Origin of the sequence: Candidatus Trichorickettsia mobilis, from assembly GCF_034366785.1 — a bacterium.
GTDB classification, from domain to species: Bacteria; Pseudomonadota; Alphaproteobacteria; order Rickettsiales; family Rickettsiaceae; genus Trichorickettsia; species Trichorickettsia mobilis_A.
The window spans coordinates 922740-980410 of record NZ_CP112932.1; the positions used below are offsets into that span (position 1 = coordinate 922740).

Consider the following 57671-nt stretch of genomic DNA (forward strand, 5'->3'; position numbering starts at 1 on the left):
TTCTCCTGGGTGAATTTTATTTTGAATACCATCAATACCAGCCATAAGCATTGCAGCAAAGGCCAAATAAGGATTAGCAGTGGGATCAGGAAATCTTATTTCCACCCGTTTTGCACTAGGTGAATTTTCAACCGGTATTCTGCAAGCAGCTGATCTATTACGCATGGAATAAGCGCAAATTACCGGCGCCTCAAAACCTGGTACTAAACGCTTATAGCTATTGGTAGTCGGATTAGTAAATGCATTTAAACTTTTTGCATGTTTTAAAATACCACCAATATAATATAGCGCTATTTCAGATAGGTTTGCATATTCCATACCGGCAAATAATGAATTACCATTAAGCCATAATGATTGATGAACATGCATTCCAGAGCCATTATCAGCAAATAGTGGTTTTGCCATAAAACTTGCTGTTTTGCCATAGCTACGAGCTGCATTACGAACCACATACTTGTAAGTTTGGATTGCGTCAGCACTATGTAATAACGATCTATATTTAATACCGATCTCATGCTGGGCTGGTGCTACTTCATGATGATGTTTTTCTACTTCTAATCCCATAGCTTGCATATCTATTAACATTTTAGAACGTATATTGTGCATCGAATCCAATGGTGTTACTGGAAAATAACCACCTTTGGCCTTTGGCCGACAGCCATGATTATTATCAGTCATAGCACCATTATTATTAGTGAATTCATCAGATTTGACATTATAAAAACAGTGCTCAGCATTTGACTGAAAATGAACAGAATCAAAAATGAAAAATTCTACTTCTGGACCAAAGTAGGCAGTATCTGCAATTCCAGTTTGTTGCAAATATTTTTCAGCTTGTTTTGCGATATAACGCGGATCTTTTTTATACGGCAATAAATTTAATGGATCAAATACATCGCATGTAACAATAACTGTTGCTACATCTGCAAATGGATCAATTGCGATATTATCCAAGTTTGGTGATATATCTGGTATCAACAACATATCTGACTGATTAATAGCACACCAATATTGAATGGAAGAACCATCAAAAAAGATGCCACCATTTAGTAATTCTTCATTAATCATCGATACTGGATAAGTTATATGATGCCATACACCATGTAAATCAGTGAAACGGAAATCAACAAAATAGATTTGATGTTGTTTAAGATAGTGTAAAAAGTTTTGATAGTTAGCCATTAGACCCTATGTATTAAATTGGAATTTAATAGTTGTATATCAAAAAAACTTTAAGAAATAATTAGTAACATCAGAAATTTTATAAAAATTTATTTAATGTCTACATTTCAACACTAGACTTCTTCGGAAATTGATCCTTAGTGAGGAAGTTTTAGGAAAAATGTAGTTGAGCACCGCAGAATACTTAATATATTTGAGGAGCGCAAACAAATTTCAACGACAAAATTACTGCGAATAAAGTTTCCGAAGAGGTCTACTTAAATTATGCTGCTAATAATACTCCATGCTCCAAATCCCGCAAGAATCAAGGCCGACAAGTAACGAATACGAGTCATAGAATTTTCTGATAAATGAATTTTTACTTTTATTATAATCACACCCAGTGTCAGCCACCAGGCCATCGAGCCAATTACTATACCTCCAACCATACTGATTACTTTGTTGGTGTTAATATCTTTATCTGAAAATCCAGCAAATATAGCTATAAAGCTTAGGATAGTCATGGGATTAGAAATGTTAAGGCAAAAAGTCTGTATTACCAATTTGATGAATTTTTTATAGTGATTGGAAATTACAGCATTATAAATATGCTGTACTCTAAATTCTTTAAAAGCCAGATATAATAAAAATATTCCACCAATTTTTTTGATCAAGTTAGCTCTTTCAAGTAAGAAATTTGAAATTACCACTAATCCTGTTGCTCCAATAAAAGCATAAATACCATCTGCAATTGCAGCGCCCATTCCTACAGCAACAGCACCCATAAATCCACGTTCTAGAGTTTTACGGATACAAAACATACCGATAGGCCCTACTGGAGCTGCAACAGCTATTCCTATAGCTATAAATATTAACAACTCAATTAACATTTCATTTTAGGCTCCATAAGCAATAATTTTTTATGGCTTAACAAGATGAAAAAACACGCTGTTCTTTAGATAAGCTGTAAATAATACAATAAATAATGTTGTTACAATAATTACATGAGCAAATGTTGCTGGTGTTCCATCATAAGAATAGCTGGCTATCCAAGTAAGGGCAGAGCATAACACATAGCGCATACTCATAATTGCAGATGAGGCTGTACCTTTAAGTTCAGGAAATATCTCGATTGAGCGCACAAAAATTATAGGATAGAAAATAGCTGAGCCGATTCCACAAATACTAAGGCTGAAAGTTGTAACATAAGGTGAATTAGCAAATAAAGCAACAATCGAGCCAATAATATACAAAACTAAACCTAAATAAATCGCGTTTATTGTGCCGAGTTTCTTGATTATCTGTCCTGAGCCTAAGCTGACAATCGCAAAAACTGCGATTACTACTCCCTGATGTAGAGTATAACTTAACATACCAAGCTTAAATGTTTGCATATATAAAAATGGCGAGATAGCAATAAAAGCCATATAAACACCATAACATAAGCTTGGAACTGCAGAGGCACTGAGGAAAATAGGATTAGTCAATAATGTCTTATAATCTACAAAAATAGATTTAATAGCGAGAGGAGTTTGTTTCTTTAACGTTTCTGGCAAGAAAAAACATAATAATATTAAGGAGGTTAAACATATAACGGCAACAAAAGCATAATTTCCACGCCAACCAATTTCCTTATTAATAAAACCTCCAATTATCGGTGCCAACGCCATTATAGTAGTAAAAATAGCATTCATTACTCCATATAATTGCGTTGCTTTATCAATGTTATAGCTGTCGGCAATAATTGCCGATACCACTACAGCAGAAGTTGCAGCACCCACGCCTTGGATAAATCGAGCTATTAACAATTCTTCAATAGAAGAAGCAAAGACACAACCTATCGCACCAATTACTAAAATTAAATTACCAATTAACATAATTTTACGACGTCCATAACTTTCTGATAATGGACCATAAATTAATGCCGCAAGACAAAAACCAAATAAATTATAAGTAATAGTCAGTCCTACCATAGAATCTGGAACTTGTAACTGCTTGGCAATATCCAGAAAACTAGGAGCTGATATTTCTAATTCAATACAACTATTAACAAGTGCTACTATCAATAAAAATGGTAAATATCGTGCCATCATGAATAAATCATCTCTAAACCCCAGTATTAGATCCCTTGCAAACGCTTTTACTTACCGAAATTTACTTTTGGCACAGTTCTAGCCTCAGCTTCTGCTGCAAATGAATCTTTAGTAGTTAAATTTAAAAATGATTTATTAATCAAAGAACCAGGAAATTGTCTAAGTGCGTAATTATATTCTTTAACTTCATTATTATAGTTTTGTCTGGCTACATTAATTCTATTTTCTGTACCCTCTAATTGAGCTAATAAATCACGATAAGTTTCAGATGCTTTTAAGTCTGGGTAATTTTCTGCTATAGCCAATAATTTTGTTAAGGAGCCGCTTAATTGATTTTGCGCTTGTTGATATTTCTGCAATGCTTCAGGATTATCTAAAGATGATGCATCTATTTTTACAGCAGTTGCATTTGCTCGTGCCTCAACAACTTTTTGCAAAGTTTCTGATTCATAAGTACTATAAGCTTTTACTGTTTGGACTAAGTTAGGAATAAGATCTAGCCTGCGCTGCAAGGTAGATTCTAAATTTCCCCATTCACGTTTTACCGCCTCATCGTGTGAGATAAGGCTATTATAAGAACCAATTGCGCTTAGTATCAATATAATTACCGATGCTATGACTGCTAAAGTAACTTTATTCATAAAAATCCTCCCTAAAATTCATCAGAAGCTCCCACCACCGCCAGAACTCCCTCCGCCTCCAGAAAAAGAGCTGCCGCCACCATAATCACCAGAATTCCCTCTACCTCCACCAAGAGATAAACGTCCACTATATGTCAAAATATAACATACAGCAAAGCTTATTCCGCTATATAATAAGAGATCCGTCAAAGTATTTAGCTTCCCCCAATAATACAGCATGGGCAAGCTTATTACCGAACCAATGGTAGCATAAATTAACCTGCTTTTTTGAGATGTTCTAAAAGAAAATAGTATAGATGACGCAAAAAAAAGCATAACAGCAACTATTAGCAAAGCGCTATCATTAGTTTGTTTTGTAGGATTAGTTTGAGTATACTCACCTTGTATAACTTTAATAATACTATCAATACCTTGTGCAATACCAGAGTTAAAATCACCTTGCGCTAGTAATGGTTTGATATCATCTCGAATAATTCTAGCACTTGTTACATCAGTCAATCTTCCTTCTAATCCTCTACCTACCTCTATTCTGATAGCGCGATCTTCAAGCGCAATTATTAGTAAAACTCCGTTATCTATCTTTGTTCGACCAATACCCCAACCATTAAATACAGCTATTGCAAAATTCTCAATTGGTACGCCTTTTAAAGAAGGTATAGTTAATATCACTAGTTGGGTTGAATCTCTTTGTTCTAGTTGAGTTAATTTTTGTTCAAGAGTGTTTACCGTAGCTGCCGATAATAAATTTGCATAATCATTAACTCTTCCTGATAAAGGTGGTATTTCTATAGCAAGACTATTAAATACCCAAATCATAAATAAGAAAATAATGTTTACCTTCTTCATATTAACTTAACTTCTTTGAGTAGATAGCTTTAATTATATCTTGTTTTTTCATATTTCCCAAAGATTAACTAAGAGTTTCGTGTCTTTAAATGTAGCCACCAAGATTTATATAATACTTGACTGAATTACTAGGGTAATATAACATGTAATTAAATTATATGTAGCAGAATGGCAAGGTTCATTATGATGCTTAGCACTAAAGGTAGATATGCGGTTATGGCAATTTTAGATATAGCAACGCAAGATATGCAAAAACCTACTAGTTTGGCTGAAATTGCTGCACGGCAAAATATTGCTCTAAATTATTTAGAACAAATTTTTGCTAAACTTAGGAAAGCCGGTTTAGTTAATGCAATTAAAGGACCGGGTGGCGGTTATATAATTAGTGTAGAACTAAATCAGCTAACTATCGCTGCTATCATTGATGCAGTAGAAGAAAATATTGAAATGACTAGGTGTAAAATTAACTCATATCCTGGATGTATGCCAGACCACGCCAAATGCAAAACACATGATTTATGGCATGGCTTGAGTGAGCATATTAGAAGTTATTTTACTGCAATTTCAGTTGCAGATATATTGTAACCATGATTTATCTTGATAATAACGCAACTACAGCCACTCATAAAGATGTTGCAGGTTTTATGTATAGTATAATGAAACAACCATTAAATCCTTCGTCTATACATGCTAGTGGTCGTAATGCCAAAAATATTATGGAACAAGCACGAATACAAATTAAAGAGTTAATAGGGATTGCTCCATACTCTCGTGAATATAACATAATCTTTACAGCTACCGGGACGGAAGCCAATAATTTGATATTATCTAATTTTATTGATGGTGATGTTTTCGTTTCAACAGTAGAACATTTATCAATCTTAAGCCAACAAGATTGTTATCCTGATATAAAAACTATCGCTGTTGATGATCATGGTATGGTTAACCTTGATTCTCTGACACATTTATTAAGTCAAAGTAAAAAAAGCAAGAAGCTGGTTTCGGTAATGCTAGCAAATAATGAAACTGGAGCAATTCAACCACTAAAAAATATAGCAAAAATTGCTAAACAATATGGTGCTTTGGTACATAGTGACTGCGTACAAGCTGTTGGCAAGATGGTGGTAGATATTGCTGATCTTGATTTAGATTTTGCTGTGATCTCAGGGCATAAATTTGGTGGATCAATAGGTGCTGCAGCATTAATTGCTAAAACTAAACATCATCTGGTGCCTCATATTATTGGTGGTAAACAGGAAATGGGTTTGCGCGCTGGTACTGAGAACGTTGCTGCCATAGCAGGATTAGGGTTGGCAGCAAAAATTGCTCAAGCAGAACTCTCACAACGGATTCAGCATATGCGACTATTGCAGCAAAGATTAGAAAGTAATTTAGGTAATATATTTCCACAAATTACTATATTATCATCAATTGTTCCGCGCATTCCTAATACTTCCCTTATTAGCTTACCAGGTATGTTATCTTCATTGCAAGTGATAGCTTTGGATTTACGTGAGATAGCAGTTAGTTCTGGTTCTGCCTGCTCTTCCGGTAAAGTCAATAAATCACATGTGTTAAAAGCGATGGGTGTTAATGCCGAAATTGCAGCATCAGCAATCAGAATTTCGACATCACCAGATAATTCGGTAGAGGATATTGATGGTTTTATTAATGCATTCAAAGAAATACATGTAGTAGAGGGGAGTTGCCAATTATAATATTTTATTAAACACCACAGAGGCCAATTCCAACCGTCTGAGTTTAGGGAGCTTCTAGCAGTTTTAATTGACAACTTGCGTTAGCGTTATGTTACCTAATGTCATCCCGAACTTGTTTCGGGATCTCATCAGGACTTCATAAGATCCTAAAACAAGTTCGGGATGACTAATTAATTGACTCAGTTTAGTGAAGAACAAAAATTCAATATAACTAATAATTAAAGATAATATGAGTGAACTTGAACAACTAAAACAAAGACTACTGGTAAATGGTTGTACATTTCCAATTTACCTGGATTATCAGGCTACTACTCCTATGGATCCTAGAGTATTGGAAGCAATGTTACCATATTTCACCACTAAATTTGGCAACCCTCATTCTCGTAGCCATACTTTTGGCTGGGAAGCAGAGGAAGCAGTTGAACTAGCGCGCGCTCATGTAGCTAAATTAATTAATGCTACACCAAGGGAGATTATTTTCACCTCTGGAGCGACAGAATCCAATAATCTGGCGATAAAAGGAATATCTAAATTTTACGGTAGTAAAAAAAATCATATAATTACTTTAGCCACTGAACATAAATGCGTCCTTGATGCATGCAGACATGCTGAACAGGATGGATTTCAGGTAACTTATCTACCAGTAAAACAGAATGGTTTAGTTGATTTAGAATTGTTGCAGCAAACTATTACCGCAAATACGATGCTAGTTTCGATAATGGCTGTACATAATGAAATTGGAGTAATTCAACCCTTGGCACAAATTGGTAAAATCTGTCGTGCCAATGGAGTTTTTTTTCATTCAGATATAGCTCAAGCTTATGGAAAAATTCCAATTGATGTTAATGAATGTAATATTGATCTTGCTAGCATTTCTGGCCATAAAATTTATGGACCGAAAGGTGTTGGAGCCTTATATGTACGTAAAAAACCTCGTGTCCGCCTAAGTCCTATAATCAACGGTGGTGGACAGGAGCGGGGCATGAGATCAGGTACTCTGGCCTCACCGCTAATCGTAGGTTTTGGTAAAGCTGCCGAAATTGCTTTAGTTGAAATGGATCAAGACTATTTACATGTCAAAAATTTATTTAATAAATTTGTGGGTCTGATTACCAGTCAAATTCCTGATGTTTATTTGAATGGTGATCGAAACCAACGATATCCTGGTAATATTAATTTGAGTTTTGCTTATATTGAGGGTGAATCGATGATTCTGGCAGTCAAAGATTTAGCGGTGTCCTCTGGTTCAGCCTGTACTTCCTCTTCTCTTGAACCTTCATATGTATTACGGGCGCTTGGAGTAGATGAAGAGCTGGCACATACTTCTCTTAGATTTGGAGTTGGAAGATTTACTCGTGAAGATGAGATTGACTATGCGGTAGAGCTTATAATTTCTAAAATCAAATTCTTGAGAGAAATGAGTCCACTCTGGGAAATGGTTCAAGAGGGGGTGGACTTAAAGCAGATTAAGTGGGCAACACATTAAAAGTATAATACTTTTAATGCCATCTCGAGCCCCGCATGTCATCCCGAACTTGTTTCGGGATCTCATCAGGTTCATAAGATCCCGAAACAAGTTCGGGATGACAAGCGGCGTTCGGGATGGTATGGCATGCGGTGTACATTAACGCTCCCGGCAGACTTTTTTAAAACTTGTGAGGTAAAAATATGGCATATGATAAAAAAGTAATCGATCATTATGAAAATCCACGTAACGTAGGATCTTTAGATAAAACAGATACTACTGTGGGTACTGGTTTGGTTGGCGCGCCTGCTTGTGGCGATGTAATGAAATTACAAATTAGAGTTAACGCAGAAGGTATGATTGAAGAAGCCAAATTTAAAACTTTTGGTTGTGGTTCTGCAATTGCTTCTAGCTCTTTAGTAACTGAATGGATCAAAGGTAAATCGGTAGATGAGGCAGAAGCAATTAGAAATACTGAAATTGCAGAGTACTTATCACTACCACCAGTAAAGCTTCATTGCTCTTTGCTGGCTGAGGATGCGGTAAAGGCAGCTATAAAAGACTATAAAGATAAACAAGCAGCAAAATCTGTAATATGACAGCAATAAGACCTAAGCAAGTACTTGTGCTAACTGAGCCAGCAGTAGAACAAATCAAACTGTTACTTAAAAAGAGCCAGAAACCGGTAGTTGGTATCAGAATTGGCGTTAAGTCAGGCGGTTGTTCCGGTTATAGCTATTACTTTGAATATGCCGATGAGAAAAAACCATTTGATGAAGTAATAGAACAGCATGGCGTCACTATTTTAATTGATCCCAAAGCATTAATGTATCTAATTGGTACTGAGATGGATTATCATAATGATCAATTCAAATCTGGATTTGTTTTTGTTAATCCTAATGAAAAAGGAAGATGTGGCTGTGGCAAATCATTTAATGTTTGAAGATATCTTGCCACCTACTCATTATTGCCATATTTGCGATTAACACTATATAAAATTTATTGCTTTCGTAACATAGTTTATTTATAAAGTATAGATGTATAAAATTTATTTTTTGCCCATTTTTATTATAGCCTTAATGTTAAGTGGGTGTATGCCAGCTATTTTTACTGGTGCTGTTAGCTCAACTATGGCTGTTGCTGGAGACCGGTCTGTCGGCACTGCAATTGATGATACCAAAATTGCTGCAAGAATTAAAGCTGACTTTGTAAAAAACAATTTTAGAGAATTATATACTAAAATCTCCGTTAGCGTATTGAATGCTCGTGTTTTATATACAGGTACCGTTGATAAAGAAGAAGATATGCTAACTGCCGTACAAATCGCCTGGAATCAGAAGGATGTTAAGGAAGTAGTAAATGAGTTGATAGTTGATAAAAACAGCGGTCACTTTGACTTAGTGCAATATACAAGAGATAGTATGATTACTACTCAAATTAAATCGAAGGCTTTCTTGAAGCGTGAAATTAAGTTTGTGAATTATACGGTAATAACTGTTAATGACATTGTGTATTTATTTGGTAGTGCGCGGTCAGAAGAAGAATTAGAGCAAATGGCAGATATTGCATCAAAAGTACATGGCGTCAAAAAAGTTATATCTCATGTTAAGATAATAGAACCTTCAAGTAATGCCCCCTCTGTTGCAGATAGACTTTCCGATGACAATACTTAAGTACTTATATTCTAAAATTAATTCAATAGTCGAGTGCAGCTTTGAAATGCATCGGCTATACATAATTCTACTTTTTTTACTGACTGGTTGCATGAGTCAACAAGATAGGTTGCATAAAAAATTATCAAAAGAAGATCCTAAAAATATTAATTATCAAGGACATTATAAAATAGGTAAAGAATATAGCATCAAAGGCAGTAGTTATATACCAGAAAAAAATATTAAATATGATCAAATCGGTGTTGCTTCTTGGTATGGCAGTAAGCATGGGTTTCATGGAAAAAATACCGCAAACGGTGACCGCTATAATAAATATACATTAACAGCAGCGCATACAACATTACCACTACCAAGTTTAATCAAAGTAACAAATTTGGAAAATAACAAATCAGTAATCTTAATGGTAAATGACAGAGGGCCATTCAGCAAAAATCGTATACTGGATGTTTCTGAGACTGCAGCTCATGTTTTGTCTTTTAAAAGACAAGGAACTGCTAAGGTGCGAGTACAATATATGCATAAAGAAACTCAAGATTTCTTAAAAAAAATTGCATTAAATCCTAAGGAAGGTTCAAGGACAGCTCATAAAACAAAAAGTAAACATTGTAGTATTAATTGTCATGTTAAATTAGTAAACTTAAAATATAATCTTGCTATAACTCCTTAGGTTCTGTGATAATATCTAATTTACAAGAATTCCACCAGTTACTTCAGAGCAGCAAGCCAATACTTGCTGTAGATTACGGACAGAAGAAACTTGGACTCGCAATATCTGATCCAAATTACACGATCTCCATGCCTCTAAAAACGTTAAATTGTATCAATGACTCAGAAAAAATAAAAATAATATTAAGTTTTATCGATGAGTATTCAGCTTGTGCTCTAGTTATAGGGTTGCCAATTATGATGGATGGCGCTGTTAGTAATCAGGCGCTGTTAGTACAAAATTTTACAAATTGTTTATCTACTAAAACTGATCTACCAATATATATGCAAGATGAACGATTAACCTCCAGAGCGGCGAATAACTTGCTAAAATACTTGGGTTTAAAAAGAAATAAGAGAAACCAACAGGATGATTGTATAGCTGCTGGCATGATTTTAGAAACAGTATTGAGTTCTATTAAATTTCTGAATTAATCTAACTTTCTGTCTTATGTTGGTAAGTCCTGAGCGTGCATATCAACTATTAAAGTGTCTATGGCTCTATCAATATCGTCTGATATTGTGTGATAGTATTTAGAAATTATTAAATCTACATCCATTATAAACTTATCTGTGAATTTTGACGAATCTTCATAATTATCATAAATCTTATTGATATATAAATATTGTAGCTCTACTAATAATATCCTGTCAGCTAAATCTTTTGCCAACTTTATTAATGAATCTTTAATCAAGTCCTCAAATATATTTTGTAATACTTCTTTGTCGAAAGTAGTTGTGTTGGGCTGTGTCATAATATACCATATAGTTACATATCATATTGTTTAGCATAATAATATTTTGATATTCTATTTACAAGCAGGAAGTACTATATTTTAGCATGGAAATCAATAGTAATATTTTATATTATGGTACTATTGTCTTGTTATATATAAATATAAAATAATATTTAACAAATTCTATAGGAATAAATTATAAGTGTTGTATAATAATAGACAATATGTTATATAATACTATTATTTAGAATTTCAATTATTTAAATATATTAAACATAGTTATTTATATGGATTTAAAGCAACTCGGATCAAGACTTCAATATATACGCAAACAAGCTGGATTAAGCAGAGAATATATTGAGAAAACTTACAATATTCCAGCCGTAACAATAAGATCATGGGAAATATTAGGACCAGATATAGGCATATATAAATTGGTCAAATATTTGGAAATATACAAGAATTACGGTTTAAATTTTTCGTTGGATGTATTGTTGGATACCACCAAAAATTTTATCTTAAACTATAATCAATCTGTAAATGAAGAAAATCGTTTTTTAAATAGTAGTTTTTGCTTACGGTTATTGCAAGATGCTATGCAAGTATTTTTTTATGCTAATGAACGTAAAGAGATTCTATACTTGAGCAATATATGTAAGAATTTACTACCCAGCACTAATAAAGAGCTGGTACTCACTAATATTACTATACAAAATATTATACCAAGTGAAGAGTATGAGAAATGTTTAGTGCCTATAGCAGATGTATTAAGCGGAAAGCTTGCAAGTATTACTTACTCCATAAACAAGCAAAATACGCTTTCTACTATAGAGCTATCACTATTACCTAATTTCGATAAATTGAGTAATGTAATTGGCTTTGTGGCCACGCAACCAACAGCAATGTTCGGATTTTAGTTGTATTGTAGTTATTCTCGAACTCAGTAGTCATCCCGAAACAACTCGTGAAACAAGTTCAGGGCATGGTTCGGGATGAACATCTGTTTAGGTGACTACCATGCGCGTGCTATGAGCATTTTTAAAATTGAACGTCACTATACGGTTTTTATGTCGTTTGAGCGGAGGAGTGCTCAAGCTCTTGGTGCAATCTAGGAATCAGTCCAAAGTACTGATAAAGACTGGAGTGCTTTGACTTCGTCGCAAAGCTTGACAAATATGACACAGTTCATCGCTGTAAACTCTACTTCTGCGGATGATTTATACAGGTCTGGCACTCAATCTGAAATAAACCTAAAGTGCTCTGCGGGTCGAAGTTCAATCCTCTCTCATGCTTGAGTTTTAAAGTGGTTTAATAATCTTTGCGCCAATTGACTCCTATTGAGTTTGAATCATTGCCACCGCTTGAACTTTCAATAAACAAATGATTTGTTATTTCTACTTCAATCCTTCCCTTTCCAGTACCAGCTTGCATTCCTCGTTCAATTTCAAAATATACTTTGTCAGTTAAATATTTGCCAACCCCAACAGCTGTTTCCTGATGTCCCAGCTCGTTTTTATTAGTTTTTACTTTTATGTCATCCACACCAAGCAATTTTCTGGCAGAAGATATAGGATCAAAACTCACTGCACTTCCATGCCCTGATAGGCGCTTTAAATTATTAGCTAATTGTATCGCTTGAAACGCACTAATATTCTTCGATTCTTTACCAAACAAAACTATTGATAATATTTCCTCTTGTGGCAATATTGGGGAAGATTCAATGGCAAGAGTAGGTGTAAGTAATGGTCCAGACAATACAGGACTGATTTCGATATTTTCTGTGGTAGTTATGCCTTTAATATTTAAATATGGTGATGGTGGAATATCTCCTTCAAAAATGAGAGATCCTTCTTTTAGATTCCATTGTTTACCAAATTCCTGATACCTTCCTCTAATAACTTGGAGCTTACCTTCAATGTTTGGCTGATCTATGGTACCCTTAACTTTTAATTGCCCTCCAAGTTCTGCATTAAGCCCCCAACCTCTAACAAAAACCTGAGATTTAGTGGATATTGATATTTGCATCGATAATGGGTAAGTAGATAAAAAACTTGAGTTAGTTAATTCTTTTTTTATTGGATGTGGAATTGTTTCTACTATATTTAGTGTAGGAATATCGTTTTTAAATTGATCAGGAATAGTGATTTCTAAAGGTCCGACTTCTATCGCGCCACTTGCTTTTGCTGCAGCATTATTACCTTTTATTGCTAAATCAGCTTTTACCGCCCCACGAACGTTTGGATGATTTAATAAATTAAAGCCATTAGTGACTAAAATCACTTCAAAAGGTTTATCGCTCTTATTCAACATTATCTTGGCAGTACTCAACAGCTTATTTCCTTGATTATCTTGCGCTTTAAATTCATCTATATTGATAACACCATTATTAGCTTTAAAAATACCATGGATATTTTGTAACTTTAACCCTAATCTATCATAAATATAACTACCATTAGCAAAAGTAAGGATTCCATCAAGTTTAGGATAATTGAGGCTACCATTTAAGTGTAGATGTCCAGACAATGAGCCAGTAAGTTGATGAATGACCGGCAAATATGCTCTGGTAAAGGGTTCAATTAAAGTATCAAGCGCTAAGGTACCCTTTATCTTTTCATCTCTTACCATTTCAAATAAAAAAGGAGATAATGAGGCTTTAACTGGCACTGTCAATTCTCCAGTTAGTGCTGCAATATTTTTTGATGTTATTTTTAGATTTATATGCAGCAATTGCTCAATAAGCTTGGCATCTAGTATCATTATTGAATCTGAAACTACAGTATTTGCAAGATCAATGTTAGTAACTTTTACATTACCTGTAAATTGAGGCGCTAAAAGACTATCGGTAAATTTAAGTTTACCATGAGCTTTAGCATGCTTTAGTGGAGAATATATTGTTAGCGGCAATCCCAAAATTGGGATTTCTTCAAATATTAATGTTGCATCGATTTTATTCTCAGTTAACTGACCATCACCGGCAATAAAACCATTATCCAGTTTTAATTTTTTGATCTCCCAGAATAATTTACCATGATCATAGGCAAAATTCATCAGTTGATCACTAGTGATTTTGTGTTCACCGTAATTGCCGGTAATGTTGGAAATAGAACTAGAAAATTCTTGTGCTGATTTTAATAATAAAGATATTAAAGCTTTGAGATTGAAAGCATGATGTTTTTCTTTTGTCTTACCTAAAATACTAAGATTCCATCGATTATTAAGCTCAGTTACTTCTAGTAACAAATGATCAAAAATTCTCCCTTGAACATCAGCCTCACGAAACTCTATTTTTGCCTTTTCTAGCTTTAATTTCCAAAGATCACTCGCTTTAATATCAATCAAAGTTTTTGAGGCTTGTATTGACGGAGTCAATAATTGTTCAATATTAGCAGTAATAGTACAAGCTTGAACTTGTGAAGGAGCCGCCATATTAATTTCCATTACAGCCTTTCCTTTTAATGGAATCGGTAAAAATGTTGATAATGTCGATAAATCATCACTTACTATCTTTATATTGCCGTTAATCAGATTATTAGACTTATTCCAGACAGCTTGACCTTTAGCAGTAACATAATCAGCATCAGCTACAATATTATTAAAATAAATCAAATTATCTGTTCCTAAAACAAAATCAGTTTTTACCGATATATCCTTCAATGTAGTTGTTGCGGTAAGCTCGCCAGATAATTTCTGCTCATTAGACCTCTTATGAAACTCTACTCCTGTGGACAATTGCGTCGTCGCGCCTAGGCTCGAATCCTCACGTACTTTATGTACGCTGCGGTTCTGCGCTCCGTGTGCTTCTAGCACTTGTTCCACAGGAGCGAGTTTCGTAAGAGGTCTATTATATTTAATTATAGTTGTCCATAAAATATCTGGAATAAAAGTATCTTTATACTTTACATTCTTTGTCTGCAAAGAAGCTGTAAGCTCAGGAGCTTTTATAGTGCCGGCAAGAGTTAATTTTCCTTCTAGCGTGCTATTTTCTTCTATCTCTTCAACAAGTTTATGAAAGATATTAGTATATACTGTATATTGTCCATTCAACATTTCAGTTGTAAAGTTAATGCTACTACTGCCGTTGATCATAGTATTATTAAAATTCAATGATAAATTATCAAATATAAGCTGCTGATTTTTTATTGAATAATTGCCTGATGTATGTAGTTTGATGTAGTGTTCAAATAATGAATCAAGGTTAAAGGTTAAATTTTTTTCCGCTCCCTGCCATAATAAATTTCCTGTTATCGCCAATGCTAATTCTGAGCTCAAACCAGTTATATGTTCGCTGATTACAGCATTAAGAATATTAATATTACTAATAGATATATCGACAGCTTCATCAGTACTGCTAGCGCCAATATCCACTTTCTCAGGAATACGAATCAACTCTATATATTTGAGCGTAAGTTCATCGATAACTAGCTTGCGACTAAGTATTGTTGTTGGAGAAATGCCGAGCTGCATATTTTTTGCTATAAACCATAATCCATTATGATCTGATAATTTCATGGACTTCAGATGAAGTTTTAAAGGAAACTTAAATTCTAAACTCTCTAGCTCAATATTATAGCCAAGATTTTCATTGACAGAATTTATAATCAATGAGCTAATTTGTTCTTTAGCGTGATTAGTATTAAGCCAAAATCCTAGTCCTAGAATAATTAATAATAATATACCACCACTATAGGCTATGCTCCGCATTAATAGTTTAGTAAAATAAAAACTAATTTCTTTATTTTTTGTCATTTAAAATGCTTGTCCAATACTAAAGTATAAATGAAAAGCGCTATCAATTTTACGACGTTTATTAAGTGGCATAGCGACATCTAACCTAAGCGGTCCGAATCCGGTGTAGTATCTTAATCCGAGACCTGTGCCTACATATAGTTTGCCGCCAAATTTGGGGTAGGCCAGGTCAAAAACATTACCGCTATCAATAAAAGCCACAAGACCAAAATCTTTATTCAGGCGCAACCTTAGCTCTGCCGATGTTTCTATCATTGAACGTCCACCTATGGGATCATTTTTTTGATTTAAAGGCCCGGCCAGCTTATAGCCGTATCCACGAATTGAACTTGCCCCACCGGTATAAAATCTTTCCGTGGCGGGCATTTTAGGAGTTGCAATACCAAAAGTACTGCCGACTACCGCTCGCAAAGCAAGTACTGGTTCAAGCACAGTTTTTATTGGTAAGTAACCGGAACCAATAATAGCAGTTTTTAAAAATTTATTATTAAAACTAATAGTATCAATAAAGGGAGAAGCTTCACCCTTTACTACTATACCGCTTTTAGGATCGAGTATATTATCTCGGGTGTCATATGCTAAATGGGTAGGAATAGAAAATAGTGCAAAATCTTTTTTTGCCTCTTCTTTAATTCGACTAAAACCATATTTACCTCCTGTTCCTGCTGTCCAGTGTGAAGATATTTTTCTCTCGAGTAATACAGCCAAAGAAACTCCCTGGCTAGTATAGGCTTTGTTATTCTGTTGCTCTAGGAGTGTATTGATTTTTAATGTTTGATTATCAATTAAAAAAAACGGTTTTTCAAATTGAGTATCAAGTTTTTTTTCGACTTTAGTTAGGCTAAGCATGCTGTTTACTTTTTCTCCTTGACCGAAGAAATTACGGTGCTCCCATCCGGCATTGATACCGACTCCCAAATCCGTGCTATAACTGGTTCCTGCTTTAACTGTACGATGCGCCCGTTCTTTTACTTTAAAAGTAATATTAACGGCAGCATCTGAACCGACTACAGGAGTAACAACTGGTTCCACCATCGTAAACAATCCGCTCTTTTGGATAGCAACTCTATAATCATTGACTATTGATCGTCTAAAACAACTATGCTCTTTTACGGAAATTATTTTATGCATATATTCTGCATTTACTTTTTGTAATCCATCAAAACTTAATTTACTAATATACGCCGCTGTAGATGAGGCTTTAATGGTAAAAGCAAGGTCTACCACATGCAAAATATGATCTATAGTTACCTGGTGATTTACCTCTAGATTGAGTAAACAATTATTATTTTCTATAAAATCATAAAGCCTCTTTTGCTCTGCTAAAACTTGAGCGGCAACTACTGGCATGTCAGCAGTCAGTGTTAGCCATGTTAGTGGTGGTAAATGAAGTTTAGCTGCTTGCTTAGCTGTTGGTTCAAGCAACTCTATGCTAATTCTTCTAATAGTATATTGCTTTGCTGGAGTAATTTGAAAAATAATAGTAGGTCTGTCTGATTTCTCTGGATGTTTAATATCGATTGTTGCTGAATAATAGCCTAAGGACCATAATAGCTTGAGTAAAAATGACTTGCCTTCAGTTTCCCATAAAGCCATCTGATTAAAACTTGTAGTAATTTTAGCATTCTCATCAAGCTCTCGTTGATGAGCGGCTAGTATTTTATCCAATGGTAAATTTCCAGTTTTAGCAATAATAAATGAAGGTAATTTACTTTTGTTAGCTCCTAGTATATTAAAACTATATAAAACATAGATGCATAAGAAGATTATTAAATAAATCTGACGCATGGTTTTTTAACTAAAATTTTGTTAAATAAGAGATTATATTGTTATGGCTATTACCGAGCATGGAAAATGTAAAATTCTTTCGCTAAATAACCAAGGTTTAGGAGTAGCCCAAACTGATTTAGGAACTGCTCTATTACCATATACGATCCCCGGTGAGATAGTTGAGTTTGAAAGACACCAATATCGTCGTGAATCAAACTGTATTCTCAAGGCAATTATAGAGCCTTCTGCGTATAGAGTGCAACCAGTTTGCAAGTATTTTGGTGTGTGTGGTGGTTGCTTACTACAGCATCTCAATGATGAAAATTATTATCAATTCAAATATGAAGTTATCAACCAAGCATTAAAAACTGCTAATATTCAAACCAATATCAACCCAATCATTACTATACAAGCTGGCATGAGGCGTCGTGCTAACCTGGAAGCAATAAAGAAAAACGACCAGATTTTTTTAGGCTTTCATCGTTTCAGGTCGCACCAGATCATTAATATTGATAGTTGTCCTGCACTGTTACCTAAATTATCAAACTTACTCACACCTCTTAAAGCAGTTTTAGCACAAATTCTAGAAAATAGACAAAAAGCTCAAATCTTCTTGACTGAGGCTAGCAACGGTACTGATATCACTCTTACTATTCAGGAACAATCATCACTCAACAGTCAACAACGGTTGATCTTATCAAATTTTGCCAAAGACCATGCTATCACCAGATTTATATTTCGTTACCGTAAACTGCTTGATATTATCCAGGAAATTACTCAACCTTATATTATTTTTGATTCCATAGCAGTAAAAATAGATGCTTATGGTTTCTTGCAGTCTAACTTCTCATCTGATAAAATTTTGGCTGATCTAGTGTTGGACTTTTTTATGCCGACTAATTGTAAAAAACAAAATATGGTTGTAGCCGATTTATTTTGTGGTCGCGGCACTTATACTATACCATTAGCTCGTCATTTTAAGGTCGACGGTTTTGAATCAGATCACGCTGCCATATCTGCCTTGAGTGAAGCAATATTAAATACTGATCGCCAGATAAATTTAGTAAAACGTGATTTATTCGCCTTACCGTTAACTGTACAGGAATTAAATTCATATAATGCTGTGGTTATTAATCCGCCTCGAGCTGGTGCTGAAGATCAATGTCATCAACTTAAAACTAGTACTATTACTAAAATATGCTATATTTCATGCAATCCAGAAACTTTTGCCAGAGATGCGCAAATTCTATGCTCAGGTAATAATTACCAGTTAAATGAAGTAACGCCAGTCGATCAATTCTACTGGAGTCCACATCTAGAAGTAGTTGGATTTTTTCAACGCATAGCTTAATAAAAATATAATTAATAAAAATTTAAAGAGTTTTCTTATCATGTATGATATTCGTAATATTGCCATCATTGCCCACGTTGATCACGGTAAAACTACTCTGATTAATAGTATGCTAAAGCAAAGTGGCACTTTTAGAGCTAATCAAGAAGTAGCAGATTGTGCTATGGATTCTAATGCTTTGGAGCGTGAACGCGGCATTACTATTTTAGCAAAATGCACTTCAATTATATGGAACGATCATCATATAAATATTGTTGACACCCCAGGGCATGCTGATTTCGGTGGTGAGGTTGAACGTATTTTAAGCATGGTTGATGGTGTAGTCTTGTTAGTTGATGCTTCTGAGGGGCCAATGCCACAAACAAAATTTGTGTTGTCCAAAGCTCTAAAACTTGGCTTGCGTCCTATCGTGCTGATTAATAAAATTGATCGTGCCGATCGCCGAATTAATGAAGTAGTAGATGAAGTATTTGAATTATTTATGGCGCTTGATGCTACTGATACCCAGCTTGATTTTCCAATTATTTATGCTTCAGGTCGTGCAGGTTTTGCTATGCGTAATTTAGAGGATAATGGTAAAGATATTATTCCTCTTTTTGAATTAATTCTGGCGCATGTTCCTCCTCCTCGCGGCAATGTTGACGCTCCTTTTTCCATGCTTATTACCACTCGTGAATATAATGCTTATTTGGGGCGTATTCTCACTGGACGTATACATAGTGGTTCAGTGAAAGTAAACCAGGCTGTTAAAGTATTAAACCGTGAAAATAATTTATTAGAGAATGGTCGAATTAGCAAAATATTAACTTTCGCCGGTTTAGAGAGAGTAGCTATAGAGACAGCTAGCTGTGGAGATATTGTTGCCATTGCTGGGATTGGTAATGCTACTGTTGGTGATACTGTTTGTGCTCCAGAAATTAGTGAGGCACTACCATCACTGCCCATAGATCCACCAACATTAGAAATGATGTTTTCGATAAATGACTCACCTCTTGCTGGGCTTGAAGGTTCAAAACTGACCTCACGAGTTTTAGGTGAAAGGCTTGCACGTGAAATAGAGGGTAATGTTGCTATTCGAGTTACCGAAAGCCCAAACAAGGATTCATTCTCCGTTGCCGGACGTGGTGAATTGCAATTAGGTATTCTGATTGAAACTATGCGTCGTGAAGGATTTGAATTATCAATCAGTCGTCCACGAGTATTATTTAAAACCGATGAGCAGGATAAGCGTTTGGAACCAATTGAAGAAATTCAAATTGATGTTGATGATGAATTTGTTGGGGTTGTCGTTAAATCACTTAGTTTGCGCAAAGCCGAAATGACTGATATGCGACCTTCCGGTAGTGGTAAGACACGCATAATATTCTTAGGTCCATCGCGTGGTTTGATTGGCTATCATGGTCAATTTCTTACTGAGACTCGTGGCACTGGGATCATGAACCGCAGTTTCTATAATTACGCTCCTTATCGTGGTGCTATAGAAGGACGTCGTAACGGAGTATTAATTTCTAATGAAGACGGGGTAGCTTCTGCTTATGCATTATGGAATCTGGAAGATCGTGGCAAAATGTTCATTTCTCCTTCCGTGCAAGTTTATCAAGGAATGATTATTGGTGAGCATAGTCGTGATAATGATCTTGAAGTTAATCCGATTAAAGCCAAACAATTATCTAATGTCCGTGCCGCTGGCAAAGATGAAGCTATACGTCTTACCCCACCAGTACTAATGACCCTTGAACAAGCAATTAGCTATATTGAAGATGACGAACTGGTTGAGGTCACGCCAAAGTCCATTCGTTTGCGTAAGGCAATCTTAAACCCCAATGAGCGTAAAAGAGCGAGCAAACGTAGTGAGAGCTAGAAATTTCTGAAGTATTTGGACAGTTGTTAGTGGGTCAGAAGATAGATTTTTATCGTAATACAAATAGCTTGTTGGTAACAATTATATTTACGAATCTGGTATAACAAAGCTATACTAGATTTATTAAATAGAGATACATAGCATGCGCATAATAATAAGTTTTTTTTGTATCATCATATATATTACAGATAGTTTAGCCATAAATGATAGAGTATATCCTAATAAGCTGAATAGTTGTACTGTAACTGAAGCTGCAATCAATGATTATGAACCAGAAAAATTCGGTGCCACAAATAATTTGCTGAGAAGCACAGGAGGACAACCAATTTTTTGTGGTACAAAGATTATTATTAAAGGTAGAGTATTAGATGAAAATTGTGTACCAATATCTGATGCAAAAATATATTTATGGCAAGTTGGTTGCGATGGTAAATATCCTTATCAACCGTTACGTAATAGGATTGATCAAAATTTATTAAATTTAGATAACGGCTCTAGTTTCACTGGATCAGGTACGGCTACTAGTAATAATCAAGGAGAATTTGTTTTTATTACCATATACCCTCCTGCTTTAAAATCTGAAAAAGCGCATTTAAATTTTAGGGTACAACATCGTAATTTGGGGGTATTACAAACAAAATTTTACTTATCTAATGAACATATTATAGAAGAAATAGATAATAATGACCCACTACTTGAAGGTAACACCAGAATCTATGGCTTTGAAGTGGTAGTACCAGGAGAAACAACAAAAAGATATTAGAGCCTCTCTCACAATCTCAATTTCTGAATGGTAAAAGAATTTCCAGAAATAAAGTATTTTCACTGCTGTTTTGAGGAAAAAACTACCAGGTGCTGGTTCTTTGGTTTAAAGTTACACTTGCTGATTAGGCATTGCGTACATAATAGTAAAAAAGATATTGTAATATACCTATTTTTTATATATAATGATGTAAAGTATGTAAAGTTGGCTCGTAGTTAATAGTTAATGCAAGTTGCCAATTAAAATTATCAGAAGCTCCTTCAAGCAAGAAGGCTGGACTTACTTCTGTGGTTTTAACAAAATTTTTAATTGGTAACTGGTGGTAGTTAGTGTAATTTTAAACAATTAATATTTAATCTTAATGCAAAGCTTTTTGTATTTCACATTTCTTAATTCTTCTATTATTATTGGCGGCTAGCCGCCATCATCTTTTTTTCTATTTATTTATACCCATCAAAATTTTGTACACAATACCTAAGAAATTTAAGGATAATTTTATGTTTTACAATAAACAACAAGGTATTTTGCCTTTTGTAATGTGGTTGTTTCCACTAAGTTTTTTTACCTATCAATTTATATTGCGCCTATGGCCAGGTTTAATGATGCAACAGATTATGCAGCAATTTATGATTGATGCTACAGAGTTTGGTTTGCTCGCTTCTTGCTATTATTACGGCTATGCTGCTATGCAAATTCCAGTAGCGATGGCTTTGGATCGTTATTCACCAAGATATGTAGTGTTTTTAAGCGCATTAGTCTGCGGCATTGCTGCCGCTACACTGAGTTATACAGAAAACTGGTATATTGCTCTTATTAGTCGTTGTTGTATTGGAGCTGGTTCTGCTGTTGGATTTTTAGGAACTTCAAAAGTAGTATCACAATGGTTTAGCCAAGAACAATATGCACGAATGATTGGCTTTACTTTTACTATAGGTTTAATGGGAGCAATATATGGTGGTAAGCCAGTGAGTATAATGGTTATGTCTTTAGGTTGGTATAAAGTAAGTATTATCTTGTCTTCAGTAGCGGTAATCATTGGTATATTAACATATTTATTCTTACGAGCACCAACTACAGATACTAATTTAACGGAGATCACAGCGGTATTACAAATTCGTGATTTTAGAAAACTCATTAATTCTCCAGTCATGTGGATTCTAGCTATTGCCAATTTATTAATGGTGGGGTCATTAGAGGGTTTTGCCGATGTTTGGGGAGTACCATATTTAATGACTACATATCATATCGCCAAAGGTGATGCAGCAGAATTAATATCGTTTATCTTTTTAGGAATGCTTGTTGGTGGCCCAGTGCTGGCGTTATGTGCTAAAAAATTAGGTAATTATTTAGTAATTAGTTTATGTGGTATGATTATGGCCATCATATTTGCTCAATTATTATGGTTAAGTAATAGTGAGATTAGTCTTTTATTATTAAGATGCCTGTTTGTCATTATAGGAATAATGTGTTGTTATCAGGTATTAATTTTTGCTATCGGTTGTGAATTGGTTGAAGCGAAGCTTCTGGGTGTTACTGTAGCGTTCTTGAATTGTATTAATATGTTAGGTGGAGTATTTTTTCATACTTCAATCGGTTTTATTATGGATTTATTTTGGACCGGTAAGATGCAGGATGATCTTCGTATTTATAGTGTAGAGTCATACTCTTATGCATTGAGTATTATTCCACTTTGTGCATTAATAGGAGCAAGTATGGTTCTGTTGGTTAGAGTGATAATAGCCAAAAGAAAATAAGATATTTTATAATAAGCCTCTTCGGAAACTTATCTTCGCGGTAATTTTGTTCACTCAAAACTTGTCTCCGCTCCGCAACAAAAAGAGACTGCTTGCGGTGCTCGCCTTCGTTTTTTCTAAAAATTCCTCTCTTACATGCAGTTTCCGAAGAGGTCTAATGAAGATAGAGAACTCAAGCAAGGCAGTTAGAATCATCTCTTTTTCTTTAACGATTATATGGTGACGGTGACAGTCAACCTTCAGGATGATTTAGTTTATTAAACTCAAATTGCTTCAAAGTCAGTAAATTATCGGTATTTAAATAAAAATTTCCTGGTAACTCAATTTTGGCCATAAAACACTCGTTAACTTGTAAGAACAAACAAATTTCTGCATTAGTTTGGTCAGCATTATCAGCAATTTTTAGTATATCTATAATTTCACTTAATTCTGAATAATTTCTAGAATAAAGCTTTAGATTAAATTTGGTATTACTGACAAGATCATTTAGGGCTATAAAATGTTTTGCTGTCAATTTAATGCCGCCATCGTCTTTGAAAACATCACAGCTGACCACTACCAGTGTTTGTAGTTCTAACAACTGAATATTATTTTTTATAACTTCTTCATTATAGATAGTTATATCAAAAATGCTAAACTGATCTGATAATTGTAAGCTAATAAACCTACCGCGTGCAGACATCCTGGAATCTTTCTTTTGTAGGACGCCAGCAATTTGAATTTGACTAATTCCCTGAGGCAAAGAATGTAGAGTATCTGAATTATAGATACTATTCTGCTGCAATATATCATAATATTCTGATAATGGGTGGTATCTTGTAAATAATCCTAATACTTCAAATTCTTGAAACGATAAAGCGCTAGCAGTTAACATTGATGCTTCTTGAAGAATATAGCTATTACTATGATCAGCTTTCAGCAAACTAAATTGATTAGTTACCTTTTCCTGGTGATAAGATACTGCATACCCCATCAATTTTGAAATACTAGATAGTAATTGATTACGATTTGGATGGAGTAGGTCAAAGCAACCAGCTTTAATAAGGTTTTCCAGCAAACGACGATTAAGTAATTTAGGCTCTATTCGTTCTACAAAATCAATAATATTTTTAAAAGCACCGTTTTTTGCTCTTTCATTACTTAACATTTCGCCGAAAGATGGAGGTACATTCTTAATTGCACCCAGTGCGTATATTATGGTTTTTTCCTCTGAGATAGCAAAATAACCACGAGCAACATTAATATCTGGGGGAATAACTTTGATTTGGTTGTTTTTGGCCTCTTGAATAAATAAATTAATTTTATCAAAATTATCAAGCTCAAGATTTAAACAGGTTACTAAAAATTCTAAGGTGAAATTAGCTTTTAAATAGGCTGTTTGATAAGAAATTACTGCATAAGCAGAAGCATGAGCTTTATTAAAACCATAACCGGCAAATTTGGCTACAGTTGCAAAAATTGATTTTGCATGTTCAATTGCTATGCCTTTTGCATGCGCCCCATTGATAAAAATTTCTTCCTGAGCCTGCATTTCTTTTTTGACTTTCTTACCCATGGCTTTACGTAATAAGTCTGCAGCTCCAAGGCTATATCCAGCAAGAGTCTTAGCAATTTCTAACACCTGTTCCTGGTATATAATTACGCCGTAAGTATATTCTAGAATAGGTTTTAACAATGGGTGTAAATAATCAGGTTGCTGTTTACCGTGTTTACAAGCTATATAGGTCGGGATATTTTCCATTGGTCCTGGGCGATATAATGAGCCAAGAGCAATTAAATCTCCAATACAATCAGGCTGCAGGCGTTTTAAAGTATCTTTCATGCCAATACTTTCAAACTGAAACACTCCAGTACCGGCTCCTGTAGATAACATTTGATAAGTCTTGTGATCATCAAATGGAATATGATCTAAATTTATCTCGGTACCACGAGTTCTCAATAATTCTAGACATTTAGCAATTACGGTAAGAGTTTGTAGTCCTAAAAAATCAAACTTCATTAATCCGGCTAAATCTGCATATTTCATTGAATATTGCACTATTAGCATATTAGAATTAAGATCTTGATATAGTGGTACTAATTCTATTAAATCAATCCCAGCAATAACTACTCCGGCTGCATGCACTGATGTATGGCGATGTAATCCTTCTAAAACTAGTGCAGTAGACAATACTTGCTTGATTACTTCTTCTTCGCCTGTTAAGTTATATAACCCATTGCCACTTGCTGCAGCTTTTAATTCCGCAACTGATGCAATCGCTGCTTCCAATGTTACCGGATTTACTGCATTAAACGGCACCAACTCAGTTAAATAATCAGCATATCTATACGCTAACCCCAGAACCCTGGCAACATCTTTGATTACTGCCTTAGCTTGCATTTTACCAAAGGTAATAATCTGTCCTACTCGATTATCTCCATATTTAGTACGTACATAATTTATGACTTCTTCACGTCGCTCCTGACAGAAATCAATATCAAAATCGGGCATTGAAATTCGTTCAGGATTTAAAAAACGCTCAAATAGCAAACCAAATTTTATTGGATCAAGATCCGTGATTAACAAACTCCAGGCTACTATTGATCCTACTCCAGATCCCCTACCTGGCCCTACGGCAATTCCTTGTTCTTTACTCCATTTAATAAAATCAGCTACGATCAAAAAATAGCCGGCAAAGTTCATTCGACAAATAATATCCAGCTCATATTCTAAGCGCTCGTGATACTGCTTCCTGATCTCATCACTCTTATTTTTTGCAGGACTTTCATATTGTAATTTTATTGCTAATCTTGAATTTAAGCCTAGGATAGCTTCCTGACGTAATATATCAACTTCTGCAATATCTTGATTAGTGCTGAAACTGGGTAACATTGGAGAGCGAGTTTCTGCCATAAAATAACAGCGTTTAGCTAAACAAACTGTATTTTCTATTGCCGATGGTAAATCTGCAAATAATGCAATCATCTCAGCTTTTGATTTGAAATAGCACTGATTACTAACTCTCTTGCGGTGATCATGATCTTTAGTGACTCCACCGGCGATACAAAGCATAACGTCATGAGCGTCATGCATTTCGATATTAGCAAATAATACATTGTTAGTGGCAAGCAAGGGTATGCCAAGATCGGCAGCAATTTTAATATAACTGGCTTCGATTCTGCGTTCTTTTTCGAGATGATGACGCATAAGCTCAAAATAAAAGCGATCACCAAAAATGTTCTGTAATTGACTTGCCCAACTAATAGCTTGATGTAAGTCATCGTTAAGTAAATTTTTACCAATAACACCTTCGGTATAACAGGACAAGGCAATAATACCGTCACTATATTCAACTAAATTATCAAGCGTAATATGATTACAAATTTTACGTTCATTCTTAATGAAACTATAACTAACTAATTTTAATAAATTGCGATAACCAACATCATCTTTAGCGATTAATAAAATTTCTGCAAATTGATTTTCTACAATAGCTAAATTAAGGATGGCGCCATGTATTGGCTGAAGACCATGGCTACTTGCGCTGATTGCAAACTCCAGTGAACCAAACAAATTACCGCGATCGGCCAAACAAAGTGCCGGCATGGCAGCAGCTTTAGCCAGGTTAACAATGTTGTCTATAGTCAGCGCACTTTCTAGCATTGAATAAGAGCTTTGTACTCTGAAGTGGACGAACGGCTCAATCGCCATGATGTCTACCTACCGCATAATATTTAAAGCCTTTTTGTTGAAGGTGCGTTACATCCAGGATATTCCTTAAATCAATAATGATCGGTGTTTTTAATTGTTGATAAATAATATCAAAATCTAATTCTCGAAATTCTGGCCATTCAGTAGTAATAATAATTGCATCAGCTCCTACACAAGCTTCAATAGCAGAATTTATACATTCTATTCCAGCCAATGGCGAAAAGATTTGCGGATCATAGACTCTAATAATAGCACCCTCAGCTTGCAATAACTGAATGATTTTAATTGCTGGACTATCTCTTATATCATCTGTCCCCGCTTTAAAGGTAAGACCAAATATTGCGAAAACTTGCCCCAAGAGCTTTGTTCCCATTATATTACAAATTTTTTTGACCATATCATGAGATCGAAGGTTATTAGCTTTAATCGTTGCATCTAATACTAGGCAATCAAGATCGTAATTTTTTGCCACCTGTGATAATGCTAAAATATCTTTAGGAAAACAAGAACCGCCAAAACCAGGACCAGCTTGCAAAAATTCCATACCAATTCGATGATCAGATCCCATCCCTAAGCTCAACTCCGTAATATTCGCATCTATTTTTTCACATATATTAGCCATCTCATTAATAAAAGCTATTTTAGTGGCTAAGAAAGAATTGGCAGCATACTTAATTAACTCAGCAGTTGCTAAGTCAGTCCATATAAAAGGAATGTCACGTGCAAGCAAAGGCTGATAAAGCGTTGTCAAAATTTGTTTGGCATAATCATCATTAGTGCCAATAACTATTCTATCTGGTGTTAAAAAATCTTGTACAGCACAACCTTCCCGTAAAAACTCAGGGTTAGAAGCAATGTGATATTGTTTGCCTTTAATTCGCAGCGCATTGTCAATATTGCGACAAGTTCCAGGAGGTATAGTAGATTTAATGACAATCACACTAGACCTATTTTGAAACTCTACTCCCGTGAACAATTGCGTCGTCACCTTGGTGCTCGGATCCTCATGTACATTAAGTACATTGCGGTCCTGCGCGCCAAATGCTCCTAGCACTTGCTCCACGGGAGCGAGTTTCAAAAGAGGTCTATCTTGGTTAATATTATCCTGAATATTATGAATGGCATCCAGAACACCGCTTATGTCGGCAGCACCAGATGCTAGCGAAGGAGTGCCTACTGTGATAAAAATAACCTCTGCTTTTTTTACAGCTGAATATTGAGTAGAGAAATTTAATTTACCGGAGTACAATTCCTCTTTAAAATATTCTTCTAAGCCTGGCTCATAAATTGGTAATATACCTGCTTGCAGCTGCTCAATCTTGAAAACATCAGTATCGATACAGGTAACATTATGACCTAAATAACTCATCATGACCCCAGAGACTAATCCGACATATCCCACGCCGATAAATGCAATATCCATTAGCTTACTTTTTTAAATCGTATATATTCTAAGTTCTGCAATTGACTTGAAGAACTTAACTTAAAATTCCTAGAATGAATCTGTTTTATAGAATATTACTTACGCTGACAATGTTATTATTTATGACAGCATCAATAATATTCGGTGCATATTACGGCTATTTTGATCGTTACATAAAAGTAGCTCTTGAGTCTTATCTAAGTAATCAGCATCTCCAGATCACCATTGGAGAACTAAAAACAACAGCTGGCATCATTAATATTAATAAGTTGCTCTTAAACACCAACGACAATCAACAAATTGTTCAAAGCAATGTCTCCATCAACTATAATTTTAAATTACTACAATTAGTTGCTGATGCACAGATTACATTTGATCAGATAGATCTTTCTACTCTCTTCAATACACATCAAGATTTATCAACTGCTAGCTCTGCTGTATGTCAATATAGTTATAATGTATTAAATAAATTAACCACCACAGATTGCAATTTACAATTAGCACATGAATCTTATCTATCAATTAATAGCATTATCGGTTCTAACAACATTGTAGTTAATGGAACTATTAAAAATATACCACTAATCCTGCATAAAATCGTTGGAAAAATTTTTCCCGAAAATGAGGTAGTATTATTTATCGATGAATATATTAAAGCTGGAGATCTTACTAATGGTAAATTTAATTTAAACCTTGATGATGAGTTTTTTAATAAACATATTATAACTCCAGATAACTTATCTGGCAAATTCAACGTACAAAATGTTGAATTTAAATATGACAATGTATTTCCTGCGCTTAAAGACGCAGATCTTGAGGTTTTGCTTTCCGGTTATGACTTGCATATATTACTTAAACAAGCTTATTCTAGCAAGAGTTTAATCTCCAATGGTCATATTACTCTCGATTGGCAGCATCCAGATTCTGCTGCAGTGTTAGTAAATGCTATTAGCAAAGGTCCGACGGTAGATCTAATAGATTTCGTTTCCAGTGAAGTTATAAATGAGCTAAAAGCTTCCTCTATTGATTTAAAGAAATTAGATGGCGTTGCAAATTCAACGATTGAAATTATCATTCCACTCAATCCATTAATTAAGAATTCTTATAATATTTCTACTGAGGTCTCAGATGCTAATTTAGAAATTTTTGATCGTAATCTTAAAATCAGCAATAGCCATATTAAAGGAAAGTTTGACGGAAGTACGGTAATTTTAAATGGTAGAGGTAAAATCAATAACTTTGATAGTAGCTTTAATTATCAGCACAACCTAATTGATCAACAGGAATTCTCAAATATATTACAAGTAAAGACCACTATCAGTGGTCCAAATCATAATTTAGGATTCGTTAATCTTCTATCTGGCAATGCCATCATTAACCTTGAATATAAGAGTAATCATGACCATGCCAATATTAGTCTTACTTCTGATCTCAAGAATCTAGAATTTTATTTGAATAAAATATCAATACATAAACTTGTAGGAGAAAAAGCTAATTTAAAACTAACAACTAATCTACTTAAACCTAAGCGCACTCTTGACTTCAAGCTAATTGGTGACAACAACTTAAATCTTAGTGGCTCAATTACTATCAGCGGTAAAAAATATCAATTACTATTACCAATAATTACTCACTATGATACCAACATAAAAGGAGAGGTCAACATTGAACCCGGTAATTTTACAGCAAAAATCCAAGGTAGCCAACTTGATTTATCTCAAGCAAATATGCTCCAATTTCTAGAAAAGAATAAAGAAAACACTGATACTAATCTTAAAGTAGAGATAGATAGAATTAAGCTTAAACACAATATATGGCTTGATGATGTGGTTATGAAGGTTAAATGTGATCAAGTGAGGTGTTTTAAGGGATATCTGGATTCAAAAATTGGCAGCAAATTCTTAAAAATGCTGCTGAAAACCTTTGATAACAAGGAGGAGTGGGTTATTACCTCTAACAATGTTGGTGCAGTCTTTAAAAGTATTGGTATATTTAACGATATGAAAGCTGGCACCATGTTATTAACCTTAACTACCAGCCGACAACAGGTAAAAATTGGTGAAATTATACCTATTTTAGATGGTAGTTTTACTTTCAGAAGATTTGTGGTGACTAATATGCCATTTTTAACTAAAGTAGTGTCATTCGTGTCTTTACCTGGATTTATAAACTCTATCACCAATAACAAAAATATTGTTTTTGCCGATATGACTGGTAATTTTAGTTATCAAAATAATATTATTAACATCAGTGACGCGGTAGCTGATGGACCATATTTTGATTTTACGATGGCCGGTAATATTGATATAAATAATCATAAAATTAAGCTCAGAGGTCAAGTAATACCATCTTTATTTGGTATCAGTAATATTATAAAACATGTACCAATACTTGGCTCTCTTCCGGTTAAAGGACATCATAGAGGTATTTTTTCTGCGCCATATGCTATTGAGCATAAATACTAAACTATACTCGGTGAAAATTGAGAATTGTGTCATCGTATCCAAAGATCTGAGGTGCGAAGCAAATAAGTAACTGCTTGCGCTCCGCAGACTTCGATGCTCCTAGTGCTTCCTCAATTTTGATCTTCGTCTACCTATATACTCCCATATACTCTCATGGAATGCACAATTGGTAGAGTATACGCGTCAAGTTAAGGAAAAAGAGACGATACAAACTCGCTATGCGAGTAGAAGTCATTGCGAAGTGCATAACCGAAGCAATCCAGTTATATGGCAAAGCCAATTTAAATAATATACAAATAATATGAATATTCAACGCACTGAACTAAAAAATGAATTTTTAAGAAATTATTTTCATGACCAACAATTTCATCTACAAGCCTTACCTATAGACGCTTCATTTCGTAAATATGATCGGGTTGTTTGCAATAAAGCTAAGATGATATTAATGGATTCACCGCCGGAATATTATAAGTTAGAAGATTTTATCAGTATAGCTTGTTTTTTGAGCGACAATAATTTTTCTGCCCCACAAATTTATCAGGCTGATGTTGCTCATGGATTTTTATTACTGGAAGATTTTGGTGATACGAATATTGGTAAGTATTTACTGCAGCATAATGATTATAATAATAAGGTAAGAATTTACCGATTAATTATTGATTTGTTGGTTAAGTTACAATCGATCACACCTATTAGCCAGCTGAATATTCATACAACAGATATGCTGCTGCAGGGACTGGAACTATATACTGATTGGTATATACCTTTTGTTACCAATCATCCATTGCATGAAGAGCTAAAAGCAGAATTTTTAGAATTATGGCGAGCTGTAATTCAGCAACACTTAAATTCAATAGAATATACCACAGTACTGCGAGATTATCATGTTGAAAATATGATGTTGCTTGATCGAGTGGGCATTAATGCTATCGGACTCTTGGATTTTCAGGACGCAGTTATCGGTTCTCCATTATATGATGTGGTCTCAGTATTGGAAGATGCAAGAATAGAAGTAGATCAAAAATTTGCCAATGAATGTTTAGAATATTATCTTTCACAAAATTCACATTTAAATAAACAAGATAGTTATTTACTATATCATCTATTAGGAGCACAACGTAACAGTAGAATTCTTGGTGTTTTTGTAAGAAAAGCAGTGCGTGACCAACAAAAAGGTTATTTACAATATATATCAAGAATTTTATCTTATTTAGAACAAGATTTAGCCCATGAATCTTTAAATCAAATAGCAAAATGGATCAAGAAAAATACCAAATCGATACTATAATGATATTTGCGGCAGGCTATGGTAAAAGAATGCAGCATTTAACAACTGCCAGCCCAAAACCTTTAATTCCTATTTTGGGTACGCCTATATTACATTATGTATTACAATTAGCACTTACTTATCCTTTTAAGAGAATAGTTATTAATACACATTATTGTCATCAGCAAATCGTAGATTCTATTAATGAATTTAAGTTACAACATGTAGTTAATACAGAAATTATATTAATTCACGAACCCCATCTGTTGGAAACGGGTGGAGGAATTAAAAATGCCTATCCTATTCTTGGTAACAAGCCAATCTTTACTTGTAATAGTGATGTAATTATTCAGGCGCCACATAATATTTTTGACCTATTAGCGTCATCATGGGATGCGGTCAAGATGAATTTTTTACTTGCAGTGCAACTTTATGAGACTGCGGTAGGTTATAAAGGCAATGGAGATTTCGAGTTACTGGCCAATGGTAAATTATCTAGAGTGAAGACCACAGAGCACTATAATTATATATATTCAGGAATTAGTATACTAAAACCTGAATTCATTAATAATAATCCGGCAAAAGTGTTCTCGTTACGAGAATATTACTTAAATGATCAGCTTGTATACGGAGTGGTTATTCCGGAATGTAAGTGGTATCATGCGACTACGCCTGATGATGTAGTCGATATAGAATCGACATTACGTACTTGTTAAATTTCAGGAATTGGCGTCGTCGAGTACACACGTCATCCCGAACACAGCAAGTCATCCTGAACGCCTGATGTCATCCCGAACTTGTTTCGGGATCTCGTAAAATCCTGACGAGATCCTGAAACAAGTTCAGGATGACGTTGGTGCATTTAGGATGATGTTGTGTATTCAGGATGACTATACTTTTTATCAGTATGACTAGATGACTATAAATTGATATAGTTCGCAAAGTATATCTACACTGCAAAAATTAGACTAGCACTCATATCTCTGGCTACTTATGAGAAATTCTGCTAAAATACTTTTTTTGATTATATGACTTAGTAAAATGATGAAGTCATATGCTAAACTCATTTTTAATTCAAATAACTATCAAGGCATTAAATACAATGTTTATCACTAGAATGATTTCTTTTATTTATAATTTCTTAAAAAAACTCATTAGCTCCTGTTATCATTTTATCATTAATTTACCTAATTGGTATAAAGCAAAAATTAACTTTTGTAAGACGTACATCAGTGATTTTCACTATCGATTAAATAATTTAAGTACAACCAATCTAGACCTTGGAATTTACCATCTTAATAAGCTTCAGATAAATGATGCGATATTGCGATTTAAGTTAGTTACCAAATTTTTAGATAAAGAAAACAAAGTAGCGCATTATTGGCTTGGATGGTGCTATTTCTTAAAAGATAACTATGAGCAAGCTTCCTTTCATTTAGCACAAGCTGTTCATGTTGATACAATATTATTAAAAGATTTTGTTAAAAATTACTCGCGTCTTGATAGTATACCTATAGCAATATGGCAACAATATCGGGATTTTATTGCTGAACATTATACCCATAATCTTTATAGTGATGATGTTCATTTACCTTATCGTTTTATCCAGAAAGTACTATATCACATTAAGGAATTACCAAATCAATATAGTATATTAGAGTTAAGTAGTAATATAGGTGTAGCGGGATATGAAATTAGGAAACGCTTTCCAGATTCTTTTATTTTAAAAGGCGTTGAGATTTCTAAAAGGATGATTGAATTATCCAATACATATTATCAGAAGGTAAAAATTTATGATATGTTAATTCAGGATAATTTGCAGGACGTGATTAATCATACTTCTGAAACCTTTGATGTCATTTTGAGCTTATGTGGTTTTTCGTATACCAAGGATTTACGTTATTGCTTTGATAGTATAGCAACTAAGTTGAATAACCGGGGATATTTAGCTTTTTGTTTACCGATTAGTAATACCACTATTTATTCCATCAGACGCAAAGAATTCATCTTTGCTATTTTAGATATAGAAAATGCAATTGATAAAAGAAAATTTAATATATTAGATATATCTGAGATCGCTTTAAAAGAAAATAATAAATATGCGATTTTTGTTTGTCAAAAAATAGTCTGAATCACCATGAATGTATGCATGAGATTTTTACTTGGGGCATTATTGTGGTTGGTAATATTCAATGCAGTGGCAGGTGATAATAATAGACCTACTTACAAACTCGCTGAAGATGATGAATATAAGTATAGTTACGGTATAGACAATAGGTGTAATGAAGTTTATGATCCATATGAAAAATTAAATCGAAAAATATTTATTTTTAATCTTACTTTAGATCGTTTATTATTAAAGCCACTGGCTTTAGGTTATAATGCTGTAACTAATAATTACATAAAAGCTAGAGTAGGTAGCGTTTTTGAAAATATTAGTACACCACTTACTACAGTTAATTACGCATTGCAAATGCGCTTTAATGATGGCATGAGAAGCTTTTGGCGGTTTCTGATTAACACTACTTTTGGAGTAGGTGGGCTTTTTGATGTTGCCAGCAAAATTGATTTAACACCATCACCGCAAACTTTTAGTGATACGTTGGCGCATGCAGGAGCAGATCCTGGACCGTATCTGATGCTTCCTTTTTTTGGTAGTGCCATGGGTAGAGATATATTCGATACATTATTACTTAATAATGGCTTTAATTTTATGGTTGGTATGTCAGAAAACCTTAATTTTTCTTTGACTGGTGTGAAAATAGTGCATGATCGAGCAATGTTATTGTCATTTTCTGATTTCATGGAACAAAATTCCATAGATTATTATACTGCTGTGAGAACAGCTATTTTTCAGAATCGTGAATCAAAAAAACAATATCCCAAATGGTTTAAATGTCGATCCTATAAGAATGTAGATGTAAATAAAATAAGGAGTTATAATAATGATTAAAATAATTAGACTAATTTGTATTTCTATTATCTGTATTGTAATGTCCGCTCTTGCCGATGAGCAGCATAAAGCAGTAGATCAATATGTTGATAAATTAGTTGATGATGCACAAATAGTACTACATAACACCAAGTTGACTGATGAAGAACGGAGCAATAAATCAAAGGCTTTGATTGCAGCTAATTTGGATCTAAACTGGATGGCGAAATATACTTTAGGCCGTTATAAGAAGCAATTAGCTGAAAAAGAACTGCAAGAGTTTATTCAGAGTTATTCGCAATATGTTATTAAAACCTATGCTGATTTAGTAAAAAATTATAAAGGAGAAAAAGCGACAATAAAACAGGTTGAAACAGTTGATACAAATGAATTTATTGTGAGAACTGAAGTAATAAAAACTAACGGACAACCTCCAATTAAGGTTGATTATTTTGTTAAAAATATAGCTAATAATAACGCTCCAGTAAAATTCCTTATCGCTGATGTTATTACTGAGGGCATTAGTATGATTAATTCTCAAAGATCTGAATTTGACAGTATATTGACCAATAACGGCATTGCGGTGTTAATTGCTACACTTAAAAAGAAATTATAAACTATTATATATTTGAATTTGTGAGAAGAGGTCTATTGAAATACTGAAGTCAAAATGAAGAACATCAATTATGAATCGTTACAATTATTAATGCAAAACATCGACCAAAGGGTAGATGAATTATTGACGCAACTTGCAGCTCAACAGGAAGAAATAAGACAACTAAAAAATAGAAATCAACAGCTTGAATATTATTGCCAGCAAACAGTAGATCAAATAGAAAAATATGTTGCTGAATTAGAGCAGATAAGAAGTTATTATGCCGATAGTTACCATAACTCTAAATAATAAAAATTTTAAACTATTTTGTAACGATGGCTCAGAAGAGCTATTGCATAGTTTAGCCGCCGCTATAAACGACAAAATAATGCAGTTAAAAACAACTAACCAATCTGCACCTTTCGAGTTATTATTAATATTAACTACATTAAGTTTACAGCAAGAAATACATAATTTACAAGATAGACTGGGCTCCTCTGAAGTGGATAATAATCATAATGAGCGAGAGCAATTTGCGGAAACTTTAAGTAGTATAGCTACTTACCTAGAAAGTCTTGCACAAAAGATTGGTAAATGATAGACTAGACCTCGGGTAGGCTGCTTGAGTTCGCAAGGTTCATAATAAGCTTGAGAACTATAATTAAACTTTTTGGGGAGCTGTCTCTTTTTGTTGCCGTGGCACAGAAATATGGCACCCACCTTATCTTACGTTCTGTAAGGATTTATAAGCCAACGACCGTAGCGGTTTACCTATTTCATCTTTATCTTGTATCTACTCAGTGGTCTGGCAAACCGCATATGTATGATATATACACTATAACGCACTCGATGTCATTCCCAGCAACGGCGGGAATCTAGGAATAAAACCTCAAATGCTTAGATAAATGTTTGCACCAGGGACGTAAATAGGTAAGTTGTAAGTTTAACTCATTGCATACACCACCATTAGGGGCGTATGCAATGAGTTGATCATAAGTCGTTAAAACTGTGGACAACCCTATCAATTCTTTGGCTAATGTCATTTTTGCTTATGCTGCGGGTGACCTCACGTTTTATTGGCTTAGATCACCAAAATCGAATACTCCAGGAAATATCTCTCCAAAAAGAAGGGCTTTGCTTCCTTGATCAAGATTTTGCATTACATAATCTTTCTTCTCCTGTGGTGACTCAAAAGCTAACTCAGAGAGCAAATTAGATAAAACTCCTTTTACGTCTGTTACATTCTGATTATCGGTTTGTTTTTGACGATATTCAAGTATAGACTTTTCTATATTTTGTATAAAGTTCGAGTACAACGTTTTTTCATTCACCGGTTGAAGCAAGTCAGGCTCGGTTGAAATCTGATTTGTAAACTCTATTAATTTTTGTGTATTTGCTGAACCTATTGAAAGTTTTTGTAGAGCTTGCTCACAAAACTTTGCATAAGTTTGCTCGTTAGACCGATAATATATCAGACAAGCTATCATAGAAAGGTCTTGATCTTGAACATTGATAGAGCCTTGATTTAGGTTTTCTACTAACGTTCTAGTGATTATTGTTAGCGTACCACTAAGCTGATCATTATGATTTGATAATAAATCAAGCATCTTAGTTAATTTGCTAACTTTTAATGATGTTGCTGTTTCATGTTGTTGGCTATTAGTGAATGAGTCTTGCGGTAGTTTTGATTCTTGCTCCATAATTTTTTTTGGAAGCTGTGATTTCTCATTTTGCTCAAGGCCTAACTGGCTAAAATCACCAGTAGTTTGAATGATTTCTTGTGTTGATTCCAGATTTTCAGTCATGTGCTCTATAATCAGCATCCCCAAATATGATCCATATTTACAACAAATATCTTGGTTGAGAGTTAATTCTTGCTTAAAGTGCGCTAGTAAATCTAGATTTCTGTGGATGTAATCGAGAGATGGGAATTTGCTACCTTCAAGGTTAAGCGCAGTTATTACCCCACTATTGCAAGAGGGATCACTTAAGTATACTGCAAGTATTATTTTGATGTGATTTGGTTGTACGTCTATGTTATCTATAGCTATATCATAAATTGGATCTGCCTCGATTATGACTTGCGGATTTTCTACAACTAATTGCTGTAACATATAATTACTTATTATGCTATCATCTTTGATATTTAGCTTATTTTTCATAACCATCTCCTAATAAATTGATTGGTAAGTATAAAGCAATATTCAACTGCTAAATATAGCATAATAAAAAAATATAAATTTTGCAAACATGTGATTCTATTTTAGAAATATTGTTGTAGATTTGCAACTACACGTAATTCAAATTATGTTAAACCAGTAGAGCCAAAGCCACCACTGCCTCGACTTGTTTCTTCCAGTTCTTCTACTGTTTCCCATACTACCCGTTCATGTTTAGCTACTACTAGTTGAGCAATGCGCATATCCATTTCTACTACAAAATCCTGCTTACTATGATTAATTAACATTACTTTAATCTCACCGCGGTAATCTGCATCAATAGTGCCAGGAGAATTTAATACTGTTACTCCATATTTTAAGGCTATTCCGGAGCGCGGTCTAACTTGTGCTTCAAAACCAATGGGTAGTGCTATTGCTATGCCAGTAGCAATAAGTCGAATCTCGGCTGGTTTAATTATTACTGGTTCAGTAATATCAGCGCAAAGATCCATACCAGCGCTGCATAAAGTGGCGTAATTGGGCAAAATTATAGTTCTAGACTGGGTCAATATTTTAATTTTGATCTTAATACTCATACTCTTAAAAACCTTTGTTTATTAATTTGATCTTAATTATAGATATTGCCATAATGATTGGCAAACTCAATCATATAAGGATTATCCATGTCACTGGAGGTATTAACTATAATTTGTGGAGTGTTCATAGTAACACTTATACTTTGTTACAAAATTGCTGCACTTAAAACCCACCTAACATTATCAGCTGATAACAACCAAAAATTAATCACACAAAACCAGTTGTTACAGCAGGAAAATATCAACTATCTTAAAACAATTGAACAACTTAATGCTCATGTGAGTTATCTACAACAAATAGCAGCTGCTACCGATAAAACCAGAGATGAATCGTTAGCTTCAGCCAAAGCTACATTATTTGATTTAGGCAATGAGTTGTCTAAACAGTTAATTGAGATTCACAAACGTGAAAGTCAGGAAGTGCGTGAATTATCAGAAAAAAATATTGCGGCAACTACAACAAAATTTCACGGTGAATTTGAGCGTTTACTTAACATGATTGGAGTATTAAATAAAGATATTGAACAATCTAAGGAAGTAGTGCAGGTGATAAAACAAGCGCTACTATCGCCGACTAGTGCCGGAAGGTTTGCTGAAATTACATTGGAGAATATTCTAAAATCTTCCGGGCTTAGAAACAAACTGGATTTTGCTATTCAATATAATATTAATGGTCTTGAGCATTTTAAATTAAGACCTGATGCCGTGATTTTTTTACCCTCAGGTAATTTAATGATTATTGACGCTAAGGCCTCTCAATTCTTACTGAATGATCATGAGCCTGAACAACTGGTAAAGACTATGAATAGTCACCTAAAATCGCTAAGCAACAAAGATTATGCCGAGCATATTTTAACTAATTTTCAGCATGATGGTAGCAAATTTAATAATATTATTACTTTAATGTTTTTGCCTACTGAACATGCTGTTGAAAAGATTATTAATGCTGATCAGTATTTTATGGATAAAGCGTGGGCAGCTAATATTTTTCCAGTTGGTCCCACTGGACTGATGAATATGCTGTCTTTTGCGAAGTTCCAAATTACAGATCAGATGCGTGCTGAGAATCATCAACTTATTCTTGATGAGGTCAGAAAATTATTATTATCTATTGTTTCAATTGCCGAACATTCACAGAAACTTGGTGCTAATATTCAAGGAATGGTTAATAATTACGATAAATTTGCTGGGTCTTTTAATAGGCATTTATTATCTCGAGCTAAACAACTACAGAAATTAGGAGTAGATACCGGTAATAAAACCATACCACTATTATTAGAGCGTTATCATTTAGTATCAACAAAATCAGAACTTCAGGATCTTGAAATAGAAGAGGAATCTAAGCAATTGCAAAAATTGTGATAATCTAGTGCAACAAAACTACCACTTAAAGCTAAATATAATTAAATTTATCAGCTATTTTAAGTCAATTATTGATTTTATGGCATTATAATAATTTTCTGAAGTTTGATAGGAGGAAATAATATGCATAAAAGGCCAAAAATTGCTTTGATTGGCGGTGGAAACATTGGCGGAACACTAGCTCACTTAATCAGTATCAAGCAGCTAGGTGATGTAGTGATGTTTGATATGTTAGAAGGTGTGCCACAAGGAAAAACCTTGGATATATCTCAAGCTTGTACCGTGGAAGGGTCTAATATTAAACTTACCGGTACTAATGATTACAAGGATATAGCAGGAGCTGATGCGGTAATTGTGACTGCAGGATCCCCGCGCAAACCTGGAATGAGCCGCGATGATTTAGTGGCCATAAATACTGAAGTAATGAAAACTGTGGCTGCAGGTATTAAAACCCATGCGCCAAATGCTTTCGTAATCGTCATCACCAACCCTTTAGATGTAATGGTCTATGTAGTTTTGAAGGCCAGTGGGCTTGACCATAAAAAAATTATCGGTATGGCCGGAGTTTTGGATTCATCAAGATTTAGTTATTTCTTGGCTGAAGAGTTTAAGGTATCAATTGAAAATATTAACAGCTTTGTTCTTGGTGGACATGGAGATTCAATGGTACCATTAGTAAGATATTCAACAGTCAGTGGGATTCCTGTGCCTGATCTTATTAAAATGGGTTGGAGCACCAAAGAGCGGATAGAGAAAATCGTTGAGCGTACTAGAAATGGTGGTGGAGAAATTGTTGGTCTGCTTAAAACTGGTTCGGCTTATTATGCACCAGCTGCTTCAGCGGTTGAAATGTTAGAAAGTTACTTGTTGGATAAACGTAAGATATTAGGTTGCGCCGCATATTTACAAGGTGAATATGGCGTTAATGACCTTTATGTTGGAGTGCCAGTAATTATTGGTGCAGGGGGAGTAGAAAAAATAGTAGAGATAGAATTAAATAGTGAAGAAAAAACAGCATTTAATATATCTGTCGCTGGAGTCAGCAAAATGATTGAGTCATTAAAACTATAGATGATCGTTAGTAACCAAGTGCTATGCTATACTTCTCTCATAAACATCTAGGTTTAGTAATAAATATCTTGCAGTAATGTCGTTAGCAGTATATATTACCTGCCATACGATTTAGTCGGGGGGTGTAGCTCAGTTGGTTAGAGCGTCTGCCTGTCACGCAGAAGGTCGCGGGTTCGAGTCCCGTCACTCCCGCCATTCGGAACGAGCAGTAGTTTTTTCAAAGATATCAAACGGGAAACGCAAGGTAAGCTCTAGCTTACAGCCGTATTAGTGTGTGACTCATATACGTTATTACAACAAAAATGTAGGGTCAGGTAAAGATTAACCATGTCCTTCTATTCTAAATATGTGGGTTTGATGAATAACTTTAGCAAGTTGCCGTATCTATTCACGTCCCTGGCAAACCGCAGATATATGATATATACACTATAACGCACTCGATGTCATTCTCAGCAACGGCGGGAATCTAGGGATAAAACCTCAAATGCTTAGATGTACGCTGGATTCCCGCCGTTGCTGAGAATGACACCGTGGAAGCAGTTTGTTGTCAAACTCACCATCTGTATATCTGATACGGTAAATATTTGAGCCAGGGACGTGAATAGATACAAGTTGCCCACAACCCCAGATAATCTACCACATAACCTATTTCTTAAATCATTTTTGTAGCAGTTCTATTGAAGCTTTATAAACGGTTTTTAACAACTAATTTTAACTTCTTCGAAACATATTGCTAATAAAGATGACAATTTCACGTTTTGCTAATTCTATTTTCATACACACCTCGTTTAATTTTTTATAAAGTTAAATATATGTTTTGCTGGATTGCTTCGACCACTATCGCGGTCTCGCAATGACAATTTAATGCAGTTCATTGAACAATTTCTGGAATGAGGGTTTCACAATTCGTAAGGATATATCAGATCACGAGGAGCTGTTATGCTCCGTGATAATCCAGAAATGAACTTGGGTAAGAGGAGTGTACAGGTTGTGCCTTATACAAGTGGATTGCTTTGAGTTTTAACAAAACCTCAAGCAAGACAGCTTTTTCTAAAAACCGTAAACACTTGCAATAATATGGTGGTGCCCCTTGGCCGGACTTGAACCAGCACGCTAATAAAAGCTGCAGATTTTGAGTCTGCCGTGTCTACCAATTTCACCACAGGGGCATATACTCGTTAAACTTTGAGAATTGGCGTTGTCGTTCTTGAAGATCTGCGGTGCTCACGTATATAGCATACGCTGCGCTCCTCGACTCCAGAACTCCTAGCCCTTCTCAAAGTTTAACTTCGTCTATCCAACTTAGCACATAAACTGGCGTTTTATACTTAATTGTTCTACAGAATTCAATGATAAAAGTCAAAAGTTAGTTTTACGATTTAATGCTATAAGATAATATTCTCTGGATTCTTTTCTACTAGCGGCCGGTTTAAAGTGTTTAACTATCTTAAAATTCTGTTTTACTTTATGCAATAATTCATGCTCTGTACCACCACTAAATACTTTAGATATAAAATGTCCGTCTGGATTTAATATAGATAACGCAAAATCCAACGCACATTCACATAAATACAAAGTACGTACATAATCAGTAGCATTGTGTCCTGTAGTATTTGCTGCCATATCGCTTATAACTACATCAGCACCACCAGGTAAATTATCTATAATTATTGCTGAAGTATCAGCATCAAGAAAATCTTTCTGGATGAATAGTACTCCTGGGATCGTTTCCATGGGCAATAAATCTACTGCGACTATATTATTATATTTTGGATTTATCTTTGTTGATCTAGATAACTGTGCAGCCACTTGACTCCAACTGCCGGGAGCAGCTCCAAGATCAACTATCTTGGCGTCTGGTTTAAATAGTTTAAATTTATGATGAATTTCTAATAGCTTATATGCTGCTCTTGATTTATAGCCATCAACCTTTGCTTTCGCTACATAAGGGTCATTTAATTGGCGTTGTAACCATTGATTCGAAGAAGCTTTACGAGTTCTAGCTGATTTTAGTTTCACTGATTTATTACGGTCGAGTAGCATTATCCCCCTTAGCTATATTATCTAACATAGAATTGACAAACCCAACTTCGTGTTCATTGATCATATCACTGGCGATATCAGTATATTCATTAATTATAACTTTACGTGGTATTTCAGGGAAATATTTCAACTCACAAACAGCAACACGTAGCAATGCTAATAATAATAGCGATAAATTGGCAATTGTATTATTGTCGGTTAAATGATCAATTATTACTTGGTCAATCAAAAAAATATTCTCCGACGTTAATTTCACCAGTTCTCGTAAATAAGTGACACTTGGTTTAATTTTAATGCGATTATCTGCGCTTAAATCTAAATCTAAAAGAAATTCCTTATCTTGATAAAAATCAATAGTTTTATTCATTAATAAATCAATATCATGGTCGTTATCCAATTGATATTGATAAAATGTCTGTATGGCAGCTATTCTAGCTATGGTTTTTGTATTAATTTTATGTATAGTCATTATAACTTAAAATATGAACAGATTATTAATGCTAGATTCTGTGAAGATATGAGTGACGAAGAATCTCGTCAGAACCTAACTGAGGACGCTGCTCTGAAACAGCCGCAAAGCGAAATAAATTCAGTAGACACTAGAGAGATTGTATATAATACTTCAGTATTATAGAATATTAAACAATTCCTGGCAACGCAAATAAATATATAAAATATAATTATGCTTACAATTATTGGATTTATATTAGCAATGGGATTATTGGTATTTGTCCATGAATTTGGTCATTATTATATAGCGAAAGCATTTGGCGTTAAAATCGAAGAATTTTCAATTGGATTTGGTAAAGAGTTGTTTGTTAAAATAGATAAAAATGGCGTTAGATGGAAAATCTGCGCAATACCATTAGGTGGCTTTGTCAAGATGTATGGTGATTGTGATATTACCAGTACTGCTAAAGTTACATCAGCAGCACTAGATTTCTCATTTTACCATAAGCCATGGTATATAAAATTCCTGATAGTTGTTTGCAGGACCTATGGCAAATTATCTGTTTGCTATCCTAATTCTCAGCTGCTTCTACTTATATTTTGGCAAACCACAAATACCAGCTGTAATAGATACAGTGATCCAGGATTCTCCTGCTGCCACAGGCGGACTATTAGCAGGAGATAAAATTGTTAAAGCAGATGGTAACATCATCAGCGATTTTAGCAAATTGCAGAAGATTATCATGATCAATGCTAATCAGCAGATTCCTTTGTTAATTGAACGAGATGGTCAACAGCTAACATTGATGATTACTCCAAAAACCAACTCAACCGATGCTAATAGTAGAATAAAAATTGGCTATATTGGTATTACCAGCAAACAAGATCCAACTTATATTAAAATGAATGTTTTAGTAAGTAGTTACCAGGCCATGCAGGATGTTGTAGATATATCTTTACTTACGCTCAAAGCGTTAGGCCAAATTATTGTTGGCAAAAGATCAATTGAAGAAATCTCTGGGCCACTAACCATTGCGCAGGAATCAGGAAAGTCACTATCAGCAGGTATATTGGATTTTATATTATTTGTGGCAATGCTGTCAATTAATCTCGGGCTAATTAATTTATTGCCTATACCTATATTAGATGGCGGGCATTTAGTGGTAATATTATGTGAAGCTATCACTAGGCAACCTACCAGTCAGCTAATACAAAATATTTTATTAAAGACTGGAATGATAATTATTACTTTTCTTATTGTAATTTCTGTCTCAAATGATATAAAAAGTCTAATATTTTGAGAGTGCTCAAAGACTTGTGTCAATTTATCATGTTAGTTTGGGATGATAATTAGCAACAAATTTGATACAGCAATATTGAATGCTCTCTACAAAATCTGGTATTAAATATGATTAAAACCTCAATAAAAATTGTAATTCTTACGACCACTATACTTTATGGAGCCTCATCCTTTGCAGCCGGCGATCATATTAATCATATTACTATTACTGGAAATAAGCGAATAGAGCAATCTACTATTCAAAATTACCTAGGCTTTAAAATTGGTGATGAATATAGCTTAGTGAAACAAAATGAAGCCATCAGAAACCTATATTCCACTGAGCTGTTTGAGGATATAAATATTAAGTTTACCAACGGTACGCTGATGGTTATCGTAACTGAACCACCTTTTGTCAGTAAGGTAGACTTTAAAGGAAATTCAAAAATTAAAAACAATGTTCTATCCAGAGAATTACTAACACAAGCGGGAGAATCATTAAGTAAGGCCAGTATTCAAATTGATGTAGAAAGAATTAAGGAACTTTATAAAAGATCAGGGCGTTTTTCAGTAATCATAGAACCAAAAATTATCCCTCAAGAAAATGGACGTGTTAAAGTATTATTTGATATAGCCGAAGGTCCAAAAACCGGCATTAGACATATTTATTTTGTTGGCAATGAGAACTATCGTGACGGTGAGTTACGTACTATAGTTTTAACTAAAGAATCACGGTGGTTTCGTTTCTTGGAAACTAATGACACTTATGACCCTGATCGAATAGAATATGATAAGGAATTACTTAGAGAATTCTATCAATCAGTTGGATTTGCAGATTTTCGAGTGATCTCAGCAATAGCTGAATTATCAAAAACAAAAGAACATTTTACTATCACCTACTCTATAGAAGAAGGAGAAAAATATAATTTTGGCGAAATTAGTATTGATAATAAACTTGCAAATGTTGATACCAATGAACTATCAAAATTGATCAATGTCAAAACTGGTCAGATCTTTAACATGAAAGCTCTTGATAAAATAGCTGAAAAAATTACTGCTCATTTAGCTAGCCGTGGGTATCCGCAAATAACTGTATATCCTGATATAAGCAATAAGGAATTAGGGATCACTCATGTCAAATTTATAATTGATAAAGCAGACCGGATATTTATTGGGCAAATCAATATTGAGGGCAACCTAAAAACTCAAGATAAAGTTATCAGACGTGAATTCAGGATTGCCGAAGGGGATCTATTCAATCGCTCTTATCTTGAAAAAGGAGAACAAAACCTACGTAACCTTGACTATTTTGAAAAAATACATACTCAGATTACGCCAACTAGAAAAAAAGATAAATATGATCTCAATCTGCAAGTAGAAGAAAAATCTACAGCATCTATTGGTTTCGATGTGGGTTATAATACCGCTGGTGGAGCTTTCGGACGTTTATCATTTATAGAACGTAACTTGGTAGGTACAGGCAAATACCTGACAGCCGGTATCCAAGGGGGAAAAAGAAGCACTAGCTATTATGGTGGACTGACGGAACCACATTTTCTCGATCGTGATTTATCGTTAAGTGGTAATGTATTCAAAAATCGTAGTGGCCGTAGTGGAGGCTTTGGTCAAGTAGAACAAAATTATACCTTAAAATCTGTGGGGTTAAAAACATCTCTTGGCTATGATATCACTGAAGATTTAACTCATGATATTGATTATTTGATCAAACAAGATAAATTAAATGCCCCTGAAGCTTCAAGTTCACGATTTTTGATTGAACAAATGGGTAAGTTTACTACCTCGGCCATTGGTCAAACTTTAACATATGATCAGACCGATAGTAGAATTATTCCTAAGAATGGTTATATCATCAGTGGTTCTCAAGAATATGCTGGTGTTGGTGGTAATAACAAATATTTAAAGCATGAGCTAGATGGAAAATATTTTAAATCTTTTAATAATAACAAGTTAACTCTTAAATTAGCCGGTAGTACAGGTGATATTAGAGGTGTTGGCGGTAAAACAGTGCGCATTTCTGATCGTTTTAATTTAGGTGATTATACTTTAAGAGGTTTTGCTTTCGGTGGAGTTGGTCCTAGAGACAAAAAAACTAAAGAAGGTCTTGGTGGACAACAGTACTATAGTCTTACTGCAGAACTCAATTTTCCTCTTGGATTACCAGAAGAGTTTAATGTTACTGGTGCAGTGTTTTCTGATATAGGTAGTGTTTGGGGAGTTAAACTAAATCCAAGAAGTCAATATAGACGTGATGAATTTTATAATGATAGATCAATGCGCGCTTCTGCTGGTTTTGGTATAATATGGATTACTAGAATAGCACCAATTAGGATAGATTGGGCGATACCGGTAAGAAAAAAACTGTATGATGATAAACAACATTTTCATATAAAATTTTCAACACATTTTTAGGCTTTGTGGTGATCCAGAAACCAACTCAAGTAAGTATGGAGCATACCTTATAAGGACAGGATTGTTTTGATTTTAATAAAATCTCAAGCAAGACGACTTGTCTTAAAACCGTGACGCTCGCCTACTTTAACACCTATTGCAAACTACAGAGAAATCTGGTTTTGTTTCTGCGGAAAAAAGATTGTTTGTAGAACAAGTTAAGCTTGAACTTAGTACCCAATGTATATCTATTCACGTCCCTGGCAGACCTTTGCCGTATCAGGTATACAGAATACAGATGGTGAGTTGACAACAAACTGCTTCCACGATGTCATTCCAAGCAACGGCGGGAATCGAGCGTACATCTAAGCATTTGAGGCTTTTATTTCTAGATTCCCGTCGTTGCTGGGAATGACATCGAGTGCGTTAATAAGACTAGTGTATATATCATACATCTGCGGTTTGCCAGACCCCTGAATAGATACCCATTAGAAGGCTATTGTGAATGTTAATTCTCGGTGATTCCTAAAATAGAGTGATGGTTATTAATTTGAATTCTATTCTTCTGTCCAAAATATTGAATCATTTCTTCAATAACTCCTTGTTTTATATTACTTGCAATATTTTCTCCCTTACTTTTCTTAATACTTCGTATTTTTGCACTATCGGTTTTAATTGATTTTATGTGAGCAAAATATGCTTTGTTATTCTTAATAAACACTGGGGTGTTGATGCCTAATTTAGTCTGAAAAATAACCATGTTAAGTTCAGTGGGCAAAGTATTATTATGATCTAGATCAGCTCTAATCATGAAAAACTCTGGATCTACTGTGATCCCTAATGGTTTTAATTGTTGAACATCAATATTTTTAGGATTATAGCTTACTGCGAGCTCATTAAATTTTTCTAGGTTTAACTTGCGCAAGTGTTGAGTTTGCCATAACTTTTCTGCTTTTGCGCTAACTGTTTCAAAAGCTTCAAGTATACTAGGAGATATATTATTAATCTCAATTAATAATATATCTCCTTCACTACCTACCTCTATAGGGTAAGATACTTCTTCTGCAGCCATTTCAAAGATAGTACTGCCTACTTCAGAGAGTAGAGCAGTTTTCCGATTAATGACATTATTATAGGTTACATTATCAATATTTTGTAAAGACAAGGAATATTTTTCTGCAATTTCTTTTAAGCTAGCACCACTAGCGACATCATCTTCTAGATTTTTATTGAACTCCATTCGTAATTCATCAAATTTCTGCTGCTTTAATGATGCTGTAACCTGCTTTCTAACTTTATCAAAATTTTTATTATCAAATTCATCAATATTCTCTTGGTAAAAATTCATTAATTCTTCATCAGTAATCTTAATTTTTTGCTTGATCATGTTATTCGGAACTATAATATAAGATAAGTCTCGTCTTTCTGGCAAAACAAATAAATCTTGATGATCATGATAAAACTGTAGTAACTGATCTTTAGTAGGTATTGGAGAGATAAATTTATTATTAACATTATCAAGATCAATTTGTACTAAATCTATATCTCTTTTCTCAGACATATAATCAATGACATTATTTACCATAATTTCTGGTACCTGAAAAGTTTCTGAGAACACGTTCAGTAAAGCACTTTTTAGAATTTCTTCTTTAAGACGTTGCAGATATTCCTCTTCTTTTTGGTAGGAATTTCTAATCACCGAATGAAAAATCTGAAGGTCAAATTCTCCAGATGAATTGTTAAAAATTGGCGCTTGTTTTATAAACTGGATTACGGTATTTTCGCTCAAATTAAGATCATAATATTGCGTAATATGATTTAAAATACTGCTATTGATTAACCTTTGTAGAATAATCTGATCAATTTCCAATTCTTTAATATCTTCATCTGACAGATGGAGATTATTTTGCTTTTGGATAATCGCAATTTCCTCAGATTTTGCTTTTAAAAAAGCCTGTTCGGTAATATTCTTAGCATCAGAGAATGTTACTAAATCAGAATTAGTGGTAGCTTGTAATACATCTTTTATGCCAAAGCCAATAAAAGCAAACACTACAACTCCTAAAAAGATACGTACGCCAATGTTATTGGCCATTTTTCTAATTTCACGTAACATAATAATTACAAATACCTATTTACTTATCTTTACAAACACCTAAAATAATTAGCATTCTCAATATCTGCAAGTGATTTCTCATCATGAAACCTTTTATTATCGCGAACTGGAAAATGCATTTCTCATTGGCTGAAGCAGTAGACATATGTTTTAACATTATCTCTCAAGATCTTCAGCATAATTTAATTATAGCAACTCCAGCGCCTTACCTTGCTTATCTTAGCCATAAGTTTGAATCGATAAAATTTTGTGCACAAAATGTAAGCCACTTTGCTGATCATGGAGCATATACCGGCGAATTTTCGGCGATTATGCTAAAAAGCTCGAGCATAGATTATGCAGTGATTGGGCATAGTGAGCGTAGAAATATATTTGGCGAAACTAATGAGTTAATTGCACAAAAAGTTCATCACTGTGTACAAAATGGAGTTACACCGATAATTTGTATTGGTGAATCATTATTTGTCAGAGATAATTATGATTACAAAACTTTTCTTACCACACAATTAATCAATTCGATAGCTGATCTTAGTTTAACTCAAACAGTTATCATTGCTTATGAGCCAATATGGTCCATCGGCACTGATATAATTCCAGCGAGTGAGCAATTAATAGAAATTTTTACCCACCTCCACTTTATCTGTCAGCAAACTCAGATTGCAAATAACATAAATTTGGTGTATGGTGGGTCGGTAAATTTAAATAATATACAACAGATATTAAAGATACCTTATATCCAGGGAGTGTTAGTAGGAAAAGCTGCCCTAGATTCTGAAGTATTATCACAAATGCTTAGAGCCTGTCTGACACGTGCATCTAAGAGGTAATTTTGTTATCAAAACTCGTCTCTGTTCCGCAAAACCAAGAGTACACTGCGGTACTTGACTGCGTTTTTTCTAAAAATTCCTCTCTTATATGCACGTGTCAGACAGGCTCTAAGAAATATTTAACAAAAGATTCTGATTTTAATTTTATTTTGGTACCACCATGAGTATATTGCTTTTTGTTCATGTTATAATCGCTGTATTATTGATCACTGTTATTTTACTACAACAAACCGGAACTGATGGATTAAGTGGGATTGGTGGTAGTGGTGGAGGTAATATGGGAATGGTTACTGCTCGCTCTGCTGCTAACTTTCTAACAAGAACAACTATAATATTAGCTATATTATTCTTTATTAATGCTATCATTCTTGCCAATCTCTCTTCACAAAAGCAAGTTGATCTTGATAAAAAAATCAATGAGTCGTTAGAAAAAGAAGAAGGAGCAACTTTACCAATGGCTAAGTAATGAATCGATTAATATGTTTGAAAGTACTCCTATACTAATACAAACACCATTTGCATCTCCAAATTGGTTGCTCAAAATTTTACCTTGGGTAAATATTGGCAGCAGTGTTTATAAGGTTAGTTCAATAAACTTTGAAGAAAAAACATCGCAACAACGACTTACTATTCCAAAAAATACTAATATCATAACAGCAGCCGATTCTTACTTTTTATCAGATTTACTGAGATGTGTGTCCTTATTTAAACCTTTACCGGAAGAACTAATACAAGAAATAATAAAGAGTGTATATCAAAAAAACGTCAAAGCAGGAGATATAATTGTTAAGCAAGGTGATATAGGTAAAGCATTCTATATTATTATCAATGGTCAATATAACGTAACCAATAAAACTATTGATGATAAAGAGACAATATTAAATTCATTAACTAGCGGTGATTATTTTGGTGAAATGGCTCTTTTAAAAGAAATTCCACGGCAAGCAACTATTACAGCTACCACTAAAGGAAGCCTCCTTGTTTTAAATAAAGAAACTTTTGAAAAAATAGTAAGTGACTCGCAGCTAAAAAAGCAATTAGAAGAAATATTTGAAGTAAGAAAAAAAGAATTGGCAACAATCAAGCAGCCTAATGAAAGTCTATTATTCTTAACTCAATTTGAAGAACCACCGTATCCAGACAATTATCCAAATTTCATAGAAAATTCAACTGAGAATCAATTAGACATAATTCAAGCGACTATAACTTTAAATACAAAAAATAATAATGAGAATTATAGCCAACAATTAGATGAACAATTAGAAATTGCAGCCAAAAAGATGGAGGATAGAGAGGAATGGGAAATTATTAATAATAAAAAATATGGGTTATTAAATAATATTTCTTCTGCTATGTCATGTGATGCCCAGCTAAAACCCTTAACTCCTGATAATTTCGACGATTTATTATCTTTAGTTTGGAATAAACCTTCTTTTTTTTTAGCGAATCCTAAAGCTATAGCTGTATTTGCTAAAAAATGCACTCATAACAGTATAGTACTTGAAACTGTTGAGATGTTTGGATCAAGCTTTATCACGTGGCGTGGTGTTCCAATAATACCATCCAATAATATGGTTGTGAACAATAATTCGGGAATTCAAAGTGCTAGTATTCTTTTAATGCGTATTGGTGAAAAAGAAAAAGGAGTAGTAGGTTTATATAAAGGCAATAGTAATCTCTATAAAACTTCAAACTTAACTATTGAACCTATAGCTGATGCTAATGAAGATATAATATCCAAATATAAAATAACTAGACATTTCTCTGTATTTATATTAGCTCTAGACGCTATAGCAGTATTAAGAAATGTTAGTTTAGGTTCTTGAGCACGAGAATTTAAAAACAGCTAATTTTTGTTACTTTTGTTCTCGAATGTTGTATATAGTAATAAATATGATAAATGATATATATCTAAATCCAAATATTATCTATCCCATTGAAGGAGTAAAGAGAACATGTTTTTTAAAAAACATTATCACTAATCCTCAAATTATTGTTGGTGATTATACTTATTATGATGATCCAGAAGATATACACAATTTTGAAACAAATGTGCTGTATCTCTTTGATTTCATGCAGGATCAACTCATTATTGGTAAATTCTGTCAAATAGCGACTGCAGTGCGTTTTATTATGAATGGCTCTAATCATGCGATGGATGGTATTTCAACATATCCTTTTAAAGTATTCGGAAAATCTTGGACGAGTGCTGCCATGAATGTGATAAGTAAAGGTGATACGGTTGTTGGTAACGATGTCTGGATTGGAAATTCCGCAACAATTATGCAAGGTATTAAAATTGGGCATGGTGCCATTATTGGAACAAATGCTCTCGTGACCAAAGATGTAGAGCCTTATACTGTTATTGGCGGGAATCCGGCACAAGTAATTCGTAAAAGATTTGACGATAAAACGATAGTTTTTCTTTTACAACTTGCTTGGTGGGATTGGCCCATCGAAAAAATCACAGAAAATATTCAGGCAATTACAATGGGTGATTTAGAAGTTTTAAAAAAACTTGCAAGCAGCAAAAATGAAAATTAAAAGGAAGTTCAATAAAGCATAAGCTTTATGCATTAAATTATCCTTATAATTGATTCCTCTTTCAAAAAAATCTTTGATTAAAAATAATGACAGCTATCTCTATTCATGGACTAAAGAAAACCTATAACAATGGGTTTAAAGCGTTAGATGATGTTAATCTAGAAATACAACCAGGAGAGATATTTGCACTTCTTGGCCCAAACGGTGCAGGTAAGACCACGCTGATCAATGCTGTATGCGGTATTGTAAAAGCTACTGCTGGTAGTATTAAAGTATTCGGTAATGATCATTTAAAGGATTATCGTGTCGCTAGGTCGCACATAGGTTTAGTACCACAAGAATTGACTACAGATGCGTTTGAGAGTGTTTGGAACACAGTGAGTTTTAGTCGTGGTCTTTTTGGAAAACCAGCAAACTCATCTTATATCAAAGAGATTCTAGAAAAGCTATCGCTCTGGGATAAGAAAGATGAGCAGATCCGTATGTTGTCCGGCGGTATGAAGCGACGAGTGATGATTGCTAAGGCGCTGTCACACGAGCCAGATATTCTGTTTCTGGATGAGCCTACAGCTGGTGTCGATGTAGAATTACGCAAATCCATGTGGGAACAGATGTCTGCACTTAGACAATCTGGCGTGACTATTATTCTTACCACTCATTACATTGAAGAAGCGGAAGAGATAGCGGATCGTATTGGAGTAATTAATAAAGGAAAATTGATCATTACCGAAGAAAAAACAGCGTTAATGAAAAAATTGGGTAAGAAACAGTTGATAATAAACCTTCATGAATCTCTTGTGGAAATTCCAAAACAATTGTCAAAATTTAATTTACAGCTTGCTGAAGAAGGAAAACAGCTGGTTTTCAACTATGATCCATTATTGACAGAAGATAATGAGGTGGCGAATCTACTAGATCACATAAAAGAAAATGCTATAAGGTACAAAGATCTAGCTACTCGCCAAAGTTCGCTTGAGGAAATATTCATACAATTAGTAGGTAAATCATGAATTACCACGGTATCTGGGCTATCTTCAAATTTGAAATGATGCGAGCTTTTCGTACTATAGGGCAGACCATTGCTTCGCCGATTATTTCAACTATACTCTATTTTATTGTTTTTGGTTCAGCTATTGGTACGCATATCAAGGATATTGATGGAGTACATTATGGTGCATTTATAGTTCCTGGATTAACTATGCTGACAATATTAGGACAAAGCATTGCTAATGCATCTTTTGGTATATATTTCCCACGCTTTACCGGGACGATCTACGAAATTTTATCAGCACCGCTTTCATCTTTTGAGGTTGCTATCGGTTATGTGGGAGCTGCTGTAACTAAATCATTGATCATTGGTGCTATAGTGTTGCTGACAGCCGGGTTTTTTGTTCCGCTTAAAGTTATGCATCCAATGTGGATGGTATTTTTTTTGATTATGACCTGTATTACCTTCAGTGTGCTTGGCTTTATAATCGGTATTTTGGCTGATGGATTTGAGCAATTACAGCTGATTCCTTTATTGGTGATTGCTCCGCTAACCTTCTTGGGTGGAAGTTTTTACTCTATTAATATGCTTCCGGAATTTTGGCAAAAAATATCTCTTTTGAATCCTGTCGTTTACCTCATCAGTGGTTTCAGGTGGAGCTTTTATGAAAGTGCAGATGTCAGCTTAGGTACTAGTGTGGTGATGATATTAGTCTTTATGACAATCTGTATTATGTTGATGGGCTGGATATTCAAAACTGGCTATCGACTAAGAAATTAATAAACAATAGACCTCTCTCAGCTAAACGAGTATACAAGTCGGTTCAATTTTTTTCTGCCCACCCATATATTGCACCAGAGCATCTGGAATGGAAATAGAACCATCTTCATTTTGATAATTCTCTAGAATAGCCACCATCGTCCTACCAACCGCTAGCGCTGAACCATTTAAGGTGTGTACAAATGTTGTTTCAGTTGCGCCAAACTCTTTATACCTTGCTTTCATTCTTCTTGCTTGGAAATCACCACAATTTGAACAACTAGAAATCTCACGATATTGTTTCTGACCTGGCAACCATACTTCCAGATCGTATGTTTTCTTGGCTGAGAACCCCATATCACCGCTACAAAGTAATATCACGCGATAGGATAAGTCTAGCCTACGCAGTACTTCTTCTGCGGTATTAGTCATGTACTCATGTTCATAGTCAGATTCAGCAGGTGTGGTAATACTTACCAATTCAACTTTGCCAAATTGATGCAGCCTAACCATGCCTCGTGTATCTCTACTGCTGCTACCAGCTTCTGAACGAAAACATGGAGTAAATGCAGTATAACGTATTGGTAGTTTATCTCGTGACAAAATCATATCTGCAACCATATTAGTAAGCGGTACTTCTCCAGTTGGGATTAAGCGATAATTGGTAGTAGTAATAAAAGAATCTTCAGCTAGCTTTGGTAGTTGACCAGTATTATACATAGCGCTTGGGCGTACCAAATACGGTGGTGATATTTCGATATATTCAAATTCCTTGGTATGAATATCAATCATAAAATTGATTAGAGCTCGTTCCAATTTAGCTAAATCTTGTTTTAAAGTAACGAATCTGCTTCCAGATATTTTTGCAGTTTGTGTAAACTCCATCATGCCTAGTTGTTCTCCAAGCTCAAAATGCTGTTTAGAGCAGGTATTTTGATTGCTACTTTGCCAATCTCGGATAAATTTATTCATATTTTCATCAGTGCCATATGGCACTTCGTCCGCTGGAAGATTAGGCAAGTTATCCATTATATCTTGTAAATTACTATCGCTATTCAACTTATGATTAAGTTCATTCAATTTCTCATTAATATGAGCAACATCACGCCTAAGTTCTTCAAATTCTTTAGTGGTCTTATTTTTTATATTACCCAACATCTTAGATTTCTTATTTCTGGCATGCTGAAATTGTTGCAGTAATGTAGTAAGTTGTCTTTTTTCTTCATCTAACCTAACAATTTCTGTAGATAGTGGAGCAATGCCTCTTTTTATTAGCAGATTATCAAACTCGTGGGTGTGTTCTCTAATCCATTTGATGTCTAACATTACTTCCTCTATTTTCTACAAACTTACACATGATAATTGAAATTTCATATAATAAAAGCATCGGTATTGCAAGGGCAAACTGGCTTAAGATATCAGGGGGAGTTAATATTCCTGCAATAATAAAATTAATAACCACAGCTAGGCGACGTTTATTAATTAAACTTGTAGAACTAACAATTTTTAATAAATTTAATATTAATAAAATTATCGGCAATTGAAAAGCCACTCCAAATGCTACCACTAAATGAATAACTAAGTTTAAATATTCGCTAATTTTAGCTTCCAGCATTATTGGAATTACCGCATTACTATTTTCAAAACTAAGAAAAAAATGCCAGGCACGGGGCATAACATAATAAAATACAAAAATACTACCGCTCCAAAATAATAAGGGTGACATTAATAATATAAAAGCAGCTATTTTTTTTTCATAATTACATAATCCAGGACTAATAAATAAATAACTCTGGATGGCTATAATTGGTACAATAATAAGAAAACTGCTGAAGGCAGCAAGTTTTAGATAAGTAAAAAACGCCTCAGCAAGACCTGTGTAAATTATGCGCCTAAGATGTTCTTCATTAAGATCAGCTAATGGTTGTAGCAAAAAATTATAAATGTTATTACTAAAGTAATAGCAAGTAATAAAAGCAGTAATAAAACTTGCTAATATTACTATTATTCGTACTTTTAACTCATGTAAATGTTCAGTAAGTGTCAATTTATGTGTTACTTGCTCACTCATTATTTTGTTGCGAGTGATAACAATAGACTGCTTGCTCATCATAATTAATTCGCATATAAATCTAGGTTTTATATAAGAAACTTTAATATGAGCATAGCAACTTTACTGATTTAAGCAACAAGCCTATAGTAATTAAATTTAAGAGGATAGTAATTTGCAAAAACTAGTGCCATTACTCAGACAAGAACTAATTATTCAGTATAAAATTAATAATTTAATCAAGTACTTGATCGCTTTTTTTATATTTTCTGCTTTAAGTATTGTATTAATTAACAAGCAGGAAGAAATTAATAAATTTGGAATATTGTTTTCAGTAATTTATATTCCATTATCTTTTATTGGTTTTGCCAACATTATATTTAAGCAAGATATAGAAGATGGGACATTGGAGTTATTATTATCAAGTTTTTCTGCTGTCGAAATTGTTGTAGCAAAATTTGGCGCTATTCTTATCAGTAGTACTATTGGTGCCATAATAAATATGCCGATTATCTTGATAATTTTTAATTTGACTAGATCAACATTAATAAAACTCAGTATAACTCTGATATTATTATTAATACTGGCGAGCGCTTTGTTGGTATTGATTGCTGCCATGCAGGGTTATTTTAGATCTAACACTAACTTTCTATCTATATTAATTATGCCATTAATAATTCCAAATATAATCATGGCCGGTCTTATTCTACAAGAGGAAACTAATTTCTATTTGCTAACTATTATGACTGGCATTGATTTAATAGTTGTTCCGTGTACTATTTTTTTATCTTCTTATTTAATTAAGAATGTTTATAATATTTGATATATTGCAGATACTAACTAACGAACAAAAAATACTTCTGTTTGATTTTGACAGCAAAATTACCTCTTAAATGAGGTTTTGTAAAACGTCTGGTAAAAAAAACTTTGCAGGTTAATATATATAGAGTAACCTGACAGCTAATATATTGATCAAGTTATTTACAATGTGGAATGCTTTAAGAAGATTGATTACCGCTAACCCAATGGGGATCTTTATATATGGAATAATCACAAAATGGTATCTAATGATAGCAGTGGGAGCGGTAGTAGTAACATTTTGGGTGTTCAAGGGACTTGAACAAGCTGGAGTATTAACCGCTACAGAAAAAGTTTTTTCAAAAGCATTAAATGATTCAAAATCAGTTGCTAAATATTGCGTTCCAAAGATTGCTAATTTACGAGACTTTTGGAGTTGTCTAGATAATCCACCAGACTATACGCCTGAAGCAGATGAACAAACATTGACTGATAGCGTCAATAAGCTACAGCAGACTCTCCAAAACCCATATGTCAACCCAGCTGGTGGTGCTGGTTCCAGT

Annotated in this window: 49 protein-coding genes, 2 tRNA genes and 1 pseudogene (2 of these 52 cut by a window edge); 34 read left to right on the forward strand and 18 right to left on the reverse strand. The window is 34.2% G+C overall.

Features of this window, described 5'->3' with window-relative positions; genetic code table 11:
- From glnA to Trichorick_RS04245, 5 genes are all read right to left on the reverse strand, one after another.
- On the reverse strand, nucleotides 1-1182 hold the 5' portion of the coding sequence (glnA, locus tag Trichorick_RS04225; protein ID WP_323737787.1) for a type I glutamate--ammonia ligase. The gene continues 234 nt to the left of window position 1, outside the view; the window shows 1182 of its 1416 coding nt (coding positions 1-1182); its start codon is at nucleotides 1180-1182; its stop codon lies off the left edge, out of view.
- A 257-nt stretch (nucleotides 1183-1439) separates the two neighbouring features.
- Entirely contained in the window at nucleotides 1440-2051 is a 612-nt protein-coding gene (locus Trichorick_RS04230; protein ID WP_323737788.1) for a LysE family translocator, read from the reverse strand.
- A gap of 30 nt (nucleotides 2052-2081) precedes the next feature.
- Nucleotides 2082-3254 (reverse strand): multidrug effflux MFS transporter, encoded by a 1173-nt coding sequence (locus tag Trichorick_RS04235; RefSeq protein ID WP_323737789.1) that lies wholly within the window; start codon nucleotides 3252-3254, stop codon nucleotides 2082-2084.
- A gap of 47 nt (nucleotides 3255-3301) precedes the next feature.
- Complete coding sequence (locus tag Trichorick_RS04240; protein ID WP_323737790.1) at nucleotides 3302-3895, reverse strand: LemA family protein; 594 nt, start codon at nucleotides 3893-3895, stop codon at nucleotides 3302-3304.
- A 21-nt stretch (nucleotides 3896-3916) separates the two neighbouring features.
- Nucleotides 3917-4741: a TPM domain-containing protein gene (locus Trichorick_RS04245; RefSeq protein WP_323737791.1), complete on the reverse strand. Its 825-nt coding sequence runs from the start codon at nucleotides 4739-4741 to the stop codon at nucleotides 3917-3919.
- Between the two features lie 183 nt (nucleotides 4742-4924).
- Between Trichorick_RS04245 and Trichorick_RS04250 the strand changes: the two genes are divergently transcribed.
- The 8 genes from Trichorick_RS04250 to ruvX all read left to right on the forward strand — a co-directional run bounded on the left by Trichorick_RS04250 (nucleotide 4925) and on the right by ruvX (nucleotide 10737).
- Entirely contained in the window at nucleotides 4925-5326 is a 402-nt protein-coding gene (locus tag Trichorick_RS04250; protein WP_323738874.1) for an Rrf2 family transcriptional regulator, read from the forward strand.
- Between the two features lie 2 nt (nucleotides 5327-5328).
- Nucleotides 5329-6459 carry a cysteine desulfurase family protein gene (locus tag Trichorick_RS04255; protein WP_323737792.1) on the forward strand — a complete coding sequence of 377 codons (1131 nt, stop codon included), beginning with the start codon at nucleotides 5329-5331 and terminating at the stop codon, nucleotides 6457-6459.
- Between the two features lie 229 nt (nucleotides 6460-6688).
- Nucleotides 6689-7945 carry an IscS subfamily cysteine desulfurase gene (locus Trichorick_RS04260; RefSeq protein ID WP_323737793.1) on the forward strand — a complete coding sequence of 419 codons (1257 nt, stop codon included), beginning with the start codon at nucleotides 6689-6691 and terminating at the stop codon, nucleotides 7943-7945.
- A 182-nt stretch (nucleotides 7946-8127) separates the two neighbouring features.
- A complete protein-coding gene (gene iscU, locus Trichorick_RS04265) occupies nucleotides 8128-8523 on the forward strand; it encodes a Fe-S cluster assembly scaffold IscU (RefSeq protein ID WP_323737794.1) in 396 nt (131 codons plus the stop codon).
- Nucleotides 8520-8867 (forward strand): HesB/IscA family protein, encoded by a 348-nt coding sequence (locus Trichorick_RS04270; RefSeq protein ID WP_323737795.1) that lies wholly within the window; start codon nucleotides 8520-8522, stop codon nucleotides 8865-8867. The genes iscU and Trichorick_RS04270 overlap by 4 nt, the downstream gene beginning before the upstream one ends.
- Before the next feature lie 94 nt (nucleotides 8868-8961).
- Nucleotides 8962-9597 carry a BON domain-containing protein gene (locus Trichorick_RS04275; RefSeq protein ID WP_323737796.1) on the forward strand — a complete coding sequence of 212 codons (636 nt, stop codon included), beginning with the start codon at nucleotides 8962-8964 and terminating at the stop codon, nucleotides 9595-9597.
- 46 nt (nucleotides 9598-9643) lie between these two features.
- A complete protein-coding gene (locus tag Trichorick_RS04280; RefSeq protein ID WP_410250234.1) occupies nucleotides 9644-10264 on the forward strand; it encodes a septal ring lytic transglycosylase RlpA family protein in 621 nt (206 codons plus the stop codon).
- Nucleotides 10265-10269: 5 nt separating this feature from the next.
- Nucleotides 10270-10737 carry a Holliday junction resolvase RuvX gene (gene ruvX / locus Trichorick_RS04285; RefSeq protein WP_323737797.1) on the forward strand — a complete coding sequence of 156 codons (468 nt, stop codon included), beginning with the start codon at nucleotides 10270-10272 and terminating at the stop codon, nucleotides 10735-10737.
- A gap of 14 nt (nucleotides 10738-10751) precedes the next feature.
- On the opposite strand, the gene Trichorick_RS04290 is transcribed toward ruvX, so the two are convergent.
- On the reverse strand, nucleotides 10752-11057 hold the full coding sequence (locus Trichorick_RS04290; RefSeq protein ID WP_323737798.1) for a hypothetical protein: 306 nt from the start codon (nucleotides 11055-11057) through the stop codon (nucleotides 10752-10754).
- A 269-nt stretch (nucleotides 11058-11326) separates the two neighbouring features.
- Between Trichorick_RS04290 and Trichorick_RS04295 the strand changes: the two genes are divergently transcribed.
- On the forward strand, nucleotides 11327-11956 hold the full coding sequence (locus Trichorick_RS04295; protein ID WP_323737799.1) for a hypothetical protein: 630 nt from the start codon (nucleotides 11327-11329) through the stop codon (nucleotides 11954-11956).
- A 391-nt stretch (nucleotides 11957-12347) separates the two neighbouring features.
- On the opposite strand, the gene Trichorick_RS04300 is transcribed toward Trichorick_RS04295, so the two are convergent.
- Together Trichorick_RS04300 and Trichorick_RS04305 are read right to left on the reverse strand one after the other, a co-directional pair.
- Nucleotides 12348-15785 carry a translocation/assembly module TamB domain-containing protein gene (locus tag Trichorick_RS04300; protein ID WP_323737800.1) on the reverse strand — a complete coding sequence of 1146 codons (3438 nt, stop codon included), beginning with the start codon at nucleotides 15783-15785 and terminating at the stop codon, nucleotides 12348-12350.
- Nucleotides 15786-17573 (reverse strand): autotransporter assembly complex protein TamA, encoded by a 1788-nt coding sequence (locus Trichorick_RS04305; RefSeq protein ID WP_323737801.1) that lies wholly within the window; start codon nucleotides 17571-17573, stop codon nucleotides 15786-15788. It lies immediately after the preceding gene.
- A 43-nt stretch (nucleotides 17574-17616) separates the two neighbouring features.
- On the opposite strand from Trichorick_RS04305, the gene Trichorick_RS04310 reads away from it, so the two are divergent.
- The 4 genes from Trichorick_RS04310 to Trichorick_RS04325 all read left to right on the forward strand — a co-directional run bounded on the left by Trichorick_RS04310 (nucleotide 17617) and on the right by Trichorick_RS04325 (nucleotide 23284).
- Nucleotides 17617-18906, forward strand: a complete 1290-nt coding sequence (locus tag Trichorick_RS04310) for a class I SAM-dependent RNA methyltransferase (protein ID WP_323737802.1) — start codon at nucleotides 17617-17619, stop codon at nucleotides 18904-18906.
- Between the two features lie 40 nt (nucleotides 18907-18946).
- A complete protein-coding gene (gene typA, locus Trichorick_RS04315) occupies nucleotides 18947-20767 on the forward strand; it encodes a translational GTPase TypA (protein ID WP_323737803.1) in 1821 nt (606 codons plus the stop codon).
- A 142-nt stretch (nucleotides 20768-20909) separates the two neighbouring features.
- Nucleotides 20910-21530, forward strand: a complete 621-nt coding sequence (locus tag Trichorick_RS04320; protein ID WP_323737804.1) for a dioxygenase family protein — start codon at nucleotides 20910-20912, stop codon at nucleotides 21528-21530.
- A gap of 497 nt (nucleotides 21531-22027) precedes the next feature.
- A complete protein-coding gene (locus Trichorick_RS04325; protein ID WP_323737805.1) occupies nucleotides 22028-23284 on the forward strand; it encodes an MFS transporter in 1257 nt (418 codons plus the stop codon).
- Between the two features lie 232 nt (nucleotides 23285-23516).
- Here the strand turns inward: Trichorick_RS04325 and dnaE are convergent, their stop codons facing one another.
- Both dnaE and Trichorick_RS04335 read right to left on the reverse strand, forming a co-directional pair.
- Nucleotides 23517-26975, reverse strand: coding sequence for a DNA polymerase III subunit alpha (gene dnaE / locus Trichorick_RS04330; protein ID WP_323737806.1), 3459 nt, complete (start codon nucleotides 26973-26975; stop codon nucleotides 23517-23519).
- Nucleotides 26965-28398: a UDP-glucose dehydrogenase family protein gene (locus tag Trichorick_RS04335; RefSeq protein WP_323737807.1), complete on the reverse strand. Its 1434-nt coding sequence runs from the start codon at nucleotides 28396-28398 to the stop codon at nucleotides 26965-26967. The genes dnaE and Trichorick_RS04335 overlap by 11 nt, the downstream gene beginning before the upstream one ends.
- A 122-nt stretch (nucleotides 28399-28520) precedes the next feature.
- Between Trichorick_RS04335 and Trichorick_RS04340 the strand changes: the two genes are divergently transcribed.
- From Trichorick_RS04340 to Trichorick_RS04375, 8 genes are all read left to right on the forward strand, one after another.
- Nucleotides 28521-30863 carry a YhdP family protein gene (locus Trichorick_RS04340; protein WP_323737808.1) on the forward strand — a complete coding sequence of 781 codons (2343 nt, stop codon included), beginning with the start codon at nucleotides 28521-28523 and terminating at the stop codon, nucleotides 30861-30863.
- Nucleotides 30864-31164: 301 nt separating this feature from the next.
- Entirely contained in the window at nucleotides 31165-32151 is a 987-nt protein-coding gene (locus Trichorick_RS04345; protein WP_323737809.1) for an aminoglycoside phosphotransferase family protein, read from the forward strand.
- Entirely contained in the window at nucleotides 32118-32846 is a 729-nt protein-coding gene (locus tag Trichorick_RS04350) for a sugar phosphate nucleotidyltransferase (protein ID WP_323737810.1), read from the forward strand. The genes Trichorick_RS04345 and Trichorick_RS04350 overlap by 34 nt, the downstream gene beginning before the upstream one ends.
- A 338-nt stretch (nucleotides 32847-33184) precedes the next feature.
- Nucleotides 33185-34261 (forward strand): class I SAM-dependent methyltransferase, encoded by a 1077-nt coding sequence (locus tag Trichorick_RS04355; RefSeq protein ID WP_323737811.1) that lies wholly within the window; start codon nucleotides 33185-33187, stop codon nucleotides 34259-34261.
- Nucleotides 34262-34279: 18 nt separating this feature from the next.
- Nucleotides 34280-35083: an MlaA family lipoprotein gene (locus tag Trichorick_RS04360; RefSeq protein ID WP_323737812.1), complete on the forward strand. Its 804-nt coding sequence runs from the start codon at nucleotides 34280-34282 to the stop codon at nucleotides 35081-35083.
- Nucleotides 35076-35678 (forward strand): MlaC/ttg2D family ABC transporter substrate-binding protein, encoded by a 603-nt coding sequence (locus Trichorick_RS04365; RefSeq protein ID WP_323737813.1) that lies wholly within the window; start codon nucleotides 35076-35078, stop codon nucleotides 35676-35678. The genes Trichorick_RS04360 and Trichorick_RS04365 overlap by 8 nt, the downstream gene beginning before the upstream one ends.
- A 54-nt stretch (nucleotides 35679-35732) precedes the next feature.
- Nucleotides 35733-35966, forward strand: coding sequence for a hypothetical protein (locus Trichorick_RS04370; protein WP_323737814.1), 234 nt, complete (start codon nucleotides 35733-35735; stop codon nucleotides 35964-35966).
- The gene (locus tag Trichorick_RS04375) at nucleotides 35938-36255 is read left to right on the forward strand and encodes a cell division protein ZapA (protein WP_323737815.1); all 318 of its coding nucleotides are present in this window, start codon (nucleotides 35938-35940) and stop codon (nucleotides 36253-36255) included. The genes Trichorick_RS04370 and Trichorick_RS04375 overlap by 29 nt, the downstream gene beginning before the upstream one ends.
- A gap of 475 nt (nucleotides 36256-36730) precedes the next feature.
- On the opposite strand, the gene Trichorick_RS04380 is transcribed toward Trichorick_RS04375, so the two are convergent.
- The gene (locus tag Trichorick_RS04380; RefSeq protein WP_323737816.1) at nucleotides 36731-37819 is read right to left on the reverse strand and encodes a hypothetical protein; all 1089 of its coding nucleotides are present in this window, start codon (nucleotides 37817-37819) and stop codon (nucleotides 36731-36733) included.
- A 143-nt stretch (nucleotides 37820-37962) separates the two neighbouring features.
- Nucleotides 37963-38412, reverse strand: a complete 450-nt coding sequence (gene dut, locus Trichorick_RS04385) for a dUTP diphosphatase (protein WP_323737817.1) — start codon at nucleotides 38410-38412, stop codon at nucleotides 37963-37965.
- Between the two features lie 87 nt (nucleotides 38413-38499).
- On the opposite strand from dut, the gene Trichorick_RS04390 reads away from it, so the two are divergent.
- From Trichorick_RS04390 to Trichorick_RS04400, 3 genes are all read left to right on the forward strand, one after another.
- Nucleotides 38500-39774, forward strand: a complete 1275-nt coding sequence (locus tag Trichorick_RS04390; RefSeq protein WP_323737818.1) for a DNA recombination protein RmuC — start codon at nucleotides 38500-38502, stop codon at nucleotides 39772-39774.
- Between the two features lie 123 nt (nucleotides 39775-39897).
- Nucleotides 39898-40845: a malate dehydrogenase gene (gene mdh / locus Trichorick_RS04395; protein ID WP_323737819.1), complete on the forward strand. Its 948-nt coding sequence runs from the start codon at nucleotides 39898-39900 to the stop codon at nucleotides 40843-40845.
- A gap of 118 nt (nucleotides 40846-40963) precedes the next feature.
- Nucleotides 40964-41040 (forward strand) — tRNA-Asp (locus Trichorick_RS04400).
- 886 nt (nucleotides 41041-41926) lie between these two features.
- Here Trichorick_RS04400 and Trichorick_RS04405 read toward each other — a convergent pair.
- The 3 genes from Trichorick_RS04405 to nusB all read right to left on the reverse strand — a co-directional run bounded on the left by Trichorick_RS04405 (nucleotide 41927) and on the right by nusB (nucleotide 43357).
- A tRNA-Leu gene (locus tag Trichorick_RS04405) sits at nucleotides 41927-42014 on the reverse strand.
- A gap of 190 nt (nucleotides 42015-42204) precedes the next feature.
- A complete protein-coding gene (locus Trichorick_RS04410; RefSeq protein ID WP_323737820.1) occupies nucleotides 42205-42888 on the reverse strand; it encodes an RlmE family RNA methyltransferase in 684 nt (227 codons plus the stop codon).
- The gene (gene nusB, locus Trichorick_RS04415; protein ID WP_323737821.1) at nucleotides 42872-43357 is read right to left on the reverse strand and encodes a transcription antitermination factor NusB; all 486 of its coding nucleotides are present in this window, start codon (nucleotides 43355-43357) and stop codon (nucleotides 42872-42874) included. The genes Trichorick_RS04410 and nusB overlap by 17 nt, the downstream gene beginning before the upstream one ends.
- A gap of 213 nt (nucleotides 43358-43570) precedes the next feature.
- On the opposite strand from nusB, the pseudogene rseP reads away from it, so the two are divergent.
- Both rseP and bamA read left to right on the forward strand, forming a co-directional pair.
- Nucleotides 43571-44639 (forward strand): annotated as a pseudogene (gene rseP, locus Trichorick_RS04420) (RIP metalloprotease RseP).
- Nucleotides 44640-44746: 107 nt separating this feature from the next.
- Nucleotides 44747-47047 carry an outer membrane protein assembly factor BamA gene (gene bamA, locus Trichorick_RS04425; RefSeq protein WP_323737822.1) on the forward strand — a complete coding sequence of 767 codons (2301 nt, stop codon included), beginning with the start codon at nucleotides 44747-44749 and terminating at the stop codon, nucleotides 47045-47047.
- A 487-nt stretch (nucleotides 47048-47534) separates the two neighbouring features.
- Here bamA and Trichorick_RS04430 read toward each other — a convergent pair whose 3' ends face one another.
- Nucleotides 47535-49142: a peptidylprolyl isomerase gene (locus tag Trichorick_RS04430; RefSeq protein ID WP_323737823.1), complete on the reverse strand. Its 1608-nt coding sequence runs from the start codon at nucleotides 49140-49142 to the stop codon at nucleotides 47535-47537.
- An 83-nt stretch (nucleotides 49143-49225) separates the two neighbouring features.
- On the opposite strand from Trichorick_RS04430, the gene Trichorick_RS04435 reads away from it, so the two are divergent.
- The 6 genes from Trichorick_RS04435 (at nucleotide 49226) to Trichorick_RS04460 (ending at nucleotide 54281) form a co-directional block, all read left to right on the forward strand.
- A complete protein-coding gene (locus tag Trichorick_RS04435) occupies nucleotides 49226-49969 on the forward strand; it encodes a triose-phosphate isomerase (RefSeq protein ID WP_323737824.1) in 744 nt (247 codons plus the stop codon).
- A gap of 160 nt (nucleotides 49970-50129) precedes the next feature.
- Nucleotides 50130-50435 (forward strand): preprotein translocase subunit SecG, encoded by a 306-nt coding sequence (secG, locus tag Trichorick_RS04440; protein ID WP_323737825.1) that lies wholly within the window; start codon nucleotides 50130-50132, stop codon nucleotides 50433-50435.
- A 13-nt stretch (nucleotides 50436-50448) separates the two neighbouring features.
- Nucleotides 50449-51795 carry a cyclic nucleotide-binding domain-containing protein gene (locus Trichorick_RS04445; protein WP_323737826.1) on the forward strand — a complete coding sequence of 449 codons (1347 nt, stop codon included), beginning with the start codon at nucleotides 50449-50451 and terminating at the stop codon, nucleotides 51793-51795.
- Between the two features lie 67 nt (nucleotides 51796-51862).
- The gene (locus tag Trichorick_RS04450) at nucleotides 51863-52513 is read left to right on the forward strand and encodes a CatB-related O-acetyltransferase (protein ID WP_323737827.1); all 651 of its coding nucleotides are present in this window, start codon (nucleotides 51863-51865) and stop codon (nucleotides 52511-52513) included.
- Between the two features lie 86 nt (nucleotides 52514-52599).
- The gene (locus Trichorick_RS04455; RefSeq protein ID WP_323737828.1) at nucleotides 52600-53523 is read left to right on the forward strand and encodes an ABC transporter ATP-binding protein; all 924 of its coding nucleotides are present in this window, start codon (nucleotides 52600-52602) and stop codon (nucleotides 53521-53523) included.
- The gene (locus Trichorick_RS04460) at nucleotides 53520-54281 is read left to right on the forward strand and encodes an ABC transporter permease (protein ID WP_323737829.1); all 762 of its coding nucleotides are present in this window, start codon (nucleotides 53520-53522) and stop codon (nucleotides 54279-54281) included. Before Trichorick_RS04455 ends, Trichorick_RS04460 begins: the two co-directional genes overlap by 4 nt.
- A 21-nt stretch (nucleotides 54282-54302) precedes the next feature.
- Here Trichorick_RS04460 and serS read toward each other — a convergent pair whose 3' ends face one another.
- Nucleotides 54303-55586, reverse strand: coding sequence for a serine--tRNA ligase (serS, locus tag Trichorick_RS04465; protein ID WP_323737830.1), 1284 nt, complete (start codon nucleotides 55584-55586; stop codon nucleotides 54303-54305).
- Entirely contained in the window at nucleotides 55564-56331 is a 768-nt protein-coding gene (gene tatC / locus Trichorick_RS04470; protein ID WP_323737831.1) for a twin-arginine translocase subunit TatC, read from the reverse strand. Before tatC ends, serS begins: the two co-directional genes overlap by 23 nt.
- A gap of 154 nt (nucleotides 56332-56485) precedes the next feature.
- On the opposite strand from tatC, the gene Trichorick_RS04475 reads away from it, so the two are divergent.
- Both Trichorick_RS04475 and Trichorick_RS04480 read left to right on the forward strand, forming a co-directional pair.
- Complete coding sequence (locus tag Trichorick_RS04475) at nucleotides 56486-57133, forward strand: heme exporter protein CcmB (protein ID WP_323737832.1); 648 nt, start codon at nucleotides 56486-56488, stop codon at nucleotides 57131-57133.
- Between the two features lie 163 nt (nucleotides 57134-57296).
- Nucleotides 57297-57671, forward strand: the 5' portion of a protein-coding gene (locus Trichorick_RS04480; RefSeq protein WP_323737833.1) for a DUF2670 domain-containing protein. Its footprint extends 30 nt past the window's final position; 375 of the gene's 405 nt are visible here — the first part of the coding sequence; its start codon is at nucleotides 57297-57299; its stop codon lies beyond the right edge, outside the window.

Coding starts and splice junctions, on each gene's coding strand:
- Trichorick_RS04260 (WP_323737793.1), top strand. CDS start 6,689: ATGAGTGAACTTGAACAACTAAAACAAAGACTACTGGTAAATGGTTGT.
- Trichorick_RS04460 (WP_323737829.1), top strand. CDS start 53,520: ATGAATTACCACGGTATCTGGGCTATCTTCAAATTTGAAATGATGCGA.
- Trichorick_RS04240 (WP_323737790.1), bottom strand. CDS start 3,895: ATGAATAAAGTTACTTTAGCAGTCATAGCATCGGTAATTATATTGATA.
- dnaE (WP_323737806.1), bottom strand. CDS start 26,975: ATGGCGATTGAGCCGTTCGTCCACTTCAGAGTACAAAGCTCTTATTCA.
- serS (WP_323737830.1), bottom strand. CDS start 55,586: ATGTTAGACATCAAATGGATTAGAGAACACACCCACGAGTTTGATAAT.
- Trichorick_RS04305 (WP_323737801.1), bottom strand. CDS start 17,573: ATGCGTCAGATTTATTTAATAATCTTCTTATGCATCTATGTTTTATAT.
- Trichorick_RS04435 (WP_323737824.1), top strand. CDS start 49,226: ATGAAACCTTTTATTATCGCGAACTGGAAAATGCATTTCTCATTGGCT.
- Trichorick_RS04450 (WP_323737827.1), top strand. CDS start 51,863: ATGATAAATGATATATATCTAAATCCAAATATTATCTATCCCATTGAA.
- Trichorick_RS04390 (WP_323737818.1), top strand. CDS start 38,500: ATGTCACTGGAGGTATTAACTATAATTTGTGGAGTGTTCATAGTAACA.
- Trichorick_RS04280 (WP_410250234.1), top strand. CDS start 9,644: ATGCATCGGCTATACATAATTCTACTTTTTTTACTGACTGGTTGCATG.
- Trichorick_RS04325 (WP_323737805.1), top strand. CDS start 22,028: ATGTTTTACAATAAACAACAAGGTATTTTGCCTTTTGTAATGTGGTTG.
- bamA (WP_323737822.1), top strand. CDS start 44,747: ATGATTAAAACCTCAATAAAAATTGTAATTCTTACGACCACTATACTT.
- Trichorick_RS04350 (WP_323737810.1), top strand. CDS start 32,118: ATGGATCAAGAAAAATACCAAATCGATACTATAATGATATTTGCGGCA.
- Trichorick_RS04275 (WP_323737796.1), top strand. CDS start 8,962: ATGTATAAAATTTATTTTTTGCCCATTTTTATTATAGCCTTAATGTTA.
- iscU (WP_323737794.1), top strand. CDS start 8,128: ATGGCATATGATAAAAAAGTAATCGATCATTATGAAAATCCACGTAAC.
- Trichorick_RS04270 (WP_323737795.1), top strand. CDS start 8,520: ATGACAGCAATAAGACCTAAGCAAGTACTTGTGCTAACTGAGCCAGCA.
- Trichorick_RS04430 (WP_323737823.1), bottom strand. CDS start 49,142: ATGTTACGTGAAATTAGAAAAATGGCCAATAACATTGGCGTACGTATC.
- Trichorick_RS04255 (WP_323737792.1), top strand. CDS start 5,329: ATGATTTATCTTGATAATAACGCAACTACAGCCACTCATAAAGATGTT.
- Trichorick_RS04290 (WP_323737798.1), bottom strand. CDS start 11,057: ATGACACAGCCCAACACAACTACTTTCGACAAAGAAGTATTACAAAAT.
- Trichorick_RS04340 (WP_323737808.1), top strand. CDS start 28,521: ATGACAGCATCAATAATATTCGGTGCATATTACGGCTATTTTGATCGT.
- Trichorick_RS04295 (WP_323737799.1), top strand. CDS start 11,327: ATGGATTTAAAGCAACTCGGATCAAGACTTCAATATATACGCAAACAA.
- typA (WP_323737803.1), top strand. CDS start 18,947: ATGTATGATATTCGTAATATTGCCATCATTGCCCACGTTGATCACGGT.
- Trichorick_RS04250 (WP_323738874.1), top strand. CDS start 4,925: ATGATGCTTAGCACTAAAGGTAGATATGCGGTTATGGCAATTTTAGAT.
- Trichorick_RS04320 (WP_323737804.1), top strand. CDS start 20,910: ATGCGCATAATAATAAGTTTTTTTTGTATCATCATATATATTACAGAT.
- Trichorick_RS04300 (WP_323737800.1), bottom strand. CDS start 15,785: ATGACAAAAAATAAAGAAATTAGTTTTTATTTTACTAAACTATTAATG.
- Trichorick_RS04360 (WP_323737812.1), top strand. CDS start 34,280: ATGAGATTTTTACTTGGGGCATTATTGTGGTTGGTAATATTCAATGCA.
- Trichorick_RS04370 (WP_323737814.1), top strand. CDS start 35,733: ATGAAGAACATCAATTATGAATCGTTACAATTATTAATGCAAAACATC.
- secG (WP_323737825.1), top strand. CDS start 50,130: ATGAGTATATTGCTTTTTGTTCATGTTATAATCGCTGTATTATTGATC.
- Trichorick_RS04380 (WP_323737816.1), bottom strand. CDS start 37,819: ATGAAAAATAAGCTAAATATCAAAGATGATAGCATAATAAGTAATTAT.
- Trichorick_RS04365 (WP_323737813.1), top strand. CDS start 35,076: ATGATTAAAATAATTAGACTAATTTGTATTTCTATTATCTGTATTGTA.
- Trichorick_RS04455 (WP_323737828.1), top strand. CDS start 52,600: ATGACAGCTATCTCTATTCATGGACTAAAGAAAACCTATAACAATGGG.
- mdh (WP_323737819.1), top strand. CDS start 39,898: ATGCATAAAAGGCCAAAAATTGCTTTGATTGGCGGTGGAAACATTGGC.
- tatC (WP_323737831.1), bottom strand. CDS start 56,331: ATGAGTGAGCAAGTAACACATAAATTGACACTTACTGAACATTTACAT.
- Trichorick_RS04230 (WP_323737788.1), bottom strand. CDS start 2,051: ATGTTAATTGAGTTGTTAATATTTATAGCTATAGGAATAGCTGTTGCA.
- Trichorick_RS04310 (WP_323737802.1), top strand. CDS start 17,617: ATGGCTATTACCGAGCATGGAAAATGTAAAATTCTTTCGCTAAATAAC.
- Trichorick_RS04345 (WP_323737809.1), top strand. CDS start 31,165: ATGAATATTCAACGCACTGAACTAAAAAATGAATTTTTAAGAAATTAT.
- nusB (WP_323737821.1), bottom strand. CDS start 43,357: ATGACTATACATAAAATTAATACAAAAACCATAGCTAGAATAGCTGCC.
- Trichorick_RS04245 (WP_323737791.1), bottom strand. CDS start 4,741: ATGAAGAAGGTAAACATTATTTTCTTATTTATGATTTGGGTATTTAAT.
- Trichorick_RS04235 (WP_323737789.1), bottom strand. CDS start 3,254: ATGATGGCACGATATTTACCATTTTTATTGATAGTAGCACTTGTTAAT.
- dut (WP_323737817.1), bottom strand. CDS start 38,412: ATGAGTATTAAGATCAAAATTAAAATATTGACCCAGTCTAGAACTATA.
- Trichorick_RS04335 (WP_323737807.1), bottom strand. CDS start 28,398: ATGGATATTGCATTTATCGGCGTGGGATATGTCGGATTAGTCTCTGGG.
- Trichorick_RS04375 (WP_323737815.1), top strand. CDS start 35,938: ATGCCGATAGTTACCATAACTCTAAATAATAAAAATTTTAAACTATTT.
- Trichorick_RS04355 (WP_323737811.1), top strand. CDS start 33,185: ATGCTAAACTCATTTTTAATTCAAATAACTATCAAGGCATTAAATACA.
- Trichorick_RS04410 (WP_323737820.1), bottom strand. CDS start 42,888: ATGCTACTCGACCGTAATAAATCAGTGAAACTAAAATCAGCTAGAACT.
- Trichorick_RS04445 (WP_323737826.1), top strand. CDS start 50,449: ATGTTTGAAAGTACTCCTATACTAATACAAACACCATTTGCATCTCCA.